The organism is Streptomyces sp. GDS52, assembly GCF_052246875.1.
GTDB lineage: Bacteria > Actinomycetota > Actinomycetes > Streptomycetales > Streptomycetaceae > Streptomyces > Streptomyces cathayae.
In genome coordinates, this window is the sequence record NZ_CM125966.1 from 4,840,031 (window position 1) to 4,897,701 (window position 57,671).

Sequence of the window (57,671 nt, forward strand, 5' to 3'; positions counted from 1 at the left end):
GAGGTGGGCGCCGACCGCCCCGGAGGGCTGACGGCTCAGCTGCCAGTACGCCACGGCGGCCACCGCCAGCAGCCCCACATCCCCGCCCGCGCGGACCGCGCCGGGCAGCGGCCGGGCCCGGCCGGCCGTGAAGGAGGAGGTGAGCGCGGGCACCGTGACGGCCAGCGCGCAGCCCACCGCCACTGCCGCCGCCACCAGCCACACGGAGCCGCGTCCGGCCACCGGACCGACCGAGGTGTCCAGGTGCAGCCCGATCCGGGCGAGCGCGCCCTGCCCGGCGAGCAGCCCGGTGAGCGGTCCCGCCAGCAGCGGCGCACAGGCCGCCGAGGGCACCGCCAGCAGCAGCGCCTCCAGGGCGGCGAGCCGGGCCACCTGGGCGCGGGAACCGCCGCGCGCCCGCAGCACCCGGGTCTCGCCCGCGCGTTCGGCACTCAGCAGCCGGGCCACCAGGAACAGGGCGCAGCCGGCCAGCAGGACCAGCTGGAGGGCGATGATCAGCAGGGTCGAGCGGGAGACCAGCAGTGAGCGTTCGACCCGGTCCAGGACGGCGGGCAGGGCACTCGTCGCCTGCGCCGAACCGCCCAGCGCCGGATCCTCGCGCAGGGCGGCGACGCCGTCGCGTACCGCCGTGCGCAGCGCGTCGATCCGCCCGGTGTCCACCGCCGCGAAGTCGGCCGACGCGAGCCACGCCGAGGTGCCGGCGCTGACCCGGTCGCCGCCGAGCACCGAGGGGTCGGCGAGCAGCGGGCCGTACGTCGTGAAGTCCACCTCGACGACGCCGCGGCCGTGCAGGCCGTCCAGTTGCCAGTAGGGCGCGGTGGCGTCCACGGGCCGGTACAGGCCGGTGATCCGCACCTGGACCGCGGGGCCGCCGAGCCGGTCGGTGAGGGTGAGCCGGGCGCCGGGTTCCAGACCGAGGCGGCGGGCGGCGGCCTCCGGCAGCGCGGTCTCGATCACCGGGCCGGCGGACGCCCCGGGCGGCCGGCCCCCGACGATCCGCACCTGGGTGCGGTCCAGGGCGGCGAGGTGGGTGAGGTCGGGGGTGTCGGAGGTGCCGGAGGTGTCCCGGTCGCCGGAGGGGGCACCGGGGTCCGCGCCACCCGCGCCGGGGTCCGCAGGCCCGTCCGCGGGCCGCAAGGACGCGGGCAGGGCGTACGGGCCGGAGCGGGACAGGGTGCGCAGGGTCACCGGCAGCCCGTCGAAGGCGGCACGGGCGCCGTCCCGCACGGCGGCGCCGGCCGCGGCGCGCTCCCGCGCGGGGACGTCCGCCTCGACGACGAGGGTGGTGTCGGCCGCGCCCCGCGGGTCGCGCAGGGCGTGCCGCAGGGCCGCGTCGCCGATCGCACCGGAGTACGCCGTGAGGGTCGTCAGCACCGCCGTGGTCAGCAGGACGGTGAGCAGCGCGGCGGCGAGCAGCGGCCGGTACGCCCGGGCACGCGCCAGGACGAACCCCACCGTCCCCGCAGGGCTCCCCACCCGAGACTCCCCCTGTGTCGGTCCGGACCTCCGGGTGATCGTGTCAGAGGGGGCCCGTCACGGGGTAGCACTCGTAGCCCGGACTTGACCGGATCGTGATCGGAATCCGGCGACGGGCGACCGGAATGCGTACGTCCGCGAGGCGTCGAACCGGTGGGTCAGCCCGGGGAGTTGATCATCGTGGCGGCGGCGTACGTCAGGTACTTCCACATCGTGTGGTCGTGCTCCTCGGACAGGCCGAGCTCGTCGAGGGCGTCGCGCATGTGCTTGAGCCAGGCGTCGTGCGCGGCCCGGTCGACCTTGAACGGCACGTGCCGCATCCGCAGCCGCGGATGGCCCCGGTTCTGGCTGTACGTCGTCGGGCCGCCCCAGTACTGGATGAGGAACAGCCGCAGCCGCTCCTCGGCCGGACCCAGGTCCTCCTCCGGATACATGGGCCGCAGCAGCGGATCGTCCGCCACCCCCACGTAGAAACGGTGGACGAGCCGGCGGAAGGTCTCCTCCCCGCCGACCTGCTCGTAGAACGTCTGCTCCTGAAGCGTGCCGCGCCGAATCTCTGTCACGCAGTCCATGGTCTCAGACGCCGCGGCATAGGCCTCAGGACCTAGGTCCTCGAGGCCGTCGGGGGCTCCGGCGTTCCCGCCCCCTGCTCGTCGGGGAGGCAGGGACGGGAGCGTCACGGGTGTGCCCTCTCAGCCCCGGTGGATGGTGATCGTCGTCCAGGCGCCCACGTGGACCCGGTCGCCGTCCTGCAACGGGACCGGGACGAAGGGCTGGATCGGCTCCTCCGAGCCGTTGACCGTCGTGCCGTTCGTCGAGTTCTGGTCGACGACCGCCCAACTGCCGTCCGGCTGCTGGACCAGCACCGCGTGCTGGTGCGAGACGCCCGGGTCCTCCGGCGGCGTCGACAGGTCGATGTCGGGGGTGTCACCGGTGGAGTGGCGCCGGCGGCCGATCGTGAGCTGGTTGCCGGTGAGGGTGCGCTGCTGCTCGGGCGAGTACGCGGGCAGGTTCAGGCCCGTGGCCTCGGGGCCGGAGCGGTGCATCATCGCCATGAAGTAGTCACGGTCCGGACCGATCGTCGCGGTCCAGGTCACCGGCCCCCGGGGCTGCTGCGGGAACCCGCCGGGGCCGGGCGGCGCCTGGGTCGCACCGGGCTGCGGGTAGCCGTAACCACCGGGGCCGTTCGGGGCGCCGGGACCGTTCGGGCCGCCGGGGCCGCCGGAGGGCGGGGGGATCACCCAGTCGTCGTCACCGCCGCCGAAGGCGGGGCCGCCCTGGTGCGGCGGACGGCCGGTCTCCTGCGGGAATCCGGGCGGGGCCGGCGGGCCGCCGCCGAACGCCTGCGGGCCACCCTGACCACCGGGACCGCCGGGTCCGCCGTAGCCACCCTGGCCGCCGTGACCACCCTGGCCGGGCGGCGGGGGGACCGGGCGGGAGGGGTCGCCGCCGAAACCGGGCGGGCCCGGCGGGATCGGCTCGGCGGGCCGGTTCACCTGGGACGGACGGGAGCCCTGGTACTCGTTGTAGGGGTCACCGCTGCCGTATGACGGACCGGGCGGCTGCTGGTACTGCCCCCCGTGTCCACCCGGACCCCCGTGCCCGCCCGGTCCGGGGGGCACCGGACGAGGGGCGGCCGGTGTGTACGAGGTGGCTGTGTTCGTCAGGAAGTTCCACCGGCACTCCTCGCAGAACGGCGCGCCGCCCTCACGCGGCGTGCCGCACTGCGGGCACGGCTCCGGCCGGCCGCCGGGACCGCCCGGGCCGCCGGGACCGCCCGGGCCGCCGAAACCGCCGGGGCCACCCGGGCCGCCGGGTCCGGGCTGACCGCCGGGGGGCGGGAATCCGTAGCCACCGCCGGGCGGCGGCGGGGGAGGAGGCGGCGGGGGCACGGACCCCGCCATGCGGTGACCGCACACCTCGCACCAGTCGTCGGAACCCGACTGGTGTCCGTTCGGGCAGGTCGGCATGTCGGCGCCTCCTCCTCTCTTTTTCGGTCGCTTCCGACCGAAGTTCTCCGGCCTGGGGGCCGGGCTCGTTCACTTCAGGTTCACTTCTTCACACGAACAGTCTTGGTGGACCGGGTTTCGAGTGTCATCTCGTCGGCCTCCTCGACCCTCGCTTTCAGTCGCACAGTACCTGTCGAGGCGTCGACCACGTCCACCACCTTCGCAAGCAGCTTCGCGGTGTCCGCGTTGCCGGAGGCGCTCGCGAGCTGGACGGCGCGGCCCAGTTTGGACGTTGCTCCGTCGAAATCGCCCGCTTTGCGCAAGTCGAGGCCTTGTTGGATGACTTGGGCCAGTTCGGCCTGGCCGGTGTAGTGGGCGACCTGAGGGTTCAACGATGTGGAGGCGACCATGTCGTCCGTCCACACCGCCCGCACGAGACCCTGCGCGCCGAGCTTCTGAACTCCCTCTCCGGGCTGCGGAATCACCAGCGAGAGCCGGGCGGCCAGCATCTCCTGCCCGATGCCGGCCGCCGGGACCTCGACGCAGAGGTGGTAGTCACGGGACTCGTCGCCCCAGGACCCCAGCGGGTAGTCGCCCGCCCGCGGGCCGGCCTCGGTACGGCGGCCGGTCAGGTCCTCGACCGTCGGCGCGACCTGTTTGACGAACTTCACAGTCGTGCTCACCGGCGTCCACAGCCGCAGGCAGACGTCCGCGACCTCCTTGCCCATCGCCGTCTCCATCATCCGCGTGAAGTCGGCGGCGAGTCCGGCCGGGTCGGCGACGATGTCGGCGCTGCCGAGGAGGCCGGAGGCGACGGCTGTGACTTCTTTCACTTCCCAGTCGGTGCCCACTCCGCGGGCGTCACAGGTGAACCGCCCGGCGCACGCCTCCAGGGCCGCCTTCAGGTCCTCCGGCGACTCGTGCTCGTTGCGCCCGTCGGTCAGCAGGATGCCGTGCCGGATCGCCACGTCCGCCGACGCCAGCAGCCGGTCGGCCAGCCGGAGCCAGGTGCCGATGGCCGTGCCCCCGCCGGCGCTCAGCGCCCGCAGCGCCTGCTTGGCCTGCCCGCGGGTGGCCGCGTCGGCGACCGCGAGCCGCCCGGCACCGGGATAGACCTCCCGCGCCACATGCGTGCCGCCGACCACCGCGAAGTGCACGCCGTCGCGCAGGGCGTCGACCGCGGCGGCCGTGGCGTCCCGGGCGTTGCGCATCTTGGTCGGCGGATAGTCCATCGAGCCGGAGCAGTCGACCATGAGCACCACGGCCGCCGACGGGCCCTCACCGGGCGCGTAGAGGTGGGGGGCCGCCACCGCGCTGCCGATGGTGCCGCCGCCGGTCGCGGTCACCGTGACGATGGCGTTGACCTCGCGGCCGCCCTCCGGCAGGTACTCGTTCTGGTACACGTCCACCGAGAACTGCGGCACGTTGGATTTCGAGAAGTTGGCCATGCCTGTTTCTCTCCCCCTGGAGAACCCCGCGGCGGTGCGGGGCGACGACAGATGACGGACCGGTCCCCTCCGGTTCGTTTCCGGTTCGTTGGCACCTTCCCGCGGCTTCCCGCGGCCTTCCCCGTAGTTTCCCCGCGAGGGCCCGCCGTACGCGGCCTCAGGCCGATCCCGCCCCCCGCGGCACGGCCGGGAACGGGACGAGGGCCACCGTCACGTTGTCGTGGCCCCCGCCGTCGAGGGCGTGACCGACCAGGACCCGGGCGGCGTGCAGCGGACGGACGGCGGCGTCGACGGGGAGCACCTGTGCCATCTCCTCGACCGACTCCACGTAGTTCCACAGCCCGTCGGTGCAGACCACGACCACACCGGGCCGGTCCGGCTTGAACGACGCGGTGTGCGGCTCCAGTTCGTAGGCGTCCGCACCGAGCCAGCCGGTGATCGCGTGGGCGCGCTGGTCGGCGTAGGCCTCGGCCTCGCCCATCAGCCCCGCGGCGACCATCTGCGCGGCCCAGGAGTCGTCCTCGGTGAGCCGGGCCGGGGGTGCGGAGCGGTCGACCGGCACCCAGTACACGCGGCTGTCGCCGACCCAGCCGACGACCAGCAGGCCGTCGGTCACCACACTGCCGACGAAGGTGCAGGCGGGGGCGTTCTGGTGCGGGGACTGTTCACGGTCCGTGGCGGGCTCGTCGGCCAGCGCGTCGACCGCGTCCGCCGCGGCGACGATCGCGTCGTGCATCGCCTGCTGCGGGTGCGTGCCGCGCGGCAGCGCCGCGAGCAGCGACTCGTTCGCCGCCCGGGACGCGGCCAGCGAGGCCTCGTCGGGCCGGGTCGCGGAGGAGACGCCGTCGCAGACGACCGCGACCGAGACGGGGGAGCCGTCGGGCAGCGTGGTGGTGCCGATCCCGAAGGCGTCCTCGTTGCGGTGGTGGCGCAGGCCGCGGTCGCTGACCGCGGCCAGCGGGCCGCATTCCTGTTCCATGTGGTCCCGTTCGCGTGGCTGGGCGTGGCCGCAGTTCTCGCAGTAGCCGTCCTCGTCCACCCTGCCCGCGCGGCAGGCCACGCACACCGTGGTCTCCGGGGTGCTCGTGGTCGCCGGGGTGTCCGCGGAATCCGGGGCGGGCTGTCCGCGCTCGGCGGACACGCGCGGGTCCGGGGCCTGGAGCGGGTACTCCTCGGGCTGCGCGGCCGGCTGGGCGGGGCGGTCGAAGCGCACACCCGAGGACCGGGCCGCTCCGGCGGCGGGAGGCGCGGCGGGCGGGGGCGGAGGAGGAGGGGGCGGGGCGGCAGGGCGTGGTGGCACGACCGCCGGTGCCGGTGCCGGAGTCGCGGGTGCTGCGGGGCGGGGGATGGGGCCGGACAGCGGCAGGCCGGTCGAGTCCGTGCCCGACAGGTCCGTCGGCCGGTGCGTCGGGGCGGACGCGCCGGAGCCCTCCGGACCGGCTGCGGGCCAGCCCGGCCCGGTCGGCGGCGCGGGCGCCGCCGGGGGTGTCTGCGGGGGTGTCTGCGGGGGTGCCGCCGGAGGCCGGGCCGCCGCCCCGCGTTCCGCCGGGCCCGGCGCGGGCACCGAACCGTTCATGACGATCGTCGGATGGTCCGTCGGCGGTGCCGGGACCGCCGACAGGTCGTATCCGCACGCACCGCAGAAACGATCACCCGACTCGAGGGGTTCCTCGCAGCTCGGGCACTTCGACAGAGCGGCCTGCTGAGGCATTTGCGACATCAACTACACCCATGTCCGGGGGCGGTAACGGTTGGCACGTTCCACCAGGTCGATCCTCTCCTCACCGCTCCGCGCCAGCCGGGCCAGCGTGCGGTACGAACGCTCCAGCCCGAAGCGCAGGTTCCGCTCGTCCAGTCCGCTGCCGAGCAGGGTTCGTCCCCCGGCAGCGCTGCCGGCGTTTCGGTTCCCCCGGCCCGGCGGGCCCGGAAGCGGAACGGACCCCTGGCTACCGGAGAGTACCCAGTCCAGCGCGCACCCGAGGACCTCGGCCGACAACTGCTCCCGGCGCGCCGGATCCAGTCCGTACGACTCCAGGGCCTCGACCTGGGACGCGGCGGCACTCAGGTCGTCCAGGAACGGTACGTCACCGGGGGTGGCGGCCCGCCCCCGCAGTCGGGCGCGTACGGCCGCCACCCGCGCCGCCGTATAGTGGATGGAGGACTCCGGCACCGACTCCAGCGTCCGTACGGCGCCGCCCCGGTCACCGGTGGCGAGCCGCACGCGGGCCAGGCCGAACGCCGCGCTCACATGGCTCGGGTCGGTGGACCACACCAGGTGGTAGTACTCGGCGGCGTTGTCGAGCTGGCCCAGCACCTCCGCGCACAGGCCGAGCGCCAGCTTGGGGGCGACCTCGCCGGGGAAGGCGTCGTAGATCGCGTCGAAGGCGAGCGCGGCGCCCTCGTGGTCGCCGGTGACCAGGGCGGCGACCCCGCGGTACCAGACCACCCGCCAGTCGTCGGGGTCCCGCTCCTCCAGGGCCCGCAGCGCGTCCAGCGCGGTGTCCGACTCACCCGTCTCCAGCCAGGCGCGGACCTGCCGCAGCCGGGTCTCGGCCGACGGCGCGGGCGCCGCCGCCAGGGCGTGGACCAGCTCGGCGGGCGCGGAGGCCAGCAGGCCCGCCAGGAACCCGGCGTTGGGGTCGGTGGGGTCGACGTGCGGGACGGGCAGGGCGAGGACCGCCGCGGGAGCGTCGACGGGCTTGACGAGGTCCGCCGGGCCGGAGACGCCGGTGGTGGCGGTGGCGCCGGTGGCGGTTCCTCCGGCGAGCTGCTTTTGTCCCGGCCCCCGCCGTGGTGACCCGGCGCGCCGCACCGCCCGCGCCCCGAGGCGGGACACGTCGCCCCGCGACCGGGGGAACAACTCCGTGTCCGCCACCCGCGGTTCCGGGCCGAACAGGGTCGACAGGGCGGGACGGGCACGGCCCGACTGGAGCGAGACGACCTCGCGCAGGACACCGGTGAGCTGCTCGCTCATCTCCTGCGCGGAGGCGAACCTGCGGGACGGGTCGGGATCGGTGGCGCGGACCAGCAGCCGGTAGAACGACTCGTACCGCCGGAAGACCTCGATGTGGTCGGGATCGGGCAGCGAGTCCGCGTAGACGTTCGTGTAGCCCTGGAAGTCGAAGGTGAGGACGGCGAGCGTCCGGGCGACCGTGTAGAGGTCGGAGGCGACCGAGGGACCGACGTCGGCGACCTCGGGGGCCTGGTAGCCGACCGTGCCGTAGATGGCCGACTGGTCGTCGTCCGCCCTGCGCACCGCGCCCATGTCGATCAGCTTGAGCTCGTCCTCGGTCTGGATCGCGTTGTCGACCTTGAAGTCGCAGTACAGCAGGTTGCGGCTGTGCAGGTGCCCCAGCGCCTCGAGCGCCTCGATGCCGTACGCGCAGGCCTGCTCCACCGGCAGCGGGTCCCGTCTGCCGTCCGGCGTCCGGCGGTCGTTGGCGATCTCCTTCAGGGCCTTGCCGCCGACGTACTCCATGACGATGTAGCCGTCGAGGGAACCGGTGCGCTGGTCGAGGTGCTCCACGAAGTTGTAGATCCGCACGATGTTGGCGTGCTCGATCTCCGCGAGGAAGCGCCGTTCGGAGATCGCCGCCTCCATCGCGTCCTGGTCGCCCGTGTCCAGCAGGCCCTTGAGGACCACCCAGCGGTCCGAGACGGCCCGGTCCACGGCGAGGTAGATCCAGCCCAGTCCGCCGTGCGCCAGACAGCCGACCACCTCGTACTGGCCGTGCACCACGTCGCCGGCCCGCAGCTTCGGGACGAACGAGTACGGGTGGCCGCACTTGGTGCAGAAGCCCTCCGTACGACCCGGCCGGCCGGCCCGCGCACGGCCCACCTGGGCCCCGCAGTCCGAACGGGAGCAGAATCGCTTCCGCTCGGGCACCTCGGGGTTGTCCAGCACCATCGCGCGCGGGTCGGGGCGCGGGATCGGCGGGACCTGGACCAGCCCCGCGCCCAGCCGGCCACGGCCGGAGGAGCCCGTCGACGCACCGGAGCCGCGCACCGACACCGAACGCTCGGCACCGCCTCCCGGCAGGGAACGGGAGAGCCGCCCGGACACCGAGCGCCGGGACCTCGACGATCTCGACGACCTCGACGACCTCGACGAGCGCGATGACTGCGACGGCTGTGACGGCTGTGACGACGCCCGTGCACTGCGGCCGCCGGCCCGGGAGCCGCGGCCGCCTGTGGTGAGACCGGTCGGGACCGAGCCGACCATGCCCGTCGTCGGCGACACCACCGGTGCCAGCCCGCAGGTGTCGCAGTACAGCTCGCCGCCGCCGACGTCCTCGTAGGCGCCCTCGCAGCCGGGACGCTGACAGGCCCGGACGGCGGCGGCCCGCGCCCGCTGCTCCCGCTGTTCCGCCCGCGCTCCCTGCCCGTTCCGCCCCTGGCTGTGCGTCCGGTTCTCCGCCTGACTCATGCCGCTGCCTCCCCGTTGTCGCTCATGCGCCGGGCCCCCCGCCCTCCTCGGGCATGCCCTGACCGGGCACCCGGGGTGCGGTGGTGCCGAGGAGTTCGGCGGCCGCGTGCTGGTAGCGCAGCACCGCCTCCCGGGCGACGCGCAGATCGCAGGGCGCGCTCCACAGCATGCGGCGCGCCCTCTCGTACCGCTCGACCAGCACGGTGTCCTCCGCGAGGCCGTGCCGGGCGACCTTCGCCCGGTACGCGTCGAGCCGGCCGCGCAGCTCGGCACGGACCGCCAGAGGCGCGGTGACCGCGGTCAACGACTCGCGGGCGCGCTCCAGTTCGTCCTCCGCCTTCTGCTCCAGGGACTCCAGGAGCGGGGACAGCCGGTGCCACTGGGCGTGCCTGCGGTACTCGGCGGCCGTCACCAGCTGCTCCTGCAGCACGGTCGGCGGCCCGCTGACCACCGGCACCTCCGTCGCGGCGATCTTCGCGAGCACCTCGCCGCGCGCGGTACGGGCCTCGGCGAGCGTGCGGTCGGCGCGCGACAGGACGTCCCGCAGCCGCACGATCCGCTTCTCGGAGTCCTGACGGACCGCCAGCACCGCGTCGATCTCGCGGCGCACCTCCTCCAGGGCCCGTGCCTCGCGGTCGTACACCGTCGTGTCCGGCCGGCCACCGCCCGGCGCCGAACTCCCCTCCGCGGGCTTCCAGAACGCCAGCGGATCGGACACCACCTGCTCGCGCAGCGCGGTCAGGGAGCGGGTGATCCGCTCCAGGTCGTCGCCCGCCGGATGCTCGCCGGGGCGCACCCCGACCGGGTGCGCGAGCCGGCGGGTGCGATGGAGCTCGGCGGCCAGCAGATCGATCCGGGCGGGCAGCGCCGACCACACCGCGTCCGCGGCGACGACCATGTCCAGCGACGACGCGTACAGCTCGTTCATCCGCTCGACCAGCGTGGCCAGCGAGTAGCGCTCGCTGAGCCGGTTCCCCGGCCGGCCGGGGAGCCCCGGCGAGTTCGCGGCGGCGGTGGAGGTGGCCGAGCCCGCGATCGTGACGCACTCGCCGCGCAGCAGCTCCGTCAGCTCCACCAGGTCCTCACGGCTGGACCAGCGGCGCCGGGCACGGATCTCCCGGGCGGTGCGCAGGGCGCCCGCGTACGCGTCGAAGTACGTCCACAGCAGCGTGATCGACGCCTCGGTGGCCGCCCAGCGTTCCGCGGTGCGGCCGGTGAGGCGGGCACCCTCCAGGAGCCTGCGGCCCGCGTGGTCCTGCAGGGCGAGGAGCGAGGTCTCGACCGCCTCGTGCTCCGCGCCGAGCCGCGCCAGCGCACGGTCCACCTCGTCCCGGTCCATCACCGGCCCGGTGGGGTCCGTGTCGCCCATCGATCACCTTTCGCTGCGGGTCGGTCGTCGCCGGTCTGCCTTCGGCTGCTGTTCCTCGACGGCTGGTCAGCTCGTGCGCAGGTACTGCGGGGCGGGTGGCTCCGACTTCGCGGGATCACTGCCCAGTGTCGCCGACAGCCATGTCTCGTACGCCTTCTGCCACCCGTCCCCGGTGTCCTCGCGGAAGTCCACCAGGATCCGGTTGACCCGGCGCAGCAGGTCCTTCGCGTTCTGCTCCATCGCCACGCCGTAGTACTCCGTCGTGAAGGCGTCGCCCTTGAGTTCGACCGTCGGGTCCTGGGCGGCCTGGCTCGCGGCGAGCGCGCCGTCGGTGACCACCGCGTCGACCTCGCCGAGCTGCAGCCGCACCAGGCAGTCGAGCTGGTTGGGGACGGTGGTGCGGATGTCGGCGGACTTCGGGAGCCTGCCCGCCGCCTTGTCCTCCTCCAGCTTCGCGTACGCGGTGGAGCCGGCCGCCGTGCAGATCCTCCGGTCCGCGAGCGTCTTGTCGTATCCCGTGATCGATGACGCCTTCGGGGCCAGGACCTGCTGTCCCGTCCGGAAGTACGGGGCGGAGAACGCCACGTCCCGGAGGCGTTCGCAGTTGATGGTCATCGTGCGGACGACCATGTCGACCCGGCCGTCCTTGATCGCCGAAATGCGCTGGTCGGTGGGGATCGCCTTGAACTGGACCGCGTCCCGGTCGCCGAGTATGTCCTCGGCGATGCGGTGCACCAGATCGATGTCGAAGCCCTCGAGTCGTGCGCCGCCCCCGCCGTTGGGGTCCCGGTAGCCCCAGCGGTAGCTGTTCTGGTCGATGCCGACGATCAGCTTGCGCTTCTCGCCCGGCCGGTTCTTGATCGCGTCGATGGTGACGCCGTCCTCGTCGGAGGGGGGCAGGGTCTGCTTCTCCGGATCGGTGCACTTCGCGTCCGCGTCCGCACCGATGGCGTCCGTCACGGTGTGTCCCGCGGCCTCAGGGGTCTTCGGCGCCTTGGCGGCGGGGGACCCGGCGCGGGTCAGCACCAGCGCGAAGACCAGCGCGAGCACGCACACGGTGGCCATCGCGCCCACCCCGCCCCAGCCCCGCAGGCCGGCCCGCAGGCGTCGTGCGTTGCCCATCACGCCCCCTCTCACCGGTACTCCGACAGCCTGCGGCCGATGCCCAGCACCGCTCCGGCCGCGCCCAGCACGGCGAGGCCCGCCGCACCCTCCGGCAGCCCCTTCAGCGCGTCCCGGCCACCGCCGGCCGCCTCCGCGAACTCGGCCTTCTCGTGGGCGAGCGCGGCCGCCAGGCTGCTGTCGACGCCGTCGAAGCACTCGCCGGTCGCGCCCCTGCCGCCGATCACCAGGTCCAGTGCCTCCTGGTAGTTGCCCTTCTCGTCCTGATCCCGGGCGGCCCCGTGGCGCTTCTTCCACTCCGTCATGTTGCTCACGGCGGCGGTGACCGGCTTCTCGCCGCTGCTGTCGTCCGCGAGCTCTCCGGCCCGGGTCAGGCCCTTGTCGAGGGCGGCCATGTCGCGTTCGAAGTCGTGGTCGTAGGCGTCGTACGTCTCGTCGCCGACCTTCTTCGTCTCGGCGCCGCGCGACACCAGCGTCAGGTTCTCGTTGCCCCGGGCCTTCAGGGAGGCGATACGGGCGTCGTGCAGCACGTTGAGCGAGCGGACGCCGTGGTCGTAGGAGTGGTTCAGCCCCGAGCGGGCGAGGCTGTGGCCGGCGACCAGCCAGAGCAGGACGACCGTGGACGCCGCCGTGGCCGCGACCAGACCGTGGTTGAGCACGCGGTGGGTGCGCAGGTAGGTGCGGCGCTGCGTCCAGACGAGCGCGGCGAGGGCGACGGTGCCGAGCGCGATGGCCGCCCACGGGTACGGGGTCGCGTCCGCGTAGTCGGCCTGAAGGCGCTGGTTCTCCTTCTGGTAGAGGTCCTCCGCCGCCGGGAGCATCTCCTGCTGCATCTTCTCGTTCGCGTACCGCAGATAGGCGCCGCCCACGGGGTAACCCTGACGGTTGTAGGTGCGGGCGCGCTCCACCAGGCCCTTGTACTCGGGCAGCAGCCGGTTGAGTTCGGCGATGGTCGCCGCCGACGAGGAGCCGGGGTCGGAGTTGGCCGCGGCGTTGACCAGTTTGGCGGCGGCGGTGCGGATGTCCTTCTCGTAGCGGTCCCGGGAGGCGGCGGTCTCCTGACCGCCGGCCAGGAAGCCGCTGGAGGCCGCGGTGTTGGCGTCCGCGAGGGAGCGGTAGATGTCGGCGGCGTCGGAGGTGAGGGGCTGGCTGCTGGTGAGGACGGCGTCGGCCGCCGCGGCCCGGTCGGTCATCTGCCAGGCGGTGACGGCGCCGAAGGCGACGACCAGGGTGGCGAGGACCGCGCCGATGATCCGCAGGCGGCCGGGTTCGGTGGTGGCGGCCTCGCACAGGCGCACGGCGCCCTCGGCGAACGCCGTGCGCCGGGGTGCCTCCGGCGGCGGGGGCGCGGGAAGCCGGGAGCCGGTGGAGGGATGACGGGGTGCCGCCGGCGCGCCGCCGGGCCCGGACTGCGGCGGTACGGCGGGCATGGTGGGCGCGGCCCCGCCCGGCGATGCCGCGCTGCCGCTCGGCGTCTGTGTCACTCGACCTCCCCCGTGGTCATCCGTCCCGCCAAGTATCGCCGCACGAACCGGCATGTGCACCGGCTTTGGCGTGATCTTGAACCGCCCGCCGGTTCCTCTGTCGATCCGACAGTCCGCCGATCCGACCGGACGGCGGCCCGTCGCGCCGGCTGTCGGTCCGGTGGTGATCCGCCCGCCGGTTGGACTGTCGGCCCGGTTGCCGGTGCGGCTGTCGGTCCGGTTGCCGGTGTGGCTGTCGGTCCGACCACTGGTTCGACTGCCGGTCGGTTGCCGGGAGTTCCGACTGCCGCGGCGCCCGGGCCCTCCCCGCGAGCCGGCTCCCGCACGTTCCCCTCCGCACGACCTCTGCCCATGAACACGCCGGTGGAATCCGGTTGGTTCCGGGCGCCCGCGAGGGGCCGGCGCCGGTGTGCGGTCGACCGGACCTGCAGGAGCCTCCAGGCCTGCCTCCGGACCTGCCTCCAGGCCTGTTCTCCGGGCGGTTCTCGCGCCTGTCGTCAGGCCCGCCGCCCGGCCTTCGGGCCCGTCCGGCGGGTCGGGGCGGGGAAACGGACGGCGCCCACCCGGCGAGGACGAGGCGTGCCGGGCCGCGCCGCACCGGCGTGACGCGTGGGCCCGGCATCGGGCCCTAACCCCGCTCGTAGTGGGCCCTCAGCCGGGCGTGGGCCTCCGGCGGGGCCGCCAGGCGGTCCAGGCCCAGCAGGGCCGCGCCCAGGACCGGGGCGGCGGTGACGACCCGGGGGACCGCCTTGGGGGCGCGCTCGGCGAGCAGGGCGCGGATCCGGTCGTCCAGCAGGGCGTGCCGTGCGGCCAGGACACTGCCGCCCAGCAGGACGGGTGTCTCCTCGGCGAGCAGGTCCAGGCGGGTCAGCGCCACCACGGCCATCGCCACCACCTCCTCGGCCTGGCGTCCGACGATCGCACCGGCGACCGCGTCGCCCCCGGCCGCCGTGGCGAACAGGACCGGGGCGAGTTCGTGACGGCGGGCCGACGGGAGGTCCCCCAGGTGCAGGGCCTCGATGAGGGCCGGCATGCCGGACAGACCGAAGTGGGCCGGGAGGGCGTCGGTGAGGGCGGTGGCGGCCCCGCGGCCGTCCTGGGCCCGGGCCGCGTGCCACAGGGCCTCCTCGGCCAGCGCCCAACCGCCGCCCCAGTCACCGGAGACGCGGCCGAGCGCCGGGAAGCGGGCGGTACGCCCGTCGGGGTGCATGCCGACGCAGTTGATGCCCGCGCCGCAGACCACGGCGACCCCGCGGGGCTCGGTGACACCGGCGCGCAGGACCGCGAACGTGTCGTTGCGGACCCGCACGGTGGCACCCCAGCCGCGTGCCGTCAGGGCCGCCGTCAACTGCTCCTCCTCCACGGGGAGATCGGCGTTGGCCAGACAGGCCGAGACATGGGAGACGGCGGTGACCCCGGCGGCGGTGAACGCGGCGTCGACGGCCTCGGCGAGGACGTCCACCGCCGGCGTCACACCGACGGCGGGCGGCCGGAACCCGGCGCCGCGGGCCGTGGCCAGGACCGCGCCGTGCCGGTCGACCACGGCGACGTCCGACTTGCTGTTGCCGGCGTCGACGGCGAGGACGCCCGCGGTCACGCCCACGTCAGGTACTCCCGGTTGTGCGCGAGGAGCTGGCCGGTGAGCCGCTCGGCGTACTCGTACTGGCCGATCAGCGGGTGGGCGAGGAGGGCGCGGAAGACCCGCTCGCGGCTGCCGTGCAGGGCCGCTTCGAGGGCGAGGTCCTCGTAGGCGGTGACGTTCGCCATCAGGCCCGCGAAGAGGGGGTCCACCCGGGGCACCGGCAGCGGGCTCGCGCCCTTCGGGCCCACGGCGGCCTGCACCTCGATCACCGCGTCCTCGGGGAGGAAGGGGAGCGTGGAGCCGTTGCGGGCGTTCACCACCTGGTACGGGCTGCCGGCGCCGCGCAGCAGGGCCGCCGCCAGGTCCACCGCCGCCTCCGAGTAGTAGGCGCCGCCGCGCTCGGCCAGCAGGGCCGGTTTCTCGTCCAGGGCGGGGTCGGCGTAGAGGTCGAGCAGCCGGCGTTCCATGCCGGCCACCTCGGCGGCCCGGGACGGCTTGGTGCGCATGTCCCGTACGACCTCGTCGTGGGTGTAGTAGTAGCGCAGGTAGTACGAGGGAACCACGCCGAGGCGGTCCAGGACGGCCCGGGGCAGCCGGAGGTCCGCGGCGATCGCGTCGCCGTGGTCCCGCAGCAGTGCGGGCAGGACGTCCTCGCCGTCGGGGCCGCCCAGGCGCACCGCGGTCTCCCAGGTGAGGTGGTTCAGGCCCACGTGGTCGAGGTGGAGGCCGGCGGGGTCGGTGCCGAGGCGGGCGGCGAACCTGCGCTGGAGGCCGATGGCGACGTTGCACAGCCCCACCGCCCGGTGCCCGGCCCGCAGCAGCGCCCGGGTGACGATGCCGACGGGGTTGGTGAAGTCGATGATCCAGGCGTCCGGGTTGCTCCGCCGGACCCGTTCGGCGATGTCGAGCACCACCGGGACCGTGCGCAGCGCCTTGGCGAGACCGCCGGCGCCGGTGGTCTCCTGGCCGACGCAGCCGCACTCCAGCGGCCAGGTCTCGTCCTGCTGCCGGGCCGCCTGGCCGCCCACCCGCAACTGGAGCAGCACCGCGTCGGCGCCGTCCACGGCCGCGTCCAGGTCGGAGGTGGTGACGACCCGTCCCGCATGTCCCTGCCGGGCGAAGATGCGGCGGGCCAGCCCGCCCACCGACTCCAGCCGGTCCGCGGCCGGATCGACCAGGACTAGCTCCTCGACGGGCAGGGTGTCCCGCAACCGGGCGAAGCCGTCGACGAGTTCGGGCGTGTAGGTCGAACCGCCCCCGACCACGGTGAGTTTCATTGTCGTCGACCCTCTGCTTCCGCTCCGGTGGACGTGACACGTTCGGCGAACGCCTTCCGCGCGAGAGGCATATCAGGATCACGGGCGCCATGACCAGAGCGGGCGCGGGAACGAGTACGGGAACGGTGGAGGGCGGCGCCCGGAACTTCCGGGCGCCGCCCTCCACCGTGTTCTTCCCTGCCGCCGGTCTACTTCGTGGTGCTCGGCGGGGTCAGCGGGGAGGCCGCGACGGACTGCGGCGAGACGCTGCTCGCGTAGGCGGACGGGGGTGCGACGGCCGCCGCCGGATCGGGGCCCTCCGTCATCTCCACCGGAGCCGTGGCACCGCCGACGATGCGGATGCCGGCCGCGTCGAAGGCCCGCTTGATGCGCCAGCGCAGCTCGCGCTCCACGGTCAGCGACTTGCCGGGCATCGTCCTCGCCGAGACCCGGACGACCATCGAGTCGAGCAGGACGGAGTCGAGGCCGAGGACCTCGATGGAGCTCCACAGGAGCTCGTTCCAGGGCTCCTCCTTGCTCATCCGCTCCGCGACGGCGACGAGCGTGTCCTTCACCTGGTCGAGGTCCTCGTCCGAGCGGACCGTGACGTCCACGTTGGCGGTCGCCCAGCCCTGGGAGAGGTTGCCTATGCGCTTGACCTCGCCGTTGCGGACGTACCAGATCTCGCCGTGGTCGCCGCGCAGCTTGGTCACCCGCAGGCCGACCTCGATGACCTCGCCGGAGGCGACGCCCGCGTCGACGGTGTCACCGACGCCGTACTGGTCCTCGAGGATCATGAACACGCCGGAGAGGAAGTCCGTGACCAGGTTGCGGGCGCCGAAACCGATCGCGACACCGGCGACACCGGCCGAGGCCAGCAGCGGAGCCAGATTGATCTGGAACGTGCCCAGGACCATCAGCGCGGCCGTACCGAGGATCAGGAACGACGCGACCGACCGCAGCACCGAGCCGATCGCCTGCGAGCGCTGGCGCCGCCGCTCGGCGTTGACCAGCAGCCCCCCGAGGCCGGTGCCGTCCACGGTCGTACCGGTCCCGGACATCCGGTCGACGAGCTTGGTGATCGCCCGCCGCACGACCACTCTCAGTACCGTGGCGATCACCACGATGAGCAGGACCCTCAGGCCGATCGCGAGCCACGTCGTCCAGTTCTCCTCCACCCAGCCGGCGGCGTTGGTGGCGCTCTCGTGGGCGTCCTTGAGGCTGGGCACCATCGGGGTCCCGGAATCCGAGGGCGTCGGCGACGAACCCTCGGCAGGCAGGACGGCGGGCAAGGACACGGCAGGTACCTCCAGGTGCAGGTTCTGCCCCGGTGCGGCGGTCAAGGTCTTCAAGGTCACGAAAAGGTCAGGGAAAGGTCACCGGTGCGGGCAGAAGCACCACACTAACGGTGCATTGTGGGGGGACCGTCGCGATACGTGAAGAAGAGACCTCCCTCACCCACACCTGAACAGGCCAAGATTCCGGAGGTCGGAGGGCCTGTGGTCGAAAACACTCTCAGCCCGTTACCGGGACATGGTGGCGCTACGACCAGGCATGAGGGGAGACTGACTACGGATCGTCCCGGCGCGAGCCACGCGTCGCCGGCGTACAAGGAGGCATCCGTGCCGCATGTCCTGGTTCTCAACGCGTCGTACGAGCCGCTCGGCGTCGTACCGCTCCGCCGCGCGCTCGTCCTCGTCCTCGAGAACAAGGCCGTATGCCTCGAGGAGTCCGGCGCCTATCTGCACAGCGCGACCATCACGGTCCCCGCTCCCAGCGTGGTCCGGCTCAAACGCTTCGTGCGGGTTCCCTACCGGGGGCCCGTTCCACTGACCCGCCGCGCGCTGTTCGCCCGCGACGGGGGCCGGTGCATGTACTGCGGTGGCGTCGCAACCAGCGTCGACCACGTCATCCCGCGCAGCCGCGGGGGCAAGCACGCCTGGGACAACGTGGTGGCGTCCTGCCGCCGCTGCAACCACGTGAAGGCCGACCGGCACCTGTTCGAGCTGGGCTGGCGGCTGCGCCACAAACCGGCCCCGCCCACCGGCCTGGCCTGGCGCATCATCGGCACCGGCCACCGCGACCCGTGCTGGCTGCCCTACCTCCAGCCGTACGGCGCCGACGACGCGATGGCCCGCATCGACGGCCTGACCCGAGTGGACGGCATCTCCGCCTGACCGGCCTGACCTGGGCCTTCACGTCCGTGGTGCCGGGACCGCCCGGCACCACGGACGCTGGAAGTCTTCACCGGCCTCAGCCCCGAGGCGGGGAGACGCGGGCCCGCGTGCGCACGAACAGGCGCGAGTCCCTGCCGACTCCCTTCGGCGGAGGACTTCACGGAACGTGTGTTCGGGGACTCGCTCGCTGTGACGAAAACTGAAGTCAGCAAGTGAAGAGTGCCCGTATGCCGGCCGTGGAGCCGGTCCCCGCCCTGCCGGAGGTCCTGGTGAGCACGCCAGCCCCCGAAGGCTCCAGCCACCCGTGGCCAAGGCCGCGTCTGTCGGTCGAGGAGATGCCGGTGGCGAAGAACACCCAACCGACCCGCTCTCCGGACGACCTTGCCGCCGACACGTTCGAGTCGGACGAGGAACTGGAAGAGTTCCTCGCCTCCATGTATGCCGAGCGTCACCGCGGCGCGCCTGAACCCGCCGCCTGTAACCCGTCGTCCTCGACACCGACGTCGCGTCCCTGCCGCACAAGCGCGAGCTGACCTGTCCGCCCGAGTGTGAAAAGCGCCCGGCCCGGTTCCGGGTCGTGTGGAGTCGGGACTCGCTCTCGCTCGCGGACCGCCTTCTGGTCACCGTACTCCGGCACCGCTGGAGCCCAGGTCAAGCACCTGACGATGGTGCCTCTACGGGTGGTGTAAGGGATCTGAAGGTGGTGTCGCGGGCCCTGTCGGGAGCGGTCGGCTGCTCGTGCGGACGGTGTTCCGCGACCGCTCGGTGGGGACGGCGGCCTCGGCGTGTGTGATGCCTGGACACACCCTCGCGCCCAGGGGAGGACATACCGCCCCAAAGTCGTGAGCACTTAGGCCATAATTGTCCTGGTATGGCTCATTTGAGCGCCTAAGTGACACATGCCCGCCGACTGCTCACGGTTTTCGGCACGGCACTCGCCTCCGGCCTCGCAGGGCTGAGCCCTCGGAGGCCCCCTCGCATCACCCGGCGGGGCACATCCACCCGATCGCACTGCTCAACTCGCCCATCGGCATTGCCCCGTACGAGTCACCCCCGGTTCTGGGCGCCTTCTACCTGCTGAACTGTCCGTCTCACCCTCACCGTTACAGGCTTCGCCGACCGCATCGGCAAGTCCTCACAGGGGTTGCCGAGTTATTTACCGGCTTATTTGCCGGCGACTCTCGGAGGCTCGGGACTGGTCGGTGCGGCGGGTAGGGGTGATGAGTTGGCCGGGTCCGTCCTGTCCGGTCCCGCTCACGCGCTCTCTCCCGTCCCCGTGGGAGTCGGCAGGGCTCGGCGGGACTTGGGGGCGTCCCACTCGGCGTGCACCGTCTTGCCCACGGTCCGCACGGCGCGCCGGCTCACGTTGCACTGAGGCCCGTGCACGGCCGCTCGCGGTCGGCCAGGGCGTTAAGGCGTCGGGTCCGCCGTGATCGCGGCTGACCCGACGCCTTGACCGTCGCAGCCGTTACCGCCGGCTCGGCCCCCAGCAGCCCGCCGGCACTGCGGACATCACTTCACCACGACGTTGTCCCCGGACGACTTCGACGGTCCGGTGGTGGTGTTGCCGTTGTACACCCAGCGCCACGTGCCCGTCTTGGAGGCCTTCACGGTCGTCTTGAGGTTGCCCGAGCCGTTCGCGTACACCTTCTTCACCGTGGTGTAGGAGGCGGTGCCGGCAGGCTTGAACTGCAGGCTCACCAGGCGGCCTCCGTAGGAGGCGTACTTCCTGGTCTCCCAGTTGGCCCGGGTGACCTTTCCGGTCACGGTGATGGTCTTGCCCTTGGACACCGGTTCGGGCGAGGCGTTGACGGTCAGGCGGGAGTTGCGCTTGACGTGGACCGTCAGCCCCTTGTCGTCGGTGTCACCGCCGCCGCCCTTGAAGTGCACCTCGGCCCCGACCTTCCAGGCCCCGGCCTCGCTGTTGTACATGTCCCACAGGCTCGGGTCGAAGTACATCGTCTCGTTGAAGTCGCAGACGCTCGTGCTCACCCTGATGCAGTCGCTCGTCTCGATGGCGTGCCACAGCCGGTCACCCGAACCACTCCGGTACAGGAACACCGCGGGCGACCACTTCCACTTGTGCGTGGTCGTCATCCGGAAGGAGGCGGGCGCCGCGACCTCCTTCGACACCCCGATCACGATCGGCTTGCCGCCGTTCACCTGGACACGGGTGAACGAGACCCCACCCTCGGCCGCCCCGGCCGGCACCGCGGCCACGGCCGTGAACACCGCCGCCGCACCACCGGCCACGACGACTCTCCAGACCTGCTTCCCCACCTGATCCCCGATCTCCGTACGGAAAGGCACCGAAGGCTCATCCCTCCAGCGCCTTACAGACAGCCGGCATCCACACGGGGTTGTGCACCCGCGCATCACAATGGGGCATCAGGCAATCTCCAACGCCGCCTGAGCGAAGACCCCGTACGTCAGGCCACCGGCACCTGTTCGGCCTGGGCGGAGTTCACCGCGTCGCCAGCCTGGGTGTTGGTGGGCCGGCCTCGGGGGACCCCCGTTCCTCCGAGGCCGGCTGTGTGCCGGTCAGGCGTGGCGCAGTTCGGTCGGGTGGGTCGAGCGGTGGAGGAGGGGGAGGGCCGTCGCCGAGGCCAGGAGGCAGGCCGTGTAGGCCGCCGGGGGGATCAGCAGGGCGGCCCAGGGGAGGGACGGGATGGCCGTCAGGGCGCCGTAGGCGATACCGACCGTCATGCCGCCCAGGCCCGCGAGGAGCAGGGACGGTGCCAGGGGGAGCGCGGTCTCCAGGAGCAGTGCCCGGTTCAGTACCGAGCGCGGCACACCGGCCGCGACCTGCGCGGACAAGCCCCGTCGACGAGTGGCCAGGGACTCGGCGGTGCCGACGGCGAGGCCGGTCAACGTGATCAGCAGGGCCACGGAGATCGCCGCGGCGGTCAGGTTCAGGCCCGTCGTGTAGTACGACAGGGACTCGCCCAGGGTCACTTGGTCGCGGTGCAGTACGGCGAGGAACGCGTGACGCACTCCCATGAATCCGGTGCCGACGACCGTCACCAGCAGCATGGCCGCATGTGTGCGGGACGCCGCCCACGGGTCGGCGCGCAGTCGTTCCGCCGCGATCAGTACGGCCGCCGACCGGGCCCGGCCCGCGAGGACCCGCCCCATCAGCCGGGAGGAGGCCCCGGCCAGCCACACCGAGCCCGCGCCGACCGTGAGCAGCGCGGCGAACACCGTCACCGGGAACTGCCAGTTCACCCTGCCGGCCGGTGCGCGGTCGGACATCGCGGTCAGCACGCCCACCGCCGCCACCAGGATCGCCGAGCCCAGGAACAGTCTCCCCGGTCCGCGGGACGAACGGACACCCGTCTCGCGGCGCACCCAGCCCAGGGGCGAGGCCACCACGCGGCGCAGCGCCAGCACGCTCGCCACCGCGCCCAGCACGGGCACGGCGACGGCGATCAGGGCCACCGCCACCCAGGCGAGCGCGGTCGGCCGGGCCCACAGGCGCAGCAGGAGCAGCACCGAGAAGACGGTCGCCACCGCCGAACCGAGCAGGCAGGCGAGTCCGGTCTCCAGGGCTGCGACCCGCCGCACCTGCCAGGGCGTCGCCCCGGCCAGCCGCAGTCCGGCCAGCCGCCGGTCCCGGTGCACGGCCCCGACGCGGGCACACTGCCCGAGGAATCCGAGCACCGGAATCAGCAGGAGCAGCAGGCCGAGGATCACCCCGGCACGCGTTCCGGGCTCGTCGAGCAGGCCCTCGGCGACGGGTACGCGGTAGTAGCGGTCCCTCAGCGACAGCAGGACGCCGGCGGCGAGTGCGCATCCGGTGGCGAGCGCGGCGCCGGTCGCGGTGAGCAGGATGCGCCACCACTCCCGCCGGTCGGACCCGCGGGTGAGCTGCCAGGCCAGGCGGAGATCGGAGCGGAGGGAGGGGGCGGAAGGGGTGGAGAGCGAGGTGCTCACGCGCTCACCTCCAGCGAGGTCACGGTTCCGTCGCGCAGCTGTACCTCGCGGTCCGCGTACGCGGCCACCTGGGCGTCGTGCGTGATCAGGAGGACCGCCGTGCCCGCCTCGCGGGCCGTGTGCGCCAGGGCCGTCATCACCTGTTCGCCCGCGAGCGAGTCCAGGGCACCGGTCGGCTCGTCGGCGAAGACCACCTTCGGGCCGGTGACCAGGGCCCGTGCCAGCGCCGCCCGTTGGGCCTGCCCGCCGCTCATCTCGCCCGGCCGGAGCTCTCCCTGCCCGCGCACCCCGAACCGCTCCAGCCACTCCCCGGCCCGCTCCCGCGCCTCCGCGCGGTCGGTGCCCGCCAGCATCAGCGGCAGCGCCACGTTGTCGAGCGCGGTCAGCTCCGGTACGAGCTGCCCGAACTGGAACACCACCCCGAAGTCGGTACGGCGCAGCTCGCTCAGCCGCTTCTCCGGCAGCTCCTCCAGCCGCAGCCCCGCATACGTCACCGAGCCGGCGTCGGGGCGGACGATCCCGGCGAGGCAGTGCAGCAGCGTCGACTTGCCGCTGCCGCTGGCCCCGGTCACCGCGAGGATCTCGCCGGTGTGCAGCTCGACGGAGGCGCCGCGCAGGGCCTGCGTCCTGCCGTGTGCCTTGGCCAGGCCGCGGGCCGCGAGCAGCGGCTCCGTCGGCGGCTGGTCGTCCCCTTCGCTCACGGTGCTCAGGTTGTTCACGTCGCGTCGACCTCCGCGGTCAGGGTGGTGAGCCGGGCCGCCGTGGTGGTCATCCAACGGAGGTCGGCATCCAGGTGGTTGAGGGCGTAGTCCGCCGAGAGCACGGTCGCCGGGCCGGCGCCGCCCGCGGACTTCACCGCGGTGAGTTCCCGCATCCGCCGCATGTGGGCGGCGCGTTGGGCGTGCAGATACGCGGCCGGGTCGCCGCCGGACAGGATCGACACCACGACCTTGGCGAAGATCTCGTTGGTCACGAAGGGTGCGGGCGGGGCGATCTCCCCGGCCCAGCGGGCCAGTTCACGCGTCCCCTCGTCCGTCGTGCGGTACGCCGTCCGCTCCGGACCGCCGTCGGAGGCGGTGCCGTCGATCTCGGCGAGACCGTCGCGGACCAGGCGTTGCAGGGTCGTGTAGACCTGGCCGTAGGCCAGCGGGCGGGCTTCGGGGAACCGTTCGTCGTGGCGTCGCTTGAGGTCGTAGCCATGGCTCGGCCCCGAGGCGAGCAGCCCCAGCAGGATGTGACGGGTGCTCATGGAGATCAGTATGCACCCGGTATATGTACTGAGTGAATAGCGGGGCATGGAAAAAGCTCCGCCACCCGGCCGGCTGGTCGGCCGGGCGGCGGAGCCGTCGGCTCAGTCCGCGACCGCGTAGGCCTCCACCGACCACAGGGAGTAGCCGTACCGGGTGGCGCGGGTCTCGCCCTGGACGCGGACGTGGCGCACGTCGGGTTCGTCCATGCGCACGGTCTCGCGGCCGCCGCCGCTGTCCGGCACCGCCGCCGCTGTGCGCCAGCTGTGGCCGTCCGCCGAGACCTCGACGCGGTACGCCGACGGGTGCGCGTCCTGCCAGTGCAGCGCGACCTTCCCGAGCCGCACCGGCTGTTCCAGTTCGACCTGCCACCAGGCGTCGTCCTCGGCCGGGGACGACCAACGGGTCTCGGGATCACCGTCGTTGGCCGCCGACGCCGGGAAGTCGGGCGTCTCGTCGGCCGAGGAGCTCGCCCGGCCGGTGCGGGCCAGGTCGGGGCCGGCGGTGCGGGGGACGGCGTTCACCGTGAGCGTGTGGGCCGCCCCGCCGAAGCCGAGCCGGACCTCGTACGACCGGGTCGGAGTCCCCGGCTCCACCGTCACCTCGACCGGAACCTGGACGGACGTGCCGCGCGGGACGGTCAGGGTCTCCTTTGGAACCCGTACCTTCACGCCCTTCGGCGCCTCGACGGTCAGCTTGCCGCGCACCTCCTCGGGGCGCAGCGAGCCGAGGGTGGCGGTCAGCCGCCGGGTGCCGCCGATGTCGGTGTCCGCGGGGGCGTCCGGCAGCTTCAGCGTGGCGGCGGGCGCGTCCGTGAACCACGGCACGAGGTGCCGCACCCGGGAGGCGTCCGCGCCGGTGATCCGCACGGCGCCGGCCGGGCCGTCCGCCCGCAGCTCGGTGGCGCCGGACGGGGAGAGCGGGCCGAGGCGGCGCCAGCCCGCGCCCGGTACGTGGATCTCGGCCGTCCCCGTGGTGCCGGGCTCGGCCAGTACCGTCACCGTGCTCAGGTCGCGGACCCGCGGCAGGTGCAGCACGCCGTCCTCCGTCCGGCCGCCGGACCCGGCGGTCGGACTGCGGTCGATGCCGGCCCAGTCCTCGTACGCGTCCCGCGCCCGGTCCAGGAACGGGTCGAGGACGCCCTTGCCGACCGTCACCCGGGCCGACTTCAGCCCGGCCCGCTGCTCGCTCAGCTTCCGGTACGCGGTCCAGGCGGCGCCTGCGTCGCCGGACTCCTGCGCCCGCAGCATCTCCAGCGCGGTACCGCCGGCCTCGCCGTAGCGGGACAACTGTCCGCTCCAGGGGGCGACTTCGGTGGCGAGGGCGGCGGAGCGCGGGGTGCCGGCCAGGCGCTCGGGCAGCTCGCGCAGCACCGTGAAGGCCGCGCGCAGCCGGTCGTCCGCCGCGCGGCCCGCGTTCGTGCCGGCGGTCGCGCGGGTGCGCCAGAACTCCGCCAGCAGCGGCCGCAGATACGCCGACTCCTCGGCGCCGAGCACCGAGGACGCGTCGTTGCCCGCGAGCGCGGACAGGGACTTCTCGAGTTCGGCGTCGCCACCCGCGAGGTCGGCGATCGCGGCCCGCCAGGACTCCTGGGGGCGGTAGTCGCGCGGGTTCCAGGCGAAGTCGGCGGCGGTGAACAGCGGGATGCGGGACGCCTCGGGCTGCTCCATCGCGTTGGCGAGCAGGGCCGCCGAACCGGCGGCGACGGCGGGTTCCCGGCCCTGGTAGGGGCCGAGGAAGATCCGGCCGGGGGCGAAGTCGTTGACCGGGTAGTTGTCCATGGTCACCAGTGGACGCCCGAACGCCTCCCGCGCCTTCGCCAGATCGCCGCCCGAGATGGTGCGCGGCACCACCCCGACGCCGGTCCACGCCACCTCGACACCCGCGTCCAGAGCGTGCGAGAGGGCCCGCCGGTACGCGGTCGCCCCGTCCTCGTAGTACTCGGTCGGCATCAACGACAGTGCGGAGGAACCGGGATGACGTTCCGCCAGGTGCCGGGCCACCTCGTTCGCCACGTACGCCTGGGCACGCGCGGCCGCTTCCGGACCGGAGCCGAAGCGGCGGGCGTCCTCGCGGCAGTGCCACTCGCTGTAGCTGACGTCCTGGAACTGCAGTTGGAAGGTGCGGAAGCCCAGCGCCCACATCGCGTCCAACTTGCGTGTCAGGGCCCGCAGATCGTCGTCCGAGGCGAAGCACATGGCCTGGCCGGGCGCCACCGCCCAGCCGAGCGTGACGTGGTTGTCCCGGGCCCGCTCGGCCAGCTCCCGGAACTCCGCGCGCCGCCGGTCCGGGTACGGCTCGCGCCAGCGGGCCTGTCGGTACAGGTCGTCACCGGGCGCGTACAGGTACCGGTTCTGCTTGGTGCGGCCCATGAAGTCCAGCTGGGCCAGGCGCTGTTCGTGCGTCCACGGAGTGCCGTAGAAACCCTCGGTGATCCCGCGCACCGCCGTGCCCGGCCAGTCGTGCACGACGACCGCGGTGAAGCCGCCGTCCGGACGCAGGAGTTGACGCAGCGTCTGGACGCCGTGGAACAGGCCGTCCTCGCCCGCGCCGGTGAGGGCGACGGTGCCGTCGCCGACGGTCAGCGTGTAGCCGCCGGACGGGAGGGAGAGTTGGGGGTTGCGCGTCGGCTGCTGCGCGCCCACCCGCACCACGAGCGCCCCCGCGGGCGCCTGTTCGCCGGTGGCGGTGAACCGGCGCGCCCCCGCCTCCCGCAGCAGCTCGCGCAGGGCGTTGAGGGCGCGGGGGTCGGCCGTCGCGTCGGCGGTCAGGGCGACCTCGTCGGTCACCGCGACCGGGGCGCCGTTCGCGCGCAGGGAGTGCGGGCGGGGCCAGACGGCCAGGTCCGTCTCGGCCCGGTCGGGTACGGGGGACGTGGTCGTCCCGGGAACGGGCGGCGCCGCCACGGAGGCGGGCGCTGCGCCCAGGGTTCCGGCGACGACCGCGAACGCGAGGGCGGCCGCCCTCTTCCCAGGCCGCAGTTGCAAGGCTTCTCCTCGAGGAGACGAGACAGAGCGAGAGACACGAGGAACACGCAGAACACGCAGAACACGGAGCCTCTCATTCTGCGCCCCGCCTGCCAACGGGAGAGACCGTTGTGACAGGTTTGTCCTGGTGTGAGACATGGGAACGGGAACAGAATGTGAGCAGGAGCACGTTGTGGGCATGGGTGGGTCTGGTCTCGCGTCCTGTGGGTAGGGGCTGCGGGAACCCGACCGAGCGACTTGCCTCAGTGCTCAGTGCTCAGTGCTCAATGACCAACTGTTCTCGACGAGGAGGCCATCTGTGGCTGCCGCACCGGCTTATGTCCTGTCCCCCGCCCTGTCCAAACCCGTGGCGGAGCTGTCCGCCGAACCCGAAGGGTTGCACGCCTGCGTCTTCAGCGCGGAGGGGCCCCGTGCCGAGGTCCCCCTCACCAGCGAGCCCCCACTGCCCGACGCCGAACCCCTCACCAGCGAGCCCCCGCTCGCCGACGCCGCCCCGCTGACCAGTGAGTCCGACGCCGCCATGGACTCCACCGGACTCGACTCCTTCCCGGCCCAGTACGTCCCGGAGCCCTAGGTGGCCGCGCCCGGCCCGGCCGAGCCGCAGACCGAGGTACCGACCGAGCCGCCGCCCGCCGAGCTTCCGTCCGGGCCCCCGCCCGCCGGGCCCCTGTCCGAGGACCTGGCCCTGCTCGCCGCCCTGCACGGCGTCGCCACCTCCTACAGCCCCTCCCCGGACCGTACGGTCGCCGCCTCCGCCGCCGCCGTCACCCTCGCCCTGGCCGCGCTCGGCGTGGACGCGAGCACGCCGGAGGCCGTCCGCGACGCGCTCGCCGCCGGTGAGCGGGAGCGGGCCGAGCGGCTGCTGCCGCCCACCGTGGTCGCCTGGGGCCCAGGCTTCCCGGCCGCCCTGGCCGCGCTCCCCGAGGGCACCCGCCTGCTGGTGAGCACCGAGCAGGGCGAGACCCGCGCCTCGGCCGCGCGCCTCCCGCCCGGCGTGCACCGGGTCACCGCCACCGCGCCCGACGGCCGCACCGCCGAGGCCCACCTGATCGTCGCCCCGGCCGCGCTGCCCGCGCCCCCGGCCCGCTCGTACGGGCTCCTCGTCCAGCTCTACTCGCTGCTCTCCCGCCGCTCCTGGGGCATGGGCGACCTCGGTGACCTCGGTGAACTGGCCGCCTGGGCGGGCCGTACGCTCGGCGCCGGATTCGTCCAGATCAACCCCCTGCACGCGGCCGTCCACGGCGCCCCGACCGACCCCTCCCCCTACCGGCCCTCCTCGCGCCGTTTCCCCGACCCGGTCCACCTGCGGATCGAGGACGTCCCCGAGTTCGCGTACGTCTCGGGCGCCGAGAACCGAGACCGGCTGCGGGCCCTGAGCGGACGCGCCGCGGAGTTGCGCGAGGCGGTGCTGGAACAGGGCGCCCTGATCGACCGGGACGCCGTGTGGGAGGCCAAGAAGGCCGCGCTCGAACTGGTGAGCGAGGTTCCGCTGGGGCCCGGCCGGCTCGCCGCCTACCGCGACTTCCTCGCCGAGCAGGGCCCGGCCCTGGAGGACCACGCCACCTGGTGCGCGCTCGCCGAGGTGCACGGCCCCGACTGGCACACCTGGCCGGACGGCCTGCGCGACCCGCGCTCACCCGAGACCCGTCGGGCCCGCCGCGAACTGACGGCCCGCGTCGACTTCCACTCCCGGCTGGCCTGGCTCACCGACACCCAGCTCACCGCCGCCCAGCGGGCCGCCCGCGAGGCCGGGATGCCGGTCGGGATCGTCCACGACCTCGCGGTCGGCGTGCACCCCGGCGGCTCCGACGCCTGGGCGCAGCAGGACACCCTCGCCGCCGGCATGTCGGTCGGCGCCCCGCCCGACGCCTTCAACGCCCGCGGCCAGGACTGGGGCCTGCCGCCCTGGCGCCCCGACCGGCTCGCCACCTGTGGTTACGCGCCCTTCCGCGCCCTGCTCCGGGCCCTCTTCCGGTACGCGGGCGCCCTGCGCATCGACCACGTGATGGGCCTGTTCCGGCTCTGGTGGGTCCCCCGGGGGTACCCGCCCACCGAGGGCACGTACGTCCGCCACGACGCCGAGGCCATGCTCGCCGTCCTCGTCCTGGAGGCGTCCCGCGCCGGGGCGGTGGTGATCGGCGAGGACCTGGGCACGGTGGAGCCCGGGGTGCGCGAGGCGCTGCGCGAGCGCGGGGTGCTCGGCACCTCGGTGCTCTGGTTCGAACGGGACTGGGAGGGCGACCGCCGGCCGCTGCCGCCCGGGGCCTGGCGTGCCGACTGCCTGGCCACCGTCACCACCCACGACCTGCCGCCCACCGCGGCCCGCCTCACCGGCGAGCACGTCGAGCTCCGCGACGGCCTCGGCCTGCTCACCCGCCCCCTGGCCGAGGAGCGCGCGGAGGCCGCCGCCGACACCGGGGAGTGGCTGGAGCTGCTGGCCCGGCTCGGCCTGCTGCACGGCGCGGGCGGTACCGCCGGCTCCGAGGAGTCCGAGGCGTCTGCGGAATCCGAGGAGGAGGCGCGGATCCAGGCCGTCCACCGCTATCTGCTGCGCACCCCCGCCCGGATGATCGGCGTCTGGCTCCCCGACGGCGTCGGCGACCGGCGCCCGCAGAACCTGCCCGGCACCTGGGACCAGTACCCGAACTGGCGCCTGCCGATCGCCGACGCGCGGGGCCGTCCGATGGCGCTGGAGGACCTGACGGCGTCCCCGCGGCTGCACGCGCTGCTCGACGCCGTCCGCACCCAGGCCGCCCACGGTGCCCCCGCCACCCAGGTCACCCGACCGAGTGGTGCGGGCGGCGGTCCCTGAGGACAGAACAGGCCGGACCGGGGCACATCCGGTCCGACCGGGGCCCCGTACGGCACCCCGGGCGCGCGGGCCCCCTGGGCGTTCGCTAGTTTGGGCACCGTGGACAAGACGAACGCCCTGCGCGCCGGCGCCCTGGCAGCCGGTACGACGCTGATGATGCTGCTCATGACGTCCCCCGCGCTCGCGCTCACCCGTGACGACGGGGACGACCCCGGCACGGGCCTGAGCGTCGTCGAGACGCTGGGCCTCTACGTCGTGGCCCCGATCGCGATCTTCCTGGCCATCACCGGTCTGGTGATGGTCCTCGACAGGTCGGACAAGAAGAAGGACACGACCAGCTCCAACATCAGGATCAAGCCGGAATCCAAGGCCGACGCCAAGGCCTGACCCCGGCCCGGGACCCCGGTCGGTCGTCCCCGCAGCTTTCCGAGGGCGCCGTCCCCGCCGTACGCGGCGGGGTCGGCGCCCTTCGTGCTGCGTACCGTTCCGGCGCAAGGGACGGCTCACCACACCCGAGGGGAGACGGAGGCGATGTTCGCGACGACGGGCAGTGGCCCGACCGGTCTGGGAGGATCACCAGGACCGCATGAACGAACGCAGGGGTGGGGAACATGATTTTTCTGGTGCTGCTGGGCATCTTGGCGCTCGTCGTCGGTGGGTGCGTATGTGTGGTGTGGGCGGAGCGTGGTGGACCCCGCTGGACCCGCGCCGTGGCGGCCACGACGCTCGCCGCCGGGGAGCTGCTGCGCAGCTTCGGGAAGAACCGGGGCCAGGGCCTGAACGGGTCCGCCGACGGCGGCCAGGGCCTGAACGCGTCAACCGGCGACGGTAGCTAGGGAAACCGGGAGAGGGACCGACGGCTCATCCGCACGCAGCGTCCCGCGCCGCTGCCCACCGCGGGGCCGTCCTCTCGCACCGTGCACTCGGCCTGTGCGAGAGGACGCTCGCGTGTCCCGGCACCATGCCGCATGTTCACGGCGGTACGCCGACGTCGTTCGAGGACGAGGCCCTGCGCAGGCGCGTGGTCGGAGCACTGCGCAGGCGGGCCTTCGTACGGGCCTCCGTACGGCGAGGGGCGCCCGGCGTGACTCGTGCCGGGCGCCCCTGAGGTGTCTCCCTACGGGTTATGCCCGTTCGGCCGCCGCGTCCGCGGCCTGGGCGCGCAGGGCCCGCTCGACGCCCGCGCGGGACTCGGAGACCAGACGGCGCAGGGCCGGGCTCGGGTCGGCCGAGGCGAGCCAGGCGTCGGTGCGGTCCAGGGTCTCGCCGGTGACCTGGATCGCCGGGTAGAGGCCGACCGCGATCTGCTGGGCCATCTCGTGCGAGCGGGACTCCCAGACGTCCTTGAGCACCTCGAAGTACCGCTCCGTGTACGGCGCCAGCAGCTCACGCTGGTCGGTCTGGACGAAGCCGGCGATCACCGCCTCCTGGAGCGCGTTCGGCAGCTTGTCGGACTCGACGACCGACGCCCACGCCTCCGCCTTGGCCTCCTCGGTCGGCCGGGCGGCGCGCGCGGTGGCGGCGTGCCGCTCACCCGCGGCGGTCCTGTCACGCTCGTACTCGCCCGTGATCTCGGTCTCGTCGTACCGGCCCACCGCCGCGAGCCGCTGCACGAACGCCCAGCGCAGCTCCGTGTCGACGGCCAGGCCCTCGACGGTCTGCGTGCCGTCCAGCAGGCTGTCCAGGAGGTCCAGCTGCTCCGGCGTCCTCGCCGTCGCGGCGAACGCGCGCGCCCACGCCAGCTGGTGGTCGCTGCCCGCCTCGGCGGCCCGCAGATGGGCCAGCGTGGCCTCCGTCCAGCGGGTGAGCAGGGCCTCGCGGGCGGCCGGCGCGGCGTACAGGTCGATCGCCAGCTTCACCTGGCGGTGCAGCGACTGCACCACGCCGATGTCCGACTCCTTGCCGATGCCCGACAGCACCAGGGACAGGTAGTCGCGGGTGGCGAGTTCGGCGTCCCGGGTCATGTCCCAGGCCGACGCCCAGCTCAGCGCGCGCGGCAGGGACGCCTCGAAGTCGCCGAGGTGCTCGGTGACGAAGGCCAGCGACCGCTCGTCCAGGCGGACCTTGGCGTACGACAGGTCGTCGTCGTTGAGCAGGATCACGTCGGGACGGGCCTTGCCGACGAGCTGCGGTACGGCGGTCAGCTCGCCGTCGACGTCCAGCTCGACCCGGTCGCCGCGCACCAGCTTGCCGCTCGCCTCGTCCAGGTCGTACAGGCCGACGGCGATGCGGTGCGGACGCAGGGTGGCCTCGCCCTTGGCGCCGGCGGGCAGCGCCGGGGCCTCCTGGCGGATGGCGAAGGAGGTGATGACGCCCGTACCGTCCGCGCCGTCGGTCTCGATCTCCGGGCGCAGCACGTTGATGCCGGCCGTCTGGAGCCACTTCTTCGACCAGGTGCTCAGATCACGGCCGGAGGTCTCCTCCAGGGCGCCCAGCAGGTCCGACAGGCGCGTGTTGCCGTACGCGTGGCGCTTGAAGTACGCCTGCACGCCGCGGAAGAACGCGTCCTCGCCGACGTAGGCCACCAGCTGCTTCAGCACGGAGGCGCCCTTGGCGTACGTGATGCCGTCGAAGTTGACCAGCACGTCGTCCAGGTCACGGATGTCGGCCATGATCGGGTGTGTGGACGGCAGTTGGTCCTGGCGGTACGCCCAGGTCTTCATGGAGTTCGCGAACGTGGTCCAGGAGTGCGGCCACTTCGAGCCCGGTGCGTCGGCCTGGCAGGCGGCCTCGGCGTAGGTGGCGAACGACTCGTTCAGCCACAGGTCGTTCCACCACTCCATGGTGACCAGGTCGCCGAACCACATGTGCGCCAGCTCGTGCAGGATCGTCGCGGCCCGCACCTCGTAGGCGGCGTCCGTCACCTTCGACCGGAAGACGTACTGGTCCCGGATCGTCACCGCGCCGGCGTTCTCCATCGCGCCCGCGTTGAACTCCGGTACGAACAGCTGGTCGTACTTCCCGAAGGGGTACGCGTAGTCGAACTTCTCCTGGAACCACTCGAAGCCCTGCCGCGTGACGTCGAAGATGGCGTCCGCGTCGAGGAACTCGGCGAGCGAGGGCCGGCAGTAGATGCCGAGCGGCACCGACTGGCCGTCCTTCTCGTACACGCTGTGCACGGAGTGGTACGGGCCGACGATCAGCGCGGTGATGTACGTCGAGATCCGCGGCGTCGGCTCGAACTCCCAGACGTTGTCCCGGGGTTCGGGCGTCGGCGAGTTGGAGACGACGGTCCAGCCCTCCGGGGCCTTCACGGTGAACCGGAAGGTCGCCTTGAGGTCCGGCTGCTCGAAGCTCGCGAACACCCGGCGGGCGTCCGGCACCTCGAACTGGGTGTAGAGGTAGGCCTGGTCGTCGACCGGGTCGACGAACCGGTGCAGGCCCTCACCGGTGTTGGTGTACGCGCAGTCGGCGTTCACCCGCAGGACGTTGCGGCCCGGGAGCAGGCCCGGCAGGGCGATCCTGGAGTCCTCGAACACCTCGGCGGGGTCGAGGGAGTCACCGTTGAGGGTCACCTCGTGGACGGTGGGAGCCACCAGGTCGATGAACGACTGCGCCCCCTCCCCGTCCTCGGAGACGTCGAAGCGCACCGTGGTCACGGACCGGTAGGTGCCGCCCTCCTGCGCGCCGGAGAGATCGAGGTCGATCTCGTACGAGTCAACGGTCAGCAGCTTCGCCCGCTGCTGCGCCTCTTCGCGAGTCAGGTTTGTGCCAGGCACGCGGTCATCTCCTCGTTATGTGTGGGTTGCGTCATCCTTCCACGTGACCGGCACGGAACGCGATGACCATTTCCCGCCGGTGGCGCGCCCGGCCCGGCGCGAGCCTGGAGCCATGACGACGACCCACCACACCGCCCGCCCCGTCCCGGCCCCGGTCCTGGAGGAACTGCGCACCCTGGACGACGCGGGCCGCCCCGCGGTCCCCCGCACCGACGACGAGGGCGGCGCCCCGCTCCGCTGCTGCCTGCGCCGCAGCGTGCCCGGGGAGTCGATCGCCCTGGTGTCGTACGCGCCGCTGCGCCGCTGGGCGGCCCGGACGGGCGCCGACCCGGGCGCGTACGACGAGCAGGGCCCGGTCTTCATCCACGCCCAGCAGTGCGCGGGACCGGCACCCGACGCCGGCCTCCCCTTCACCCACGCCCACCGCACGCTGCGCCGCTACTCCGCCGACGGCCGCATCCTGGGTGGCCGCCTGGTGGACACCCCGGACGCCTTCGCCCCCGCCCTCACGGAGGCCTTCACCGACCCGGAGGTCGCCCTCGTCCACGTCCGCGCGGTGGAGTACGGCTGCTTCCTCTACGAGGTCCGACGCGAGGACCGGCAGTGACTGCCCCGTCCGCGGCCGACGGAGCGATCCGGGAAATGGAGAGGGGTGGGGAAGGGCGGGGCGCCTGACCTGGTACAGAAAAGCGGTAGCCGTGCTGTTCCTACTTCAGGTAGCATCCTGAGTATGAAGATCAGTGTGAGTCTGCCGAAGGAGGACCTGGCCTTCGTCGACGAGTACGCCGCCCGTACGGAGGCCGAGTCCCGCTCAGCCGTGATACAGGCCGCCATCGAGTTGCTCAGGCAGGCGCAGCTCGAGCAGGAGTACACGGAGGCTTTCGCCGAATGGGACGGAAGCGGAGACGCCGGGCTGTGGGACCGGACGAGCGGAGACGGGATCACCGATGAGGCGTGGTGACATCTACATGGTGGACCTGGAACCGGCGAGGGGCAGCGAAGCCAATAAGGTGAGGCCGGCAGTGATTGTCTCCAACAACGCTGCCAACGAGTCTGTCGTGCAGCACAACCGGGGGGTCGTCACGGTGGTGCCGCTGACGTCCAACACCTCTCGCGTCCTGACGTTCCAGGTCTTTCTGAGCTCTGACGAGAGCCGCCTGCCGAAGGACTCCAAGGTGCAGTGCGAGCAGGTACGTGCCGTTGCGCCGGACCGCCTGCTGCACAAGGTCGGCGCCGTGCCGCGGCAGCGCATGGCCGAGATCGACGTGGCGCTGCGGCGGCATCTGGCGCTGTGAGCATGCAGAAAGGGGCGTCCGTCGATTGACCGGCGGACGCCCCCTTCCAGTGCGGTGAGCCTCAGCCCTTGAGCTCGGCCGCCACCAGTTCCGCGATCTGGACGGTGTTCAGGGCCGCGCCCTTGCGGAGGTTGTCGTTGGAGACGAACAGGGCCAGGCCGTTGTCGACCGTCTCGTCGCCGCGGATGCGGCCGACGTAGGACGCGTCCCGGCCGGCGGCCTGGAGCGGGGTGGGGATGTCGGTGAGGACGACACCGGGGGCCTCGGCCAGCAGCTCGGTCGCGCGCTCCGCGCTGATCGGGCGGGCGAACCGGGCGTTGATCTGGAGGGAGTGGCCGGAGAAGACCGGGACGCGCACGCAGGTGCCGGAGACCTTGAGCTCCGGGATGTCCAGGATCTTGCGGGACTCGTTGCGCAGCTTCTGCTCCTCGTCGGTCTCGTTCAGACCGTCGTCCACGAGGTTGCCGGCGAAGGGCAGCACGTTGAAGGCGATGGGGCGCTTGTAGACGGCGGGCTCGGGGAAGTCGACCGCCGCGCCGTCGTGGGCCAGCTTGTCGGCGTCGGCGACGACCTTCTGGGTCTGGCCGTGCAGCTCGGCGACGCCCGCGACTCCGGAGCCGGACACCGCCTGATACGTGGCCACGACCAGCGCTTCCAGGCCCGCCTCGGCGTGCAGCGGACGCAGGACCGGCATCGCGGCCATCGTGGTGCAGTTCGGGTTGGCGATGATGCCCTTGGGGCGGTTCGCGATCGCGTCCGGGTTCACCTCGGAGACGACCAGCGGGACCTCGGGGTCCTTGCGCCAGGCCGAGGAGTTGTCGATCACGACGGCACCCTGCGAGGCGACCTTCTCGGCCAGTGCCTTCGAGGTCGCGCCGCCCGCGGAGAACAGCACGATGTCCAGACCGGTGTAGTCCGCGGTGGCCGCGTCCTCGACCGTGACCCCGTCCAGGACCGTCCCCGCCGAGCGGGCCGAGGCGAACAGGCGCAGCTCGGTCAGCGGAAACTTCCTCTCCTTGAGGATGCTGCGCATGACCGTGCCCACCTGACCGGTGGCTCCGACGATTCCGACCCTCACGGTGTCTCCCTACTGCGTTTTTCGCGTTCCTGTTACCTGGCCGAGGCTTTTCCATCATGCGGCCGACCACGGCCCGCCTGTCCAATTGTTAACGCCTTCTGCCCGAACAGTGGGACGCCCCGGCGCCGGGCACCGGTCGCGGACCTGCGGCCGCCACCCCTGCGAGCCGCAGGAAATCAGCCGTCGGGGGCCACCGGCCGCAAGGTCCCCTGCCCCGTCCCGCCCCACCCACACGGCGGTGTGACGTACGCCTCTGCCGGTACACGGCACCCGGGTGAACGTTCCGGTCCCGGCCGGCGTCGTAGGGGGGGACAGGGTGAGGGGGTGGGCAGTGCTGCGCGGAAGAATCCGGCGCGGCCGGCCGGCGTACGGCGCCGCGGACGACGACCCGCTGGACCCGGCGCAGGAACGCCGGGTGCGGGCGGTGCTCGCGCTCGGCGGGGTGCCGCAGGCGGACCTGCCGGACGGGGTGCAGCAGGTCCGCCTGCGGCTGCTGGAACGCGCCGCGAACGGGCAGGAGGCGCCCCGGGACGTCTCCGCGTGGGCGGCGGTGGTCGCCTCCAACCTCGCCATGGACTGGCACCGGGCCAAACGCCGCCAGGAGCGGCTCGGCGAACGCCTCGCCGCGCTGCGCCCGGCGGAGCAGCTCCCCGCCGACGAGGAGACCCGGCTGCTCTCCCTCGCCGTCGCCCGCGGGCTGGACGGGCTGCCCGACGCCCAGCGCCAGGTCGTCGTGCTGCGGTTCTACGCCGACCTCCCGGTGCGCTCGATAGCCGAACAGCTCGGCATCCCCGAGGGCACGGTCAAGAGCCGGCTGCACACGGCCGTACGGGCCCTGCGCGCCCGCCTGCACGAGGACGAGGTGGTATGACGTGACCGCCCACGACCGTCATCAGGGCGACGGCATGCCCCAGAACGACGGCATGCGCCTAGGCGACGGCACGGACGCCCTCATGGCCGCGCTCCTCGACGAGCCGCTGCCCGCGCGGGCCCGGCAGGACCCGGAGTTCACGGCCGCACGGGACGCGGCCGCCGCCGACATCGCCGTGCTGCGGGAGCAGCTGGGCCTGATCGGAGACGCGTTGGCCGACGCCGGTGAGCACCGGGAGGCCGGGTCGGGGGCCGGGTCTCCGGTGACCTTCCTGCCCGCCCGCCCCCGCCGTACCCGGCGCCCCCTGCGGATCGCCCTCGGGGCGCTCGTCGCGGCGGCGGCCGCCACGGTGGTCGTCGGCACGGGCTGGCTCGTGACGCAGACCGGGGGAGGGGCGTCCGAGGCGTCGGGTGACAAGGCCGCTGCCGACGCCTCGAGCGCCGAGCAGTCGGCCGGCGCCGCCTTCGGCAGCCCCCGCTACCTCGCCTGCGCCCGGCTCGTCGCCGAGGGCACGGTCGCGGCGGTGGAGCCGGTACCGGGCACGGGCCCGGGCGAGGGCGCCGGGCAGGAGCGCGTCACGCTGACGGCGACCCGGCTCTACCAGCCGGAGAAGGACGCGCGGGGCGGCGATGACGAGATCGTTCTCCTGCGAGAGGTCGACGGCCACCCCCCGCTGCACGAGGGCGACCGGGTGCTGTTCGGCCTGCCCCGCGAGGGCGCCGTCCCGGACACCGTGATCGTCGGCGAGGAGGCCATCGCCCCCGAACGGGCGCGGATCACCGCCGCACTGCCCGTGTCGCGCACCCTGACCTGCGAGTGATCGACGGGGGTGCGTACGGCGAAGGGGCGGGCGCCCCGGTGGACGCCCGCCCCTGCCTCTGGTGGCCGTCGGTTACGGCACGACCTTCTCGATCGTCACGCTGCCCGTGCCCGCGACCGTGCCGCGCGCGTTGACCAGCTGGACGCGCCCGAAGAACTCACGTCCCCCGGGAGCCGCCGCGACGGCGGTGGCGCTGCCGGAGACGGCGGCCGAGTCGCCCGTGCCGAGCTTCACCGAGGCGGCCCCGTCGACCGTGACCTCGCCGAGCGTGGCGGAGAAGAACACGTCCCGGTAGTCGTACTCGGCGGAACCGGCCGGGACGGAGTAGCCCACGACCTGCACGGTGTACGTACCGGCGGCCGGCTTGGCGATGGAGACCGACTCCTCCGAGTCGCCGTCGGCGGACTGGGCGACGCGGGTGCCGGCGGCGTTGTAGACCGCCAGGTCCAGGTCGGCGGCGGTGTCGGTGACGTTGCCGATGGCCACGTCGAGCGACGCGGCGCCCGCGGGCACCTCGACCGTGGTGGTGTGGACGTCACCCGTGCTGATGGTCGGCCGGTCGGTCTTGGCCGAGCCCAGCGGGCCGCCGACCAGCTTGCCGTCCAGGGCGGCGGCCTGGTTGGTCACCTTCCAGGAGACGTCGGCCGGGGTGCCGACCTCGGCCTCCGGGACGGTCACGGTCTCCGGGTCGAAGACCGCGCCGAGCACGGCGACGTCCAGCGTGTACGGGTTGTCGAGCAGCGGCGAGGTGCGGCGCGACTCGACCTCGATCTCCCAGACGCCCGGCTGCGGGTCCGCGTACGAACGCACGTCGGGGCGGCAGGTGTTGGCCGGGTTGGTGTAGTTCGGGTAGCAGTTGACCGTCGACGTCGGGTCGGCCGGGACGCCGTACGGGTGGATGGCGATGAACCGGGTCTGGCTCGTGGCCTTCAGCCCGCCGAGCGCGATCTCCAGCGTCTTCGCGCCCTCGGGCACGGTGACGAAGTAGGAGGTGGTGCTGTTGCGCTGGGCCTTTCCGGAGGCGGAGAAGGTGTGCTTCAGCGGCGCCGAGACGACCACGGTGTTCAGGATCTGCCGGTCGACGCCCTCGGTGCGAGGGTCGTCGACCTCGAGGATCGCGCTCTTCAGACCGGCCGAGCGGGGCGAGGCCTGGACCTTGACGGTCACCGGCTTGTTCAGCGACAGCTGCACGTCGCGGTCGCCGAGGATGCGGAAGGTGTCGCCGGCGTTGTTCTCGAGACCGAGCCTGTGCCGGATGGCGCGGTCGGGGCCGGACGTACGGGTGACGGTGATGTCGTACGTCTTCTTCTGACCGGCCTTGAGGCCGCCCTCACGGTCGTAGAGACCGGTGCCGGAGCCCGGGGTCTTCAGGAACTGGTCGATCGCGGTGTCGACCGGTGCCTTGACCGCGTACTCGTGCGCGGTGGCCCCGTCGCGGATCGCGTCCCAGGCGTCCTCGATGTCGATGAGGCCGGCGCCCTCCTCGTAGGCCTGCACGTCCTTGATGTGCCCGGCGGTGGAGGTGAGGGCGGTGCGCAGCTTCGCGGGGGTGAGGTCGATGCGCTTCTGCTTCGCGGCCGACAGCAGCAGCGCGGCGGCACCGGCGGCCTGCGGAGAGGCCATCGAGGTGCCCTGGAGCATGCCGTAACCGGCGGGCAGGGCGTAGCCCGCCTCGGCGACCGGCGCGCCCGGCGACCAGGTCTGGATGGTGTTGATCGCCGCGCCGGGCGCGACGAGCGTCGGCGTGAAGCCGCCGTCCTCACGCGGACCGCGCGAGGAGAACGGCATCATGGCGTACTTCTTCTTCACCTCGGAGCCGTAGTTGGCGGCCCAGGTCTCCTTGGAGATGGTCGCGCCGACCGAGATGACCTTGTCGGCCAGTGCGGGGTCGCCGATGGTGTTGGCGCCGGGGCCGGAGTTGCCCGCGGAGATCACCAGCTGGACGCCGTAGGTGTCGATGAGGCGGTTGTAGAGCTCGGCGCGGGCGTTGTTGCCGTCGTTCAGCGCCGGCAGACCGCCGATGGACATGTTGACGATGTCGACGCCGCGGTTGACGACGAGGTCGATCATGCCCTCGGTGAGCGCCACGCTGGTGCAGCCGCCGGACCAGGTGCAGGCACGGGAGGAGACGATCTTCGCGCCGGGCGCGGCGCCGTCCATCGTGCCGCCGAACAGGCCGTTGGCCGCGGTGATGCCGGCCACGTGCGAGCCGTGCGAGCCCTGGATGAGGCCGATGTTGACGAAGTCGGCCTTGTCGCCGGCCGCGTTGCGGACGACGTCCTTGCGGATCTCCACGACGAACGGCTGGCGCTCGGCGATCTCGGTGGCCGGGTCGTCGGTGCCGAAGTACCCGATCTGGAAGCCGTCCTTGTACGGCTTCATCGGGGTGTCGTCGGAGAAGTCCTGGTTGTTGTTCAGGTCGACGCGGACCGTGCCGGCCGCCGCGTCGTACAGCACGCCCCAGGAGTCGGTGGTATCGCCGTCGCGGTTGGCGTCACCGCCCGCGTCACCGCCGATGGTGTACGACTCCTTGAAGGTGCTGATCCGGTACGAGCCCTCGGGCGCCGTCCAGGTCGTGCCCTCGTGGGTGAAGGTGGGGCCGGACACCGACGCGGTCATCGGGCGCCAGGTCTGGTCGCCGTCCACGACCGGGTCGGTCGCCGTCACCCAGTCGACGATCTTGCGCTCGCCGGTGGTGGTCTTCTGCAGCGCCGGATGGGCGAGGTCCACACCCGTGTCGAGGACGCCGATGGTGACGCCGCGGCCGTCCGCCTTCGGGTTGTCCTTGACGAAGTCGACGGCACCGGTCTCGAAGGACGGGTTGTACGGGTTCTTGGCGGGGGTCCGCTTCCCGGGAGCCGGGTAGCCGCCCTTGCCGCCCTTGCCGGCGGCACCCTTGGTGGTGTCCGCGCCGGGCGTCGGGTCGTCCAGCGGGATCTCCTCGCGCAGGTCGATGCCGTGCACGGTGGAGAGCTTGGCGGCGGCTGCGATGACCGAGTCCGCCTCGGCGGTGGGGACGGTGGCGCGGACGTAGCCGAGCGCGTCGTGGGTCCGGCCGACCGAACCGCCCTTGACCGCGTCCAGCTGCTCGGCGACCTGCGCGGTCTCGCCGGGGGCGGTGGCGATCATCATCGTGACGTTCTTGACGCCGTCCGCCTTGGCCTCGGCGAGCAGGTCCGCGTCCTTCGAACCGAGCTTGTCGGGCGCGGACTTGACGTCGCCGTCGACGGGTGCGGCGGTCGGCGCGCCGGCGGCGACCGCCAGAGGTATCGGTCCGACCGCACTGAGCGCGGCGACGAGGCCGGCGGCCAGGGCGACACGGGCGACACGTCGTGTGCCCGATATCGCTTCGCGCTGGGAGGAACGGGTCATCGGCATCCCTTGCAGGTAAAGGCACCATCGTGGAGCGACCGGAGTCGATCGACCCTGGTCGCGATCGTCCGGAATGCGACCCCGGACGATCGCTGAGCCTTTCGCAAGGGACAGGTGTTTGGGGAGGGTTGGCCGAATCGAAATGGATGTGTGGGGAAAACCCGCTATGCAGGTATCGGGCGTCGGGTGACGAAGCGGGCAAGTCGTCCGCGCGGTCGCGTCGTACGGCGGTGGCCCGTTGTCGGACACTCGCCTGCCGGGCCGGCGGTCATCGGGGTAACGTCCCGGAGTGCGAGAGAAGTTGAGGGTGGCGGCCTACGCCGTGGTGGTGCGCGACGGGCAGTTGCTGCTGGCCCGGTCCCCGGTCCCCGGAGGTGACCCCGAGTGGGTCCTGCCGGGCGGCGGCATGGAGCACGGCGAGGACCCCTACGACACCGTGCGGCGGGAGGTCGAGGAGGAGACCGGCTACCGCATCGAGGTCACCGGCCTGCTCGGTGTGAACTCCAGTCGGCACACCTTCCCCGGCGGCCGCCTGAGCCGCCCCGTGGACCACCACGGCGTACGGCTGGTCTACGAGGGACGGATCACCGGCGGCGAACTCAGGAACGAGATCGGCGGCTCCACCGAACTGGCCGCCTGGCAGCCCCTGGACGCCGTCCCGGAACTGGTCCGGATCCGTCTGGTCGACATCGCGCTGCGGCTGTGGCGGGAGCGGCCGGCCGTGGGACGGGTCGCGGAACGCGCGGAGGGCTGACCGCTGTGGGGTCGCCCGGTCAAGGCCTCTGACCTCGATCGGGTGATTGCGCCGACTGTCGCGATCGGGTCGACGTTCCCCGACCCGGCTCTCCCGTGAAGTGAACGCGGAGTGACCGCGTTCGGGCCGGTGCGGAAGCGGGTTCCGACCCGCGGGGTGGTCCAAGATCCACGTACAGCGATCGGTGTCGCGCGTTGCCGCCGCGTTCACACGCAGGCCATTCCCGCTGCCAAGCATCCAGTACGAGCGGGACGTTCGCCCGGCGGGCGCCCCGCGACCACTGCCGACGCGTTCGCACCCGGGGAGAGAAGCGCCATGCCGCGCATACGCTCAGTCGCCGACTCCGCTGGACTCCACCGCCGTTCCGTCCTCGCCGTCACCGGTGCGGTGGCCCTCTCCGCCGGCGTCGGTTACGCCCTGCGGCCCGACGGCGAGGCCGTCGCGGCGGACGCCGCCACGGACGAGGCCGTGCGCGCCTCCTCCCGGCAGGCACCGGCCGCCCCGCTCGCCCCGTACACCCGGGGCACCACTCTCGAAGGGGTCTCCGTCCCGCGCGGCGGGTCCGGCTACCGGCGCCTCGAGGAAGGGCCGGGCTGGGGACGGGTGATACGCGGCGAACTGGCCGCGGCCCGCTCCGGCCGGGACGACCGCCGCACCACGCTGGCGGCGTTCGTACACCTCACCGACCTGCACGTGCTCGACGTGCAGCACCCGCTGCGCCTGGAGTACCTGCGTTCCACCGATGTGCGCGCCTGGCGGCCCCAGGAGGCGCTCACCGTGCACGGCGCGGTCGCCCTCGTCGAGCGGATCAACGCACTGCGCGGCGCCCCCGTCACCGGCTCCCCGCTGCACTTCGCGATGACCACCGGCGACAACACGGACAACAACACCCGCACCGAACTCGACTGGTTCCTGAAGGTGTTCAGCGGTGGCCGCGTCACCCCCAACTCCGGGGACCCGCGCCACTACGAAGGCGTCCAGAACAGCGGCCTGCGGCAGTACTGGCAGCCGGACACCGCCGTCCGCGACGCCGACAAGCAGCTCGGCTTCCCGCACCTGGACGGCTTCCTCGCGGCGGCCGTCCGCGAGGTCAACAGCCCCGGCCTCAACCTCCCCTGGTACTCCACCGTCGGCAACCACGACACGATGCCGCTCGGCTGCTACGCCTCCCACGGCGACTCCCACCTCGCCGAACTCGCCGTCGGCGGACGGAAACTGATGGAGATACCGGCGGCCGAGGCGAAGAAGCTCCAGCAGGCCATCAAGAAGGCCACCGACCCCCGGGGCGTCCAGTACGGCGAGTTCCTCAAGACCCACGCCCGCGCGATGCGTCCGGTCACCCCCGACGAGGCGCGCGCCCCGTTCACCCCCACCGAGTACCTGAAGGCGCACCTGGACCCCGCACACCGCGGGTTCGGCCCGGTGGGACACGGCTACACCGCCGCCAACCTCGACGCGGGCACCCAGTACTACGCGTTCCGCGTCTCCGACGACGTCATCGGGATCAGCCTCGACACCACCGACCCTGGCGGCCACTACACGGGCTCCCTCGGCACGGCCCAACTGCGCTGGCTGGAGCGGACCCTGCGGACGAACAAGGACTCCCGCGCGATCGTCTTCAGCCACCACACCAGCGAATCGATGTCGAACACGCACCGCGACCCGGCCCGCCCCGACGAACGGCGCCACGACGGCAGGGAACTCCTCGAGCTCCTCGGCCGGCACCGCAACGTGGTGGCCTGGGTCAACGGTCACCTCCACCGCAACGCCGTCACCCCGCACACCGGACCCGCCGGCTCCTTCTGGGAGATCTCCACCGCCTCCCACATCGACTTCCCCCACCTCGCCCGCGTCATCGAGCTGGTGGACAACGAGGACGGCACGCTGTCCCTCTTCACCACCCTGATCGAGTCCGCGGCCCCGTCCCGCACGGACCACGACGACCTCACCCAGACCGGCCTGGCCGCCCTCTACCGCGAACTGTCCTCCAACGCCCCGGACGCCCGCACCGACCTCGGCGGCACCCCCCAGGACCGCAACACGGAACTCCTCCTCAAGGCGTAGGAAGCCGGAAGGGCGGGCGGAACCGGCGGTACGGACGCACGGCGCGGGGCCGGGTCAGCGGGGCAGCACCACGACGTAGGCGGCGGGATCGCGGTCGTCCGCGGCCATCAGCGCCGTACGGATCACCATCGCCTGCTGCTCCGCCGCGTCCCGCAGCTTGTGCGGGGTGACGTGCACGACGGTGACGCCGAGCCGCTCCAGGAGTTCACGCTTGCGGGCGTACTCGAACCACAGGTCCTCCTGGCAGAGGTCCTGCCGGGACGTCCGGGTGTCCAGCTCGAGCGCCACGGCCTGGTCGGGCCAGTAGGCGTCCAGGCCGCCGAGGTGGGGGCCGCCCGGCAGGCGCAGGTCGACGTTCCACACCGGGTCGGGCAGACCGTACTCCCGCACCATCCGGTACAGCCGGTCCTCCGCGACCGCGCGGCCCCCGGCCACCAGCGAGTCCACCGCGTCCACCACGTGCGGCCGGTCCAGGAGCTTCGCACCGGTCAGCTCCCGCACCACCGTGGCCGCGTCGCAGTGGCCGCCGACCACCGCCTCCGTCAGCAGCCGGAGCACCGCGGCCGCGTCGTCCACCGTGGCCACCGCGTCGGCCAGCGCCCGCGGGACCGGCGCCACCGGCACGCCCGTCACCTGCGCGGGAACCGGCAGCACCGACGTGCGGACGATGCGGACACAGCCCGTGGAGCGCAGCCGGCGCAGTCGTGGCACCAGCACGTCGAAGGCGTCCAGGGAGGGCAGCGGGGGAGCGGAGGAGAAGCCGTGCAGGGTCAGCGCGGCCAGCCCGGTGATCATCGCCTCCTCGTAGCGGGGCGCCGTCGAGTCGGCCGGGCCGGGCTGGCCGGGGACCCGCACGGACCGCTCCCGCGCCGTGTACATCAGCACCGCGTGCAGTCGCTCCTCGCTGGTCGGCGGGCCCGGGTGGAGCAGGACGACGCCGGGGAGGAGCTGCCGCCAGGCGCCGCCGGGGCGGCACCGGTCGTCGGCCTCCGCGGCGGAGACACCGTGCGAGCGGAGCTGGGCGGTGGTCAGCACGCGCCGGGTGCCGGCGGCCAGGTGGTGCAGGGAGCGGGGGAAGAGCGGGGTCTCGTGGTTCATGTCCGGCAATGTCCCCGTGTGAGGTCCGCCCCCGAACCCCTGTTACAGAGCCGTCGACAATCAGGGACAAGCTCGTCCTCAAGGACGCTTGTTCGGATGCCGAAAACCCCCTGGTCCGTTCGGGTGGGACCAGGGGGCGCGGCTGATATTGACCGAATTTAGTAACGGTCACGGAGCGCGTATCCCAGGGGTGGGATCGCACCGGGAGCGGGTGGGTGTCGGTCCGCCGCGGCGGCGGGCCGACACCGCCGCCGCGGTGGGGGTCAGCCGGCCGCCGCGTCGCACGCCTGGCCGCGCAGCGCCCGCGCCAGGTCGTCCCGGGCCTCCAGCACCAGCCGGCGCAGTGCCGGGGCCGCGTCCTGGTGGGCCGCGAGCCAGGCGTCCGTCGCCTCCAGCGTCCCGGGCGAGTCCCGCAGATCGGGGAACAGGCCCCGCACCACGTCCATGCCGATCTGGATCGACCGCTCGGTCCACACCCGCTCGATCACCGCGAAGTACTTCTCCGCGTACGGCGCGAGCAGCTCCCGCTGCGAGGGCTGGGCGAAGCCCGCGATCGTCGCCTCCACCAGCGCGTTGGACAGCTCGTCCGACTCCACGACCCGCTGCCACGCCCGCGCCTTCACCTCCGCCGACGGGCGGGCGGCCAGGCAGCGGACCTGGTGGCGCCTGCCGGAGGCGGTGTCGTCCCGGGCCAGCTCCTCGGCCAGCGCCTTCTCGTCGGCGAGCCCGTGCGCGGCCAGCGGCTCCAGGAACGCCCAGCGCAGTTCCTGGTCGACGTCGAGCCCGTCGACCGTCACCGTGCCCGACAGCAGCTCCCGGAGCAGCTGGAGGTCGCCCGGCGCACCGGCCGACCGGGCGAAGAAGCGGGCCCAGGCCAGCTGCTGCTCGCTGCCCGGCGCGGCGGCCTCCAGCTCACGCCGGGCGCCCTCGGCGAGCAGCCGGCCGCCCGTCTCCCGCCAGGCGGGCGCCGCGTAGTGGACGAGCGCCGACTCGGCCCAGGCGTGCAGCATCTGCAGCACGCCGATGTCGGACTCGCGCCCGCCGAACCGCAGCACCAGGTCCACGAACTCCCGCGCGGGCAGCAGCGCGTCCCGCGTCATGTTCCACAGCGCCGACCAGCACAGGGCGCGGGCCAGGGGGTCGGTCAGCGCGCCCAGGTGCGCGCGGAGCGTGGCCAGCGAGGTCTCGTCGAAGCGGATCTTGCAGTACGTCAGGTCGTCGTCGTTGACCAGCACCAGCTCGGGCGCCTCGGCACCCGCCAGCTCGGCGACCACCGTACGCGCCCCGTCGACGTCCGCCTCGGCGCGCGCGTACCGCTCGAGCGCGCCGTCGCCCGTGCGCCGGTACAGGCCCACCGCGACCCGGTGCGGGCGCAGTTCGGGATGAGATTCCGCGGCTTCCTGCACCACCGCGAGCTCCTCGACCCTGCCGTCCGCACCCAGCAGCACCTGCGGGGTCAGGGAGTTGACCCCCGCCGTCTGCAGCCAGGACCGCGTCCAGGCCGCCATGTCCCGGCCGCTGGTCTCCTCGAGGACCGACAGCAGGTCACCGAGGCGGGTGTTGCCGTACGCGTGCCGCTTGAAGTAGCGGCGGGAGCCCTCCAGGAAGGCGTCCTGGCCGACGTACGCCACCAGCTGCTTCAGCACGGAGGCGCCCTTGGCGTAGGTGATGCCGTCGAAGTTGAGCTTGGCGTCCTGGAGGTCGCGGATGTCGGCGGTGATCGGATGCGTGGACGGCAGCTGGTCCGCGCGGTACGCCCAGGCCTTGCGGCGGTTGGCGAAGGTGATCCAGCCGTCGGTGAACCGGGTGGCGCCCACCAGCGAGAACGCGCCCATGAAGTCGGCGAAGGACTCCTTCAGCCACAGGTCGTCCCACCACTCCATGGTGACCAGGTCGCCGAACCACATGTGCGCCATCTCGTGCAGGATCACATTGGCCCGGGCCTCGTAGGACGCCTGCGTGACCTTGCCGCGGAAGATGAACTCCTCCCGGAACGTGACGAGTCCGGGGTTCTCCATCGCGCCCAGGTTGTACTCGGGCACGAACGCCTGGTCGTACTTCCCGAAGGGGTACGGGTAGTCGACGTGGTCGTGGAAGAAGTCCAGGCCCTGCTTGGTCACCAGGAACACGTCGTCGGCGTCGAAGTGCGGCGCGAGACCCTTGCGGCACATCGCGCCGAGCGGGATCTCCAGCCGCGTGCCGTCGGGCAGTTCACGCTCGTAGGTGTCCGTGACGTAGTGGTACGGACCGGCGACCACGCACGTGATGTACGTCGAGATCGGCTTGGTCTCCGCGAACCGCCAGACGCCGTCGGCGAGTTCACCGACGCCGTTGCTCCACACCGTCCAGCCCTCGGGAGCCCGCACCTCGAAACGGTAGGGGGCCTTGAGGTCGGGCTGCTCGAAGGTGGCGAAGACGCGCCGGGCGTCGGCCGGCTCGTACTGGGTGTAGAGGTACACCTCGCCGTCCTCGGGGTCGACGAAGCGGTGCATGCCCTCGCCGGTACGGGAGTACGCGCACCGGGCGTCGACGACCAGCTCGTTGTCGGCGGCCAGGTCCTCCAGCAGGATCCGGGAGCCGTCGAACACCTCCCCGGGGTCGAGGTCCCGCCCGTTGAGGGAGACGGCCGTCACGCTCGGCGCGATCAGGTCCGCGAAGCTGCTCGCGCCCGGTTCCGCGCAGCGGAACCGGAGGGTCGTCACCGAGCGGAAGGTGTGCGGCCCGGCCGCACCGTCACCACCGTCCCCGCCGGTCGCGGAGCGCAGGTCGAGGGACACCTCGTACCCGTCCACCGACAGCAGTGCGGCCCGCTCCCGGGCCTCGTCACGGGTCAGGTTCTCACCGGGCACGGGCGAACTCCTCGTACGTCGTCGTCGACAGGGCTGGACAGCACCGATCCTGCCATGCGCCCCTGACCAGGGGCAGCCGGGAATGACCGGGGGGAGTCCGGGCGTTTCCCCGGGGAAACGCCCGCCCCGTACTTCCCTCCCGAGGAGAGACATGCCCGACACGCCCCCCGCCGCCGCGTCCGCCACCCCTGTCGACTTCTGGTTCGACCCGCTGTGCCCCTGGGCCTGGATGACCTCCCGCTGGATGCTGGAGGTGGAGAAGGTGCGGGACGTCAAGGTCCGCTGGCACCTGATGAGCCTCGCGGTCCTCAACGAGGACAAGATCGACGAACTGCCCGAGGAGTACCGCGAGATGCTCGAGACCAAGGCCTGGGGACCCGTCCGGGTCGCCGCCGCGGCCGAGCAGGAGCACGGCGCCGAGGTGCTCGGCGACCTCTACACCGCGCTCGGCACCCGCTTCCACAACCAGGACGAGGGCCCGGAGAAGGAGGCCGTCGCGGCCGCCCTGAAGGAGGTCGGCCTGCCCGACTCCCTCATGGAGCACTGGGACTCCACCCCGTACGAGCCCCAGCTGCGCGCCTCCCACCAGGAGGGCATCGACAAGGTCGGCCAGGAGGTCGGCACCCCGGTCATCGCCGTGCCCGGCGCGGACGGCGAGCAGATCGCCTTCTTCGGTCCGGTCGTCACCCCCGCGCCCCGGGGCGAGGAGGCGGCCCGCCTCTGGGACGGCACCCTCGCCGTGGCCTCCGTCCCCGGTTTCTACGAGATCAAGCGCACCCGCACGCAGGGCCCGGACTTCAGCAACCTGTGACGGCGACGGGCCGCTCCGGGGCGGGTCGCTCCGGAACTCACCCCGGAACTCACCCCGGGACTCACTCCGGGACGGGCACGCGGACGGCCTTGGGGAAGGGCTTCATGACGAACCCCGTGCGCAGGTTGCGGCACTGCCTGCCGGTGTCCGGGTCCAGCACGTTCTCGCAGAGCCAGAACTCGTTCACGCCCGCGCGGCCCAGCCGCTCCTTGAGCCAGTTCTGCTCGGCCTTGTCGAGCTGACGGTGCTGCTGGTCGGCGTCGCACGTCCAGCAGGGCAGTTTCATGGTCCTGGGTGTCGTCATGGGTCACTTTGACCCGGAACGCCGCATACCGGAAGCCCCCGCGAGTCCTGTCCTCGCAGGGGCTTCCCTTTTTCCGCCTGCCGGGTGAACGGTGAGAAGACGATCACGGGGCAGGACGCTCACCGGGACCTCGCGGGCCCCCGGGGTGCCGGTCTCAGGGAGCCAGCAGCAGCACATCCGTGCGGGACTTCGCGGCTTCGTAGCGCCTGGCCACGTCCTGCCAGTCGACGACCTTCCACATCGCCTCGATGAAGTCCACCTTCTGGTTCTTGTACTGGAGGTAGAAGGCGTGCTCCCAGGCGTCGAAGACCAGGATCGGGGTCGCGCCCTGGCCGACGTTGCCCTGGTGGTCGTAGACCTGCTCGACGATCAGCCGCCCGCTCAGCGGCTCGTACGCCAGCACGCCCCAGCCCGACCCCTGGGTGGTCGCCGCCGCCTTGGACAACTGGGCCTTGAAACCGGCGAAGGAGCCGAAGGACTCGGCGATCGCGTCGGCCAGCTCGCCCACGCCGTCGGCGGCCAGCGGCTCGCCACCACCGTCACCCGCCATGTTCCGCCAGTAGATCGAGTGCAGGATGTGCCCGGAGAGGTGGAAGGCCAGGTTCTTCTCCAGCCCGTTGACCGAGCTCCACGCCTCCTTGTCCCGCGCCTCGGCGAGCTGCTCCAGCGTGTCGTTGGCGCCCTTCACATAGGCCGCGTGGTGCTTGTCGTGGTGCAGTTCGATGATCTCGGGGCTGATCACCGGCGCGAGCGCGGAGTAGTCGTACGGCAGGTCGGGCAGCGTGTAGACGGGCATGGGGTCCCCTTCGAACCTCTTATTGCAAAGAGCTTGCAACTGCACGTTAGCAGCAGAAGGGGCCGGGATGCGGGGTCGGCGTGCACCCGGGCACGGAAAAGGCCCTCACCCGGACACGTCGTCCGGATGAGGGCCTTCGCCGTCAAAACCGCCAAAGGGAAGGGGGTCTCAGCTCCCCGCGCGGGCCCTGGCCCGCTGCCAGGCGTAGCCCGCGGCCGCCAGGACCAGGACCATGCCGCCCGTGGAGTACAGCTGCACACGGGTGCCCGGCTCCCGGGCCATGAGGACGAAGACGCACGCCATCCCGGCCAGCGCGACCCACGTCAGCCACGGGAACGCCCACATCCGCACCACCAGCTTCTCCGGCGTTTCGCGCTCCAGGACGCGGCGCAGCCGCAGCTGCGAGACGGCGATGAAGATCCAGACGACCAGGATCACCGCGCCGATCATGTTCAGCAGCCAGGAGAAGACGTCGTCGGGCCGCCAGTAGCTCAGCAGCACGCACAGGAATCCGAAGACCGAGGAGGCCAGCACGGCGAGCCGCGGCACCCCGGCCGACACCAGGGCCAGCACCTTCGGTCCCTGTCCGCGCTCCACCAGGGAGTAGGCGATGCGCGAGGCGCCGTAGATGTTGGCGTTCATCGCGGACAGCAGCGCCACCAGCACCACGACGTTCATCAGCTGACCGGCGCCCGGGATGCCGAGCCGGTCCAGGGCGGCGACGTACGGACCGCTCTCGACCACCGCCGGCGAGTCCCATGGGACCAGGGCCACGATGACCGCCATCGAACCGATGTAGAACAGCCCGATCCGCCACATCGCGGTACGGACCGCGACGGCGACGCCCCTGACCGGGTCCTCCGACTCGGCCGCGGCGATGGTGACCGTCTCCAGGCCGCCGTACGCGAAGACGGAGGCGAGCAGCCCGATCACCAGCCCCTCGCCGCCGTTCGGAAACAGATCGGTGAGGTTCGAGGAGCCCGGGGAGTCGGTGCCCGGCAGCACGCCCGCGAGGGCCAGCACCCCGAGCACCAGGAACAGGGAGATCGCACCGACCTTCAGTGCCGCGAACCAGAACTCGAACTCGCCGAAGTTCTTCACGGCCGCCAGGTTCGTGCCGCAGAACACCACCATGAACAGCGCCACCCACGCCCACTCGGGCGTGCCCGGGAGCCAGCCTGTGACGATCTTCGCGGCGCCGATGCCCTCCAGGCCGACGGCCGTGCACAGCAGCACCCAGAACGCCCAGCCCGCCGTGAAGCCCGCCCAGGGCCCGAGGGCCCGCTCGGCGTGCGCCGAGAAGGAGCCGGACGAGGGGTGTGCGGCCGACATCTCGCCGAGCATCCGCATCACCAGCATGACCAGCAGGCCGGAGAGGGTGTAGGCGAGGACGATCGACGGCCCGGCGGCCGCGATGCCCGCGCCGGAGCCGACGAACAGCCCGGCCCCGATCACCCCGCCCAGGGCGATCATCGACAGATGCCGCTGCTTCAGGCCGTGGGAGAGGGAGGACTCCTCCCGCTGCGGCGGTGTCTCGACGGAGGTGCTGGGAACGGACACAACTCGTCCAATACGGGAGACGATGAAACCCCGTCAGTCTGGGCGGCCGCTCCCGCCCGGCGGGGAGCCTGCCCATCATGTGGACACGTGTCATACGGAGGGTGTCAATCCGGTGACCGGCGGGTGGCCGACGGGCCGCCCGGCGGTGAGCCGGACAGGGGAGCGCGAGCCGGGCCCGGGGCGCGGGCGCCGCTTTGGCGGGACCCTACAGACGCCGGTCGGGCGGCCCCTGTGGGAGAGGCCATGTCACCCCCGTGACCGGTATCACGCCGTTGCCCGGGTTGGGGGCGTTCTTTGTCCGAAGCCCACCATCCGCGTGTCGGCGCCTTTGTCGAGCGCTGACGGTGATCAGCGCGAGGGCGCTGGGATAGCGTCGCTTTCGTCCCCAGCCCCCTCACCCCGCGGAGTCCCCATGAGCACCGCTGCCGCTTCGTCCGCCCTGTCCCAGGAAGGCGGGACCCGCGTCGGTCTGGTCCTCGCCGACCTCGTCCCGGCCTCCCGCGTGCGGGACGTGGCCCTCGTGGTCGGCGGTGCCGCGCTCACCGGCGTCGCCGCCCAGCTCGCCGTCCCGGTCCCCGGATCCCCGGTGCCGGTGACCGGCCAGACCTTCGCCGCGCTGCTCGTCGGCACCACCCTCGGCGCCCGGCGCGGTCTCCTCTCCCTCGCGCTGTACGCGCTGGCGGGCGTCGCGGGTGTGCCGTGGTTCGCCGAGGGCGGGTCGGGCTACGGGGCGCCGGCGTTCGGCTACATCCTCGGCATGCTGCTGGCCGCGGCCGTCGTGGGCGCCCTGGCGCGGCGCGGCGCCGACCGCTCCGCGTGGCGGATGGCGGGCACCATGCTGCTCGGCTCGGCGGTCATCTACGCCGTCGGCGTGCCCTACCTGGCGCTGGCCACCGGCATGTCCGCCACCGCCGCGATCGCGGCCGGCCTCACCCCGTTCCTCATCGGTGACGCCCTGAAGGCGGCCCTGGCGATGGGTGTGCTGCCGACCGCCTGGCGGTTCGTCAACAAGCGGTGACTCTTCGGTGGTCCCCGGAAGGGGGCCGGCCGGGCGCACGCACAGCGCCCGGCCGGCCCCCTTCCGCGTCCGCGACGTCCATGGGACCGCGCCGCGGAACTGTCTCCGGGAGCCGTGCCTGAGGGCCGTGTCCGGGAGCCCTGTCTGGGAGCCGTGTCACACGCCCCCACGCGCCTGCCCGCGATCCGGCGTGTCACACTCGGACCATGCGCGTGTACCTCGGTTCCGACCATGCCGGATACGAACTCAAGAACCACCTCGCCGAGTGGCTCAAGGACGCGGGTCACGAGCCCGTCGACTGCGGGCCCCACATCTACGACGCCCAGGACGACTACCCGCCCTTCTGCCTCCGCGCCGCCGAGCGGACCGCCGCCGACCCCGACGCCCTCGGCATCGTGATCGGTGGCTCCGGCAACGGTGAGCAGATCGCCGCGAACAAGGTGAAGGGCGTACGAGCGGCCCTGGCGTGGAGCGAGGAGACCGCGGCGCTGGGCCGCCAGCACAACAACGCCAACGTGGTCGCGATCGGCGCGCGCATGCACACCTCGGACGAGGCGACGAAGTTCGTCGAGATCTTCCTGGGCACCCCGTTCTCGGGCGACGAGCGCCACATCCGCCGCATCGACATGCTCGCGGACTACGAGACCACCGGCGACCTCCCCCCGATCCCGTCCCACCACCCCCAGCAGTAGCCCGGCCGGGGGCGGGGGCGAGCCTGCGGTCCCGGGGTCCCGGGCGGGCGGGCCGAGAGAGTCGAGAGGGAGGGGAACCAACCCGTGCCGGAGGGCCACACCATTCACCGGCTGGCCGAGGACTACGCCGCGGCCTTCTCCGACGGCGCCCCTCTGCGGGTCTCCAGCCCCCAGGGCAAGTTCAGCGACGCCGCCGCCCTCCTGGACCGCACCGCCCTGCACACCGCCGACGCCCACGGCAAGCACCTCTTCCTCGGCTTCCGCGACCCCGACCCCGAGCACACCGACTGGGTCCACATCCACCTCGGCCTCTTCGGCAAGGTCGCCCTGGGCCCGGCCCCCGCACCCCCGCCCACGGACACCGTCCGGCTGCGCCTCACGCACCACGCGGCGTACGCCGATCTCCGCGGGCCCACCACCTGCGCCCTGATCACGGGCACCGAGAAGCGGGCGGTACACGCCCGGCTCGGCCCCGACCCGCTGCGCCCGGACGCCGACCCGGACGCCGCGTACCGCAGGATCAGCCGCAGCCGTACGACGATCGCCGCGCTCCTCATGGACCAGAAGCTCATCGCCGGCGTGGGGAACGTCTACCGCGCCGAGGTCCTCTTCCGGCACGGTATCGACCCGTACCGCGCGGGCCGGGACATCACCCCCGCCGAGTGGGACGCCCTGTGGACCGACCTGGTCGGGCTCATGCGGGAGGGCGTCCGCACCAACCGGATCGACACCGTCCGCCCGGAACACGCTCCGGAGGCGATGGGCCGCCCGCCGCGTGTCGACGACCACGGCGGTGAGGTGTATGTCTACCGCAGGGCCCATCAGCCCTGCCACATCTGCGGCGAGGAGATCCGCACCGCCGGCCTCGCCGCCCGCAACCTCTTCTGGTGTCCGGCCTGCCAGCAGCGGTGAGGCCGGCCCGGCGGGGCGGGGCGGGTGCGTGACGGGTGGGCGGCGCGGGAGGTCCGGCGCGATTTCCGCCGGACGACCACGCGACGGCGCCCGGTGAAGTTCACTGTGAAGTCGGTCCCCGGACGGGGGACAACCAGGACCTCCCGTGCCAAGTGGTCGCTCCGATGGATAGGGTCCCGAACTGATGGCAGCAGGACGAGAGAGGCGCGCAGCAGCCGACACGCTCACGGCCCGGGTGAAGAAGCAGTGGCACCGGGCCCGCGTCGGCGTGCGCCGGGCCGCCGTCGACTACTTCCGCGGGGACGGCTCCGACTGGATAGCCCTCGCCGGACTGCTGCTGACAATCCCGCTCATCTTCGCCGCGACGCTCGCCAACTCCGTCTGGTTCGCCCCGTCCGCGCTGGTGCTCCCGATCGTCGCCGGCGGGCTGCTGCTCCGCCCGGCGAGCCTGCTCGGCCTGTACGCGGCGGCGGCGACGGCACTGATCGTGGAGGCCGTCCAGCTCGGCCCGTACACCGAGGGCGCGTCCCGGGTGACCCCGGGCGTCGTCCTCGTGGTGGCCGCCTGCGGCTTCTTCGGGCTGGTCGTCGCCCAGTTCCGCAGCCGGGTGGGCGTGCCCTGGCGGCGCGGCGGCACCATGCTCTTCGACCTGCGTGAACGCATCAGGGTGCAGAGCCAGTTGCCGGCCCTGCCGAGCGGCTGGCACCGGGAGATGGCCCTGCGTCCCGCCGGCGGCCAGTCCTTCTCCGGCGACTTCGTGGTCGCGGCCCGCACCAACGGCGGGCGCACGCTGGAGGTCGTCCTGACCGACGTGTCGGGCAAGGGCATGGACGCGGGCTCGCGGGCCCTGCTGCTGTCCGGTGCCTTCGGCGGCCTGCTCGGCAGCCTCCCGCCGCACGCCTTCCTGCCGGCCGCCAACGGCTACCTGCTCCGCCAGGAGTGGCAGGAGGGCTTCGCCACCTCCATCCACCTCGTCCTCGACCTGGACTCCGGCGACTACGAGTTGTACTCCGCGGGGCATCCGCCGGGCCTCCAACTCAGCGCGGGCAGCGGCCGCTGGGAGGAGAAGGCGGGCGACGGCCCGCTGCTGGGCGTGTACGACGGCGCCCAGTTCGACCCGGTGAAAGGCTCGTTGCGCCCCGGGGACGTGCTGATGCTGTTCACCGACGGACTGGTGGAGACCTCGGACCGGGACATCGTCGAAGGCATCGACCGCCTCACCGGCGAGGCCGACCGCTATGTCGCCGGAGGCTTCCACGGGGCGGCCTGGCACCTCATCGAGGCGGTCGCCAAGGACGTCAACGACGACCGTGCGCTGCTGCTGATCTGCCGCGAGGGCAGCACGGCCGCCCTGCCCCGCTGACCCCGGCTCTCCGCGCCCGGACCGGCGGACCCCACCACTCTCCTGCCCCACCCGGACCGTGCGGCGCGAGGAGGGCGGGGACACTGGAGGGGTGACCGAGAGACCGCGCAACCTGCTGACCCCCGCCCAGATCGAGGCCACCGCCCGCGCCGTGCACGAGGGCCAGACCGACAAGGCGGGCATGCCGTACGCCGAGCACCTCCGGGCCGTCGCCGAGGGCGTCCGGGCCCGCGGCGGCGACGAGGAGCAGATCGCGGCGGCCTGGCTGCACGACGCCGTCGAGGACGGCAAGCTCTCGGAGCAGTGGCTCAGGGAGGCGGCACTGAGCCGGCGGACCCGGGACATCGTCCTCGCGGTCACCAAACGGTCCGGGGAGCCGCCCGAGGTCTACGCGGCCCGTATCCTCGCGACCCCCGGTGCCCTGCTGGTGAAGGAGGCGGACCTGGCGCACAACGCCGATCCGGCGCGGCTGGCGGTGCTGGACGAGGCGACCCGCGGCCGACTGGCCGAGAAGTACGCGCGGATGCGCACACTTCTCGGCCTCGTGGCGGGCACCCGGCCCGACCACCCCGCACCCGCCGACTAGGCGGAGACGGTCTCCTGCGTCTCCCGCTTCTCCCGGCCGTCCCGCTTCTCGCGGTCGTCCCGTTCCCCGAGGGGTTCGCGCTCGCGGTCGCGGGCCGACTGCGCGGCGTCCCGCCTGAAGGCCCATTCCATCTTCGGCTCCATCGCGAACCGGAAGACCCGCTGCACCGGCCTGGAGCACAGGAACGTCACCAGGGCGGCCGCGGAGACGGTCACGGCGGCCAGGCCGATCGGCTCGTGCAGCGCGGAGTGCTCGAACCAGCCCCGGTAGTCACCGGCCTTCACCACGAAGCCGTGCAGCAGATAGCCGTAGAGCGTGCCCGCGCCGAGCGCGGTGAACCACATGTGGCGGCCGGGCACCCAGGAGAAGAAGCAGGCGGTCAGCAGCAGAGAGCAGCCGAACAACGCCAGCATCATGATCGGGCCGGCCCACCACGGGGCACCCAACTCCTGCGCGGAGGCACGGTGGTAGAACCAGCCGGTGGGCATCCGCGGCACCGCCCACCAGCCGACGGCCAGCGCCGCCGCGAAGACCGGCACCGCCGCGATCCGTACCGACCGGCGGCGCACCAGCTGGAAGTGCTCGGCCTTCATGCACAGGCCGAGCACGAAGTACGGCAGGAACTGCAGGACCCGCTGCAGATCGAGGTCGTCGCCGATCTGGGGGGAGACGCTCGCCAGCATGGCGATGCCGAGCGCGAGCGGCAGCGGGTGGCGTACCGCCTTCCAGATCGGTGTGGTCAGCCGCCAGATGAACAGCGCGCACAGGAACCAGGTGAGGTACCAGGGATCGAGGAGGCTGATCTCGTACTGCGGGTCGTTGTCGATGACGCGCTTGAAGAGCGGATACGCGGTCTCGAAGATGATGTACGGCACGGCGACGCCGGTGATCAGCCGCCGCAGCCGGTCCGGGCGCATGTCGAAACTGCGCGAGAAGTAGCCGGAGATGACGATGAAGGCCGGCATGTGAAACGTGTACACGACGAGGTAGGCGGCTTCCAGGGACCGGTTCTCACCCTTGAAGGGCTCCCAGAAGTGGCCCACCGCCACCAGCACGATCGCCAGGTACTTGGCGTTGTCGAAGAACGCGTCCCGCTTCTTGCCGGAGGTGGCCTGCGTCTTCTGCGTGTTCTGTATGTTCTCCGAGCGCGGGCGCGGGCGCGGGTCCGGCGCTTCGGAGTCCGGCGGTTCGGCCGGGGGAAGCGGCGCCCTGCGGTTGCCGTTCGGTTGCAGCGAGTCCGTCACCGGGCCACCCGCCAGGAGCTCGGGGAGGGGAGCGGTGTGCTCGCTGCGCTTGCGGGGGACGAGGCAGCGTGGAACATCTGAGGCACCCTAGCGTTCGGCGTGGGTATTCGTAAAACTCCCACGTCATTCCTGGTTGTCGAATCCGGATACCCCCGATCCGTGAATGCAGACAGCTTTGCGGGAGTGACGGCCGACACGTCGTGCGGGCAGGGGCTCCCCGTGTGCCGCGGGTCCCTTTTGCCGTCATCATTCCGGGCGAAGTGGCGCATATCTTCGTCGAACGGGTCCGACAGTGTGTCCACTTCGGCCCGTTTCGCGGGCTGCCGGGGGGCTCGTCGGGATACGCGTGGAGGTAATTCGAAATAGCTGCGAACGTGTTGTGTGAAGACGGCAACGACACGGTCGAATTCCCCGGGCGGAGGTCACGCCGAATTGTTGTGTGAGGCCGCGCCGTTGGCTCCGCGCGTGCCCCGCGCGCCGGTGGCGGGTGCCGCACGCGGCGGGCGCGCGCGCGAGGAGTGGCCGAAGGGGGATGAACGATGCGTCACTCGCCGCATAGGACGGCCCTGTTGGTGGCACGATGGTTCTGGCGGGGTGCGCGGGGATGCGTCGCCCGGGCCGGCGAAGCGGACCGACCGAGGGTGTGATCAGTTGTGGCCATTTCACTGTCTGTCGTGGTGCTGTTGGCGATCGTCCTTGTGGTGTTGATCAGAGGGGGGTCCATCAAGGCCGGGCCCGCGATCGTCGCGATCCTCTTCGGCTTCTTCCTCGCCTCGACCGGCATGGCCCCGTCGATCAACCGCTTCATGGACTCGATAGCGGACATGATCAACTCGATCAGCTTCTGACCCCGCGGAGGCGCGGGACGGTCCGGGACGCGACCAGGGCCGGGCCGGAGGGGTGATTCCTCCGGCCCGGCCCTGAGCCGTGCGGAGCGGGCGACGGGAATCGAACCCGCGTAGCTAGTTTGGAAGACTAGGGCTCTACCATTGAGCTACGCCCGCAGGGGCGCACCGCAGGTCGGGAGGACCGCGGTACTGACAGGCATCGTAGCGGGTGGTGCGCCCTCGGCGCACACCCCGGGCCCGCTCGGGCCCGTCGCCGCACCGCGCCCGCGATATGCGGAGGCCACAGCGCGCGGCGGCATGTACCCTACGTGTCGCACCAGACGGGGTGTGGCGCAGCTTGGTAGCGCGT

Annotated in this window: 46 protein-coding genes and 2 tRNA genes (2 of these 48 running past the window's edge); 21 read left to right on the plus strand and 27 right to left on the minus strand. The window is 72.7% G+C overall.

What is annotated here, in order from left to right:
• From ACTWJ9_RS22080 to ACTWJ9_RS22135, 12 genes are all read right to left on the minus strand, one after another.
• Positions 1-1,476 carry the beginning of an FtsX-like permease family protein gene (locus ACTWJ9_RS22080; protein ID WP_443294667.1) on the minus strand. 1,896 nt of this gene lie to the left of the window's left edge, so 1,476 of the gene's 3,372 nt are visible here — the first part of the coding sequence; its start codon is at positions 1,474-1,476; its stop codon lies beyond the left edge, outside the window.
• Positions 1,477-1,634: 158 nt separating this feature from the next.
• Entirely contained in the window at positions 1,635-2,048 is a 414-nt protein-coding gene (locus ACTWJ9_RS22085; protein ID WP_279335987.1) for a globin, read from the minus strand.
• A 120-nt stretch (positions 2,049-2,168) separates the two neighbouring features.
• Positions 2,169-3,446 carry an FHA domain-containing protein gene (locus ACTWJ9_RS22090; protein WP_387038736.1) on the minus strand — a complete coding sequence of 426 codons (1,278 nt, stop codon included), beginning with the start codon at positions 3,444-3,446 and terminating at the stop codon, positions 2,169-2,171.
• 80 nt (positions 3,447-3,526) lie between these two features.
• Positions 3,527-4,873, minus strand: coding sequence for a vWA domain-containing protein (locus tag ACTWJ9_RS22095; protein ID WP_279335989.1), 1,347 nt, complete (start codon positions 4,871-4,873; stop codon positions 3,527-3,529).
• Between the two features lie 157 nt (positions 4,874-5,030).
• On the minus strand, positions 5,031-6,593 hold the full coding sequence (locus ACTWJ9_RS22100; protein WP_443294668.1) for a PP2C family serine/threonine-protein phosphatase: 1,563 nt from the start codon (positions 6,591-6,593) through the stop codon (positions 5,031-5,033).
• A gap of 3 nt (positions 6,594-6,596) precedes the next feature.
• The gene (locus ACTWJ9_RS22105; RefSeq protein ID WP_443294669.1) at positions 6,597-9,299 is read right to left on the minus strand and encodes a tetratricopeptide repeat protein; all 2,703 of its coding nucleotides are present in this window, start codon (positions 9,297-9,299) and stop codon (positions 6,597-6,599) included.
• Between the two features lie 22 nt (positions 9,300-9,321).
• Positions 9,322-10,668 (minus strand): hypothetical protein, encoded by a 1,347-nt coding sequence (locus ACTWJ9_RS22110; RefSeq protein ID WP_443294670.1) that lies wholly within the window; start codon positions 10,666-10,668, stop codon positions 9,322-9,324.
• A 66-nt stretch (positions 10,669-10,734) separates the two neighbouring features.
• On the minus strand, positions 10,735-11,790 hold the full coding sequence (locus ACTWJ9_RS22115) for a glutamate ABC transporter substrate-binding protein (protein ID WP_443294671.1): 1,056 nt from the start codon (positions 11,788-11,790) through the stop codon (positions 10,735-10,737).
• 11 nt (positions 11,791-11,801) lie between these two features.
• The gene (locus ACTWJ9_RS22120; RefSeq protein WP_443295913.1) at positions 11,802-13,220 is read right to left on the minus strand and encodes a hypothetical protein; all 1,419 of its coding nucleotides are present in this window, start codon (positions 13,218-13,220) and stop codon (positions 11,802-11,804) included.
• 682 nt (positions 13,221-13,902) lie between these two features.
• Positions 13,903-14,877 carry an N-acetylglucosamine kinase gene (locus ACTWJ9_RS22125; protein ID WP_387038728.1) on the minus strand — a complete coding sequence of 325 codons (975 nt, stop codon included), beginning with the start codon at positions 14,875-14,877 and terminating at the stop codon, positions 13,903-13,905.
• Positions 14,868-16,133 carry a 6-phospho-beta-glucosidase gene (locus ACTWJ9_RS22130; protein ID WP_443294672.1) on the minus strand — a complete coding sequence of 422 codons (1,266 nt, stop codon included), beginning with the start codon at positions 16,131-16,133 and terminating at the stop codon, positions 14,868-14,870. The genes ACTWJ9_RS22125 and ACTWJ9_RS22130 overlap by 10 nt, the downstream gene beginning before the upstream one ends.
• Before the next feature lie 188 nt (positions 16,134-16,321).
• Positions 16,322-17,431 (minus strand): mechanosensitive ion channel family protein, encoded by a 1,110-nt coding sequence (locus ACTWJ9_RS22135; protein ID WP_387040601.1) that lies wholly within the window; start codon positions 17,429-17,431, stop codon positions 16,322-16,324.
• Between the two features lie 303 nt (positions 17,432-17,734).
• Here ACTWJ9_RS22135 and ACTWJ9_RS22140 point away from each other — a divergent pair, with 303 nt between their 5' ends.
• Together ACTWJ9_RS22140 and ACTWJ9_RS22145 are read left to right on the plus strand one after the other, a co-directional pair.
• The gene (locus ACTWJ9_RS22140) at positions 17,735-18,289 is read left to right on the plus strand and encodes an HNH endonuclease (protein ID WP_387040592.1); all 555 of its coding nucleotides are present in this window, start codon (positions 17,735-17,737) and stop codon (positions 18,287-18,289) included.
• A gap of 341 nt (positions 18,290-18,630) precedes the next feature.
• Positions 18,631-18,822: a hypothetical protein gene (locus tag ACTWJ9_RS22145; RefSeq protein WP_387040589.1), complete on the plus strand. Its 192-nt coding sequence runs from the start codon at positions 18,631-18,633 to the stop codon at positions 18,820-18,822.
• 979 nt (positions 18,823-19,801) lie between these two features.
• Here ACTWJ9_RS22145 and ACTWJ9_RS22150 read toward each other — a convergent pair.
• The 5 genes from ACTWJ9_RS22150 to ACTWJ9_RS22170 form a co-directional block, all read right to left on the minus strand.
• Positions 19,802-20,569 carry a hypothetical protein gene (locus ACTWJ9_RS22150; protein WP_387040598.1) on the minus strand — a complete coding sequence of 256 codons (768 nt, stop codon included), beginning with the start codon at positions 20,567-20,569 and terminating at the stop codon, positions 19,802-19,804.
• Positions 20,570-20,830: 261 nt separating this feature from the next.
• Positions 20,831-22,222 carry an FtsX-like permease family protein gene (locus ACTWJ9_RS22155; protein ID WP_443294673.1) on the minus strand — a complete coding sequence of 464 codons (1,392 nt, stop codon included), beginning with the start codon at positions 22,220-22,222 and terminating at the stop codon, positions 20,831-20,833.
• Positions 22,219-22,923 (minus strand): ABC transporter ATP-binding protein, encoded by a 705-nt coding sequence (locus tag ACTWJ9_RS22160; RefSeq protein ID WP_443294674.1) that lies wholly within the window; start codon positions 22,921-22,923, stop codon positions 22,219-22,221. Before ACTWJ9_RS22160 ends, ACTWJ9_RS22155 begins: the two co-directional genes overlap by 4 nt.
• A gap of 14 nt (positions 22,924-22,937) precedes the next feature.
• Positions 22,938-23,471, minus strand: coding sequence for a PadR family transcriptional regulator (locus ACTWJ9_RS22165; protein WP_279336012.1), 534 nt, complete (start codon positions 23,469-23,471; stop codon positions 22,938-22,940).
• Between the two features lie 102 nt (positions 23,472-23,573).
• Positions 23,574-26,456: a beta-N-acetylglucosaminidase domain-containing protein gene (locus ACTWJ9_RS22170; protein ID WP_443294675.1), complete on the minus strand. Its 2,883-nt coding sequence runs from the start codon at positions 26,454-26,456 to the stop codon at positions 23,574-23,576.
• A 298-nt stretch (positions 26,457-26,754) separates the two neighbouring features.
• Between ACTWJ9_RS22170 and ACTWJ9_RS22175 the strand changes: the two genes are divergently transcribed.
• The 4 genes from ACTWJ9_RS22175 to ACTWJ9_RS22190 all read left to right on the plus strand — a co-directional run bounded on the left by ACTWJ9_RS22175 (position 26,755) and on the right by ACTWJ9_RS22190 (position 30,104).
• The gene (locus tag ACTWJ9_RS22175; RefSeq protein ID WP_279336014.1) at positions 26,755-27,030 is read left to right on the plus strand and encodes a hypothetical protein; all 276 of its coding nucleotides are present in this window, start codon (positions 26,755-26,757) and stop codon (positions 27,028-27,030) included.
• Between the two features lie 93 nt (positions 27,031-27,123).
• Complete coding sequence (gene malQ, locus ACTWJ9_RS22180) at positions 27,124-29,268, plus strand: 4-alpha-glucanotransferase (RefSeq protein WP_443295914.1); 2,145 nt, start codon at positions 27,124-27,126, stop codon at positions 29,266-29,268.
• A gap of 99 nt (positions 29,269-29,367) precedes the next feature.
• On the plus strand, positions 29,368-29,655 hold the full coding sequence (locus tag ACTWJ9_RS22185) for a hypothetical protein (RefSeq protein WP_279336015.1): 288 nt from the start codon (positions 29,368-29,370) through the stop codon (positions 29,653-29,655).
• 224 nt (positions 29,656-29,879) lie between these two features.
• Complete coding sequence (locus ACTWJ9_RS22190) at positions 29,880-30,104, plus strand: hypothetical protein (protein ID WP_279336016.1); 225 nt, start codon at positions 29,880-29,882, stop codon at positions 30,102-30,104.
• 288 nt (positions 30,105-30,392) lie between these two features.
• Here ACTWJ9_RS22190 and pepN (ACTWJ9_RS22195) read toward each other — a convergent pair whose 3' ends face one another.
• Positions 30,393-32,987, minus strand: a complete 2,595-nt coding sequence (gene pepN / locus ACTWJ9_RS22195) for an aminopeptidase N (protein WP_387038900.1) — start codon at positions 32,985-32,987, stop codon at positions 30,393-30,395.
• 112 nt (positions 32,988-33,099) lie between these two features.
• Between pepN (ACTWJ9_RS22195) and ACTWJ9_RS22200 the strand changes: the two genes are divergently transcribed.
• From ACTWJ9_RS22200 to ACTWJ9_RS22210, 3 genes are all read left to right on the plus strand, one after another.
• Positions 33,100-33,594 (plus strand): DUF1203 domain-containing protein, encoded by a 495-nt coding sequence (locus ACTWJ9_RS22200; RefSeq protein ID WP_279336018.1) that lies wholly within the window; start codon positions 33,100-33,102, stop codon positions 33,592-33,594.
• 123 nt (positions 33,595-33,717) lie between these two features.
• Positions 33,718-33,948 (plus strand): ribbon-helix-helix domain-containing protein, encoded by a 231-nt coding sequence (locus ACTWJ9_RS22205; protein ID WP_279336019.1) that lies wholly within the window; start codon positions 33,718-33,720, stop codon positions 33,946-33,948.
• 7 nt (positions 33,949-33,955) lie between these two features.
• Positions 33,956-34,282, plus strand: a complete 327-nt coding sequence (locus ACTWJ9_RS22210) for a type II toxin-antitoxin system PemK/MazF family toxin (RefSeq protein ID WP_279336020.1) — start codon at positions 33,956-33,958, stop codon at positions 34,280-34,282.
• Between the two features lie 61 nt (positions 34,283-34,343).
• Here ACTWJ9_RS22210 and ACTWJ9_RS22215 read toward each other — a convergent pair whose 3' ends face one another.
• Positions 34,344-35,360: an aspartate-semialdehyde dehydrogenase gene (locus ACTWJ9_RS22215; RefSeq protein ID WP_443294676.1), complete on the minus strand. Its 1,017-nt coding sequence runs from the start codon at positions 35,358-35,360 to the stop codon at positions 34,344-34,346.
• 331 nt (positions 35,361-35,691) lie between these two features.
• Between ACTWJ9_RS22215 and ACTWJ9_RS22220 the strand changes: the two genes are divergently transcribed.
• Entirely contained in the window at positions 35,692-36,231 is a 540-nt protein-coding gene (locus ACTWJ9_RS22220) for an RNA polymerase sigma factor (RefSeq protein WP_388702522.1), read from the plus strand.
• A gap of 1 nt (position 36,232) precedes the next feature.
• Complete coding sequence (locus tag ACTWJ9_RS22225) at positions 36,233-37,051, plus strand: hypothetical protein (protein WP_279336023.1); 819 nt, start codon at positions 36,233-36,235, stop codon at positions 37,049-37,051.
• Between the two features lie 72 nt (positions 37,052-37,123).
• Here the strand turns inward: ACTWJ9_RS22225 and ACTWJ9_RS22230 are convergent, their stop codons facing one another.
• Positions 37,124-40,423, minus strand: a complete 3,300-nt coding sequence (locus ACTWJ9_RS22230; RefSeq protein WP_443294677.1) for a S8 family serine peptidase — start codon at positions 40,421-40,423, stop codon at positions 37,124-37,126.
• A gap of 289 nt (positions 40,424-40,712) precedes the next feature.
• Between ACTWJ9_RS22230 and ACTWJ9_RS22235 the strand changes: the two genes are divergently transcribed.
• Positions 40,713-41,177, plus strand: coding sequence for an NUDIX hydrolase (locus ACTWJ9_RS22235; protein ID WP_443294678.1), 465 nt, complete (start codon positions 40,713-40,715; stop codon positions 41,175-41,177).
• 315 nt (positions 41,178-41,492) lie between these two features.
• On the plus strand, positions 41,493-43,241 hold the full coding sequence (locus ACTWJ9_RS22240) for a TIGR03767 family metallophosphoesterase (RefSeq protein WP_279336026.1): 1,749 nt from the start codon (positions 41,493-41,495) through the stop codon (positions 43,239-43,241).
• Between the two features lie 54 nt (positions 43,242-43,295).
• Here the strand turns inward: ACTWJ9_RS22240 and ACTWJ9_RS22245 are convergent, their stop codons facing one another.
• Both ACTWJ9_RS22245 and pepN (ACTWJ9_RS22250) read right to left on the minus strand, forming a co-directional pair.
• A complete protein-coding gene (locus tag ACTWJ9_RS22245; protein ID WP_279336027.1) occupies positions 43,296-44,339 on the minus strand; it encodes a hypothetical protein in 1,044 nt (347 codons plus the stop codon).
• Positions 44,340-44,602: 263 nt separating this feature from the next.
• The gene (pepN, locus tag ACTWJ9_RS22250; protein WP_443294679.1) at positions 44,603-47,188 is read right to left on the minus strand and encodes an aminopeptidase N; all 2,586 of its coding nucleotides are present in this window, start codon (positions 47,186-47,188) and stop codon (positions 44,603-44,605) included.
• Between the two features lie 151 nt (positions 47,189-47,339).
• On the opposite strand from pepN (ACTWJ9_RS22250), the gene ACTWJ9_RS22255 reads away from it, so the two are divergent.
• Positions 47,340-47,999: a mycothiol-dependent nitroreductase Rv2466c family protein gene (locus ACTWJ9_RS22255; protein ID WP_279336029.1), complete on the plus strand. Its 660-nt coding sequence runs from the start codon at positions 47,340-47,342 to the stop codon at positions 47,997-47,999.
• Positions 48,000-48,060: 61 nt separating this feature from the next.
• Here ACTWJ9_RS22255 and ACTWJ9_RS22260 read toward each other — a convergent pair whose 3' ends face one another.
• The 3 genes from ACTWJ9_RS22260 to ACTWJ9_RS22270 form a co-directional block, all read right to left on the minus strand.
• Positions 48,061-48,303, minus strand: coding sequence for a hypothetical protein (locus tag ACTWJ9_RS22260; RefSeq protein WP_279336030.1), 243 nt, complete (start codon positions 48,301-48,303; stop codon positions 48,061-48,063).
• A gap of 154 nt (positions 48,304-48,457) precedes the next feature.
• Positions 48,458-49,099: a superoxide dismutase gene (locus tag ACTWJ9_RS22265; RefSeq protein WP_443294680.1), complete on the minus strand. Its 642-nt coding sequence runs from the start codon at positions 49,097-49,099 to the stop codon at positions 48,458-48,460.
• A gap of 168 nt (positions 49,100-49,267) precedes the next feature.
• Positions 49,268-50,659, minus strand: a complete 1,392-nt coding sequence (locus ACTWJ9_RS22270; RefSeq protein WP_387038920.1) for an amino acid permease — start codon at positions 50,657-50,659, stop codon at positions 49,268-49,270.
• Between the two features lie 412 nt (positions 50,660-51,071).
• Here ACTWJ9_RS22270 and ACTWJ9_RS22275 point away from each other — a divergent pair, with 412 nt between their 5' ends.
• From ACTWJ9_RS22275 to ACTWJ9_RS22295, 5 genes are all read left to right on the plus strand, one after another.
• Entirely contained in the window at positions 51,072-51,677 is a 606-nt protein-coding gene (locus ACTWJ9_RS22275; RefSeq protein ID WP_279336033.1) for a biotin transporter BioY, read from the plus strand.
• Positions 51,678-51,883: 206 nt separating this feature from the next.
• The gene (locus tag ACTWJ9_RS22280) at positions 51,884-52,369 is read left to right on the plus strand and encodes a ribose-5-phosphate isomerase (RefSeq protein ID WP_279336034.1); all 486 of its coding nucleotides are present in this window, start codon (positions 51,884-51,886) and stop codon (positions 52,367-52,369) included.
• A gap of 84 nt (positions 52,370-52,453) precedes the next feature.
• The gene (locus ACTWJ9_RS22285; RefSeq protein ID WP_279336035.1) at positions 52,454-53,281 is read left to right on the plus strand and encodes an Fpg/Nei family DNA glycosylase; all 828 of its coding nucleotides are present in this window, start codon (positions 52,454-52,456) and stop codon (positions 53,279-53,281) included.
• A gap of 184 nt (positions 53,282-53,465) precedes the next feature.
• Positions 53,466-54,644 carry a PP2C family protein-serine/threonine phosphatase gene (locus ACTWJ9_RS22290; RefSeq protein ID WP_279336036.1) on the plus strand — a complete coding sequence of 393 codons (1,179 nt, stop codon included), beginning with the start codon at positions 53,466-53,468 and terminating at the stop codon, positions 54,642-54,644.
• A 91-nt stretch (positions 54,645-54,735) separates the two neighbouring features.
• Positions 54,736-55,230 carry an HD domain-containing protein gene (locus ACTWJ9_RS22295; protein WP_443294681.1) on the plus strand — a complete coding sequence of 165 codons (495 nt, stop codon included), beginning with the start codon at positions 54,736-54,738 and terminating at the stop codon, positions 55,228-55,230.
• On the opposite strand, the gene ACTWJ9_RS22300 is transcribed toward ACTWJ9_RS22295, so the two are convergent.
• Positions 55,227-56,474 (minus strand): acyltransferase family protein, encoded by a 1,248-nt coding sequence (locus ACTWJ9_RS22300; RefSeq protein WP_279336038.1) that lies wholly within the window; start codon positions 56,472-56,474, stop codon positions 55,227-55,229. The genes ACTWJ9_RS22295 and ACTWJ9_RS22300 overlap by 4 nt on opposite strands.
• A 653-nt stretch (positions 56,475-57,127) precedes the next feature.
• Here ACTWJ9_RS22300 and ACTWJ9_RS22305 point away from each other — a divergent pair.
• Positions 57,128-57,322: a hypothetical protein gene (locus tag ACTWJ9_RS22305; RefSeq protein WP_279336039.1), complete on the plus strand. Its 195-nt coding sequence runs from the start codon at positions 57,128-57,130 to the stop codon at positions 57,320-57,322.
• Positions 57,323-57,407: 85 nt separating this feature from the next.
• On the opposite strand, the gene ACTWJ9_RS22310 is transcribed toward ACTWJ9_RS22305, so the two are convergent.
• Positions 57,408-57,478 (minus strand) — tRNA-Gly (locus ACTWJ9_RS22310).
• Positions 57,479-57,643: 165 nt separating this feature from the next.
• Here ACTWJ9_RS22310 and ACTWJ9_RS22315 point away from each other — a divergent pair.
• Positions 57,644-57,671, plus strand: a tRNA-Pro gene (locus ACTWJ9_RS22315) (it continues 49 nt past the right edge of the window).

Bases quoted from the DNA above. Each gene is read 5' to 3' on its own strand.
- ACTWJ9_RS22085 (WP_279335987.1), bottom strand. From the start codon at position 2,048: ATGGACTGCGTGACAGAGATTCGGCGCGGCACGCTTCAGGAGCAGACG.
- ACTWJ9_RS22090 (WP_387038736.1), bottom strand. From the start codon at position 3,446: ATGCCGACCTGCCCGAACGGACACCAGTCGGGTTCCGACGACTGGTGC.
- ACTWJ9_RS22095 (WP_279335989.1), bottom strand. From the start codon at position 4,873: ATGGCCAACTTCTCGAAATCCAACGTGCCGCAGTTCTCGGTGGACGTG.
- ACTWJ9_RS22100 (WP_443294668.1), bottom strand. From the start codon at position 6,593: ATGTCGCAAATGCCTCAGCAGGCCGCTCTGTCGAAGTGCCCGAGCTGC.
- ACTWJ9_RS22105 (WP_443294669.1), bottom strand. From the start codon at position 9,299: ATGAGTCAGGCGGAGAACCGGACGCACAGCCAGGGGCGGAACGGGCAG.
- ACTWJ9_RS22110 (WP_443294670.1), bottom strand. From the start codon at position 10,668: ATGGGCGACACGGACCCCACCGGGCCGGTGATGGACCGGGACGAGGTG.
- ACTWJ9_RS22115 (WP_443294671.1), bottom strand. From the start codon at position 11,790: ATGGGCAACGCACGACGCCTGCGGGCCGGCCTGCGGGGCTGGGGCGGG.
- ACTWJ9_RS22120 (WP_443295913.1), bottom strand. From the start codon at position 13,220: ATGCCCGCCGTACCGCCGCAGTCCGGGCCCGGCGGCGCGCCGGCGGCA.
- ACTWJ9_RS22130 (WP_443294672.1), bottom strand. From the start codon at position 16,133: ATGAAACTCACCGTGGTCGGGGGCGGTTCGACCTACACGCCCGAACTC.
- ACTWJ9_RS22165 (WP_279336012.1), bottom strand. From the start codon at position 23,471: ATGAGCACCCGTCACATCCTGCTGGGGCTGCTCGCCTCGGGGCCGAGC.
- ACTWJ9_RS22190 (WP_279336016.1), top strand. From the start codon at position 29,880: ATGATTTTTCTGGTGCTGCTGGGCATCTTGGCGCTCGTCGTCGGTGGG.
- ACTWJ9_RS22200 (WP_279336018.1), top strand. From the start codon at position 33,100: ATGACGACGACCCACCACACCGCCCGCCCCGTCCCGGCCCCGGTCCTG.
- ACTWJ9_RS22205 (WP_279336019.1), top strand. From the start codon at position 33,718: ATGAAGATCAGTGTGAGTCTGCCGAAGGAGGACCTGGCCTTCGTCGAC.
- ACTWJ9_RS22210 (WP_279336020.1), top strand. From the start codon at position 33,956: ATGGTGGACCTGGAACCGGCGAGGGGCAGCGAAGCCAATAAGGTGAGG.
- ACTWJ9_RS22230 (WP_443294677.1), bottom strand. From the start codon at position 40,423: ATGACCCGTTCCTCCCAGCGCGAAGCGATATCGGGCACACGACGTGTC.
- ACTWJ9_RS22240 (WP_279336026.1), top strand. From the start codon at position 41,493: ATGCCGCGCATACGCTCAGTCGCCGACTCCGCTGGACTCCACCGCCGT.
- ACTWJ9_RS22245 (WP_279336027.1), bottom strand. From the start codon at position 44,339: ATGAACCACGAGACCCCGCTCTTCCCCCGCTCCCTGCACCACCTGGCC.
- ACTWJ9_RS22255 (WP_279336029.1), top strand. From the start codon at position 47,340: ATGCCCGACACGCCCCCCGCCGCCGCGTCCGCCACCCCTGTCGACTTC.
- ACTWJ9_RS22260 (WP_279336030.1), bottom strand. From the start codon at position 48,303: ATGACGACACCCAGGACCATGAAACTGCCCTGCTGGACGTGCGACGCC.
- ACTWJ9_RS22265 (WP_443294680.1), bottom strand. From the start codon at position 49,099: ATGCCCGTCTACACGCTGCCCGACCTGCCGTACGACTACTCCGCGCTC.
- ACTWJ9_RS22275 (WP_279336033.1), top strand. From the start codon at position 51,072: ATGAGCACCGCTGCCGCTTCGTCCGCCCTGTCCCAGGAAGGCGGGACC.
- ACTWJ9_RS22280 (WP_279336034.1), top strand. From the start codon at position 51,884: ATGCGCGTGTACCTCGGTTCCGACCATGCCGGATACGAACTCAAGAAC.
- ACTWJ9_RS22290 (WP_279336036.1), top strand. From the start codon at position 53,466: ATGGCAGCAGGACGAGAGAGGCGCGCAGCAGCCGACACGCTCACGGCC.